The organism is Pseudomonas caricapapayae (assembly GCF_001400735.1).
Taxonomy (GTDB): domain Bacteria; phylum Pseudomonadota; class Gammaproteobacteria; order Pseudomonadales; family Pseudomonadaceae; genus Aquipseudomonas; species Aquipseudomonas caricapapayae.
The window spans coordinates 115,344-168,936 of record NZ_LJPW01000156.1; the positions used below are offsets into that span (position 1 = coordinate 115,344).

39 protein-coding genes and 2 pseudogenes (1 of these 41 running past the window's edge) are annotated in these 53,593 nt (G+C 58.5%); 10 read left to right on the forward strand and 31 right to left on the reverse strand.

The window, feature by feature from the left end; genetic code table 11:
• The 5 genes in view from ALO80_RS23485 to ALO80_RS23505 are tightly spaced (at most 7 nt apart) and all read right to left on the reverse strand, a layout consistent with a single transcriptional unit that may run on beyond the window.
• A protein-coding gene (locus ALO80_RS23485; RefSeq protein WP_055010716.1) for a hybrid sensor histidine kinase/response regulator crosses the window boundary here: on the reverse strand, positions 1–763 show its 5' end (the start). Its footprint begins 1,613 nt before the window's first position; the window shows 763 of its 2,376 coding nt (coding positions 1–763); it begins with the start codon at positions 761–763; its stop codon lies beyond the left edge, outside the window.
• Entirely contained in the window at positions 760–1,449 is a 690-nt protein-coding gene (locus ALO80_RS23490; RefSeq protein WP_055010717.1) for a chemotaxis protein CheW, read from the reverse strand. The genes ALO80_RS23485 and ALO80_RS23490 overlap by 4 nt, the downstream gene beginning before the upstream one ends.
• Entirely contained in the window at positions 1,449–2,720 is a 1,272-nt protein-coding gene (locus ALO80_RS23495; protein ID WP_055010718.1) for a CheR family methyltransferase, read from the reverse strand. Before ALO80_RS23495 ends, ALO80_RS23490 begins: the two co-directional genes overlap by 1 nt.
• Positions 2,717–3,253: a chemotaxis protein CheW gene (locus tag ALO80_RS23500; RefSeq protein ID WP_055010719.1), complete on the reverse strand. Its 537-nt coding sequence runs from the start codon at positions 3,251–3,253 to the stop codon at positions 2,717–2,719. The genes ALO80_RS23495 and ALO80_RS23500 overlap by 4 nt, the downstream gene beginning before the upstream one ends.
• Before the next feature lie 7 nt (positions 3,254–3,260).
• Positions 3,261–4,883 (reverse strand): methyl-accepting chemotaxis protein, encoded by a 1,623-nt coding sequence (locus tag ALO80_RS23505; RefSeq protein ID WP_055010720.1) that lies wholly within the window; start codon positions 4,881–4,883, stop codon positions 3,261–3,263.
• Between the two features lie 290 nt (positions 4,884–5,173).
• Here ALO80_RS23505 and ALO80_RS23510 point away from each other — a divergent pair.
• Positions 5,174–11,147 (forward strand): annotated as a pseudogene (locus tag ALO80_RS23510) (NEL-type E3 ubiquitin ligase domain-containing protein).
• Between the two features lie 60 nt (positions 11,148–11,207).
• On the opposite strand, the gene ALO80_RS23515 reads toward ALO80_RS23510, so the two are convergent.
• The gene (locus ALO80_RS23515; protein ID WP_054986684.1) at positions 11,208–11,954 is read right to left on the reverse strand and encodes a tellurite resistance TerB family protein; all 747 of its coding nucleotides are present in this window, start codon (positions 11,952–11,954) and stop codon (positions 11,208–11,210) included.
• Positions 11,955–12,254: 300 nt separating this feature from the next.
• Between ALO80_RS23515 and ALO80_RS23520 the strand changes: the two genes are divergently transcribed.
• Positions 12,255–14,342 (forward strand): hybrid sensor histidine kinase/response regulator, encoded by a 2,088-nt coding sequence (locus tag ALO80_RS23520; RefSeq protein ID WP_055010721.1) that lies wholly within the window; start codon positions 12,255–12,257, stop codon positions 14,340–14,342.
• Positions 14,343–14,401: 59 nt separating this feature from the next.
• Here the strand turns inward: ALO80_RS23520 and ALO80_RS23525 are convergent, their stop codons facing one another.
• The 3 genes from ALO80_RS23525 to ALO80_RS23535 all read right to left on the reverse strand — a co-directional run bounded on the left by ALO80_RS23525 (position 14,402) and on the right by ALO80_RS23535 (position 17,942).
• Complete coding sequence (locus tag ALO80_RS23525; protein ID WP_055005343.1) at positions 14,402–15,508, reverse strand: NADH:flavin oxidoreductase/NADH oxidase; 1,107 nt, start codon at positions 15,506–15,508, stop codon at positions 14,402–14,404.
• Between the two features lie 112 nt (positions 15,509–15,620).
• Complete coding sequence (gene recJ / locus ALO80_RS23530) at positions 15,621–17,336, reverse strand: single-stranded-DNA-specific exonuclease RecJ (RefSeq protein WP_055010722.1); 1,716 nt, start codon at positions 17,334–17,336, stop codon at positions 15,621–15,623.
• Positions 17,337–17,399: 63 nt separating this feature from the next.
• Positions 17,400–17,942: a YaeQ family protein gene (locus tag ALO80_RS23535; RefSeq protein ID WP_003314240.1), complete on the reverse strand. Its 543-nt coding sequence runs from the start codon at positions 17,940–17,942 to the stop codon at positions 17,400–17,402.
• 324 nt (positions 17,943–18,266) lie between these two features.
• On the opposite strand from ALO80_RS23535, the gene ALO80_RS23540 reads away from it, so the two are divergent.
• On the forward strand, positions 18,267–19,106 hold the full coding sequence (locus tag ALO80_RS23540; RefSeq protein WP_055010723.1) for a TIGR02285 family protein: 840 nt from the start codon (positions 18,267–18,269) through the stop codon (positions 19,104–19,106).
• A 171-nt stretch (positions 19,107–19,277) separates the two neighbouring features.
• Here ALO80_RS23540 and ALO80_RS23545 read toward each other — a convergent pair whose 3' ends face one another.
• Positions 19,278–19,574, reverse strand: a complete 297-nt coding sequence (locus tag ALO80_RS23545; RefSeq protein ID WP_054988423.1) for a DUF3509 domain-containing protein — start codon at positions 19,572–19,574, stop codon at positions 19,278–19,280.
• Positions 19,575–19,862: 288 nt separating this feature from the next.
• Here ALO80_RS23545 and ALO80_RS23550 point away from each other — a divergent pair, with 288 nt between their 5' ends.
• Positions 19,863–20,525, forward strand: coding sequence for a response regulator transcription factor (locus tag ALO80_RS23550; protein ID WP_055010724.1), 663 nt, complete (start codon positions 19,863–19,865; stop codon positions 20,523–20,525).
• Here ALO80_RS23550 and ALO80_RS23555 read toward each other — a convergent pair.
• The 11 genes from ALO80_RS23555 to ffh form a co-directional block, all read right to left on the reverse strand.
• On the reverse strand, positions 20,498–21,784 hold the full coding sequence (locus ALO80_RS23555; RefSeq protein WP_055010725.1) for an EAL domain-containing response regulator: 1,287 nt from the start codon (positions 21,782–21,784) through the stop codon (positions 20,498–20,500). The genes ALO80_RS23550 and ALO80_RS23555 overlap by 28 nt on opposite strands.
• A gap of 117 nt (positions 21,785–21,901) precedes the next feature.
• Positions 21,902–25,468: an ATP-binding protein gene (locus ALO80_RS23560; protein WP_162491695.1), complete on the reverse strand. Its 3,567-nt coding sequence runs from the start codon at positions 25,466–25,468 to the stop codon at positions 21,902–21,904.
• A gap of 183 nt (positions 25,469–25,651) precedes the next feature.
• Positions 25,652–27,061, reverse strand: a complete 1,410-nt coding sequence (thrC, locus tag ALO80_RS23565) for a threonine synthase (RefSeq protein WP_055010727.1) — start codon at positions 27,059–27,061, stop codon at positions 25,652–25,654.
• A 132-nt stretch (positions 27,062–27,193) separates the two neighbouring features.
• The gene (locus ALO80_RS23570; protein WP_055010728.1) at positions 27,194–28,498 is read right to left on the reverse strand and encodes a homoserine dehydrogenase; all 1,305 of its coding nucleotides are present in this window, start codon (positions 28,496–28,498) and stop codon (positions 27,194–27,196) included.
• 135 nt (positions 28,499–28,633) lie between these two features.
• Positions 28,634–29,374: a bifunctional protein-disulfide isomerase/oxidoreductase DsbC gene (gene dsbC, locus ALO80_RS23575; RefSeq protein WP_055010729.1), complete on the reverse strand. Its 741-nt coding sequence runs from the start codon at positions 29,372–29,374 to the stop codon at positions 28,634–28,636.
• Between the two features lie 145 nt (positions 29,375–29,519).
• Positions 29,520–30,416 (reverse strand): site-specific tyrosine recombinase XerD, encoded by an 897-nt coding sequence (gene xerD / locus ALO80_RS23580; RefSeq protein ID WP_055010730.1) that lies wholly within the window; start codon positions 30,414–30,416, stop codon positions 29,520–29,522.
• Between the two features lie 101 nt (positions 30,417–30,517).
• On the reverse strand, positions 30,518–30,868 hold the full coding sequence (gene rplS, locus ALO80_RS23585) for a 50S ribosomal protein L19 (protein WP_002552524.1): 351 nt from the start codon (positions 30,866–30,868) through the stop codon (positions 30,518–30,520).
• A gap of 44 nt (positions 30,869–30,912) precedes the next feature.
• On the reverse strand, positions 30,913–31,665 hold the full coding sequence (gene trmD / locus ALO80_RS23590) for a tRNA (guanosine(37)-N1)-methyltransferase TrmD (protein ID WP_054988415.1): 753 nt from the start codon (positions 31,663–31,665) through the stop codon (positions 30,913–30,915).
• A gap of 5 nt (positions 31,666–31,670) precedes the next feature.
• Positions 31,671–32,210 carry a ribosome maturation factor RimM gene (rimM, locus tag ALO80_RS23595; protein ID WP_004406396.1) on the reverse strand — a complete coding sequence of 180 codons (540 nt, stop codon included), beginning with the start codon at positions 32,208–32,210 and terminating at the stop codon, positions 31,671–31,673.
• A gap of 5 nt (positions 32,211–32,215) precedes the next feature.
• Positions 32,216–32,473, reverse strand: a complete 258-nt coding sequence (rpsP, locus tag ALO80_RS23600) for a 30S ribosomal protein S16 (protein WP_002552521.1) — start codon at positions 32,471–32,473, stop codon at positions 32,216–32,218.
• 247 nt (positions 32,474–32,720) lie between these two features.
• Entirely contained in the window at positions 32,721–34,097 is a 1,377-nt protein-coding gene (gene ffh, locus ALO80_RS23605) for a signal recognition particle protein (protein ID WP_054988414.1), read from the reverse strand.
• Between the two features lie 213 nt (positions 34,098–34,310).
• Between ffh and ALO80_RS23610 the strand changes: the two genes are divergently transcribed.
• The 3 genes from ALO80_RS23610 (at position 34,311) to ALO80_RS23620 (ending at position 37,839) form a co-directional block, all read left to right on the forward strand.
• Positions 34,311–35,123 carry a cytochrome C assembly family protein gene (locus ALO80_RS23610; RefSeq protein WP_054988413.1) on the forward strand — a complete coding sequence of 271 codons (813 nt, stop codon included), beginning with the start codon at positions 34,311–34,313 and terminating at the stop codon, positions 35,121–35,123.
• Positions 35,124–35,135: 12 nt separating this feature from the next.
• Positions 35,136–36,383 carry a CNNM domain-containing protein gene (locus ALO80_RS23615; RefSeq protein ID WP_055010731.1) on the forward strand — a complete coding sequence of 416 codons (1,248 nt, stop codon included), beginning with the start codon at positions 35,136–35,138 and terminating at the stop codon, positions 36,381–36,383.
• A 145-nt stretch (positions 36,384–36,528) separates the two neighbouring features.
• The gene (locus tag ALO80_RS23620; RefSeq protein WP_055010732.1) at positions 36,529–37,839 is read left to right on the forward strand and encodes an MFS transporter; all 1,311 of its coding nucleotides are present in this window, start codon (positions 36,529–36,531) and stop codon (positions 37,837–37,839) included.
• A gap of 49 nt (positions 37,840–37,888) precedes the next feature.
• On the opposite strand, the gene purT is transcribed toward ALO80_RS23620, so the two are convergent.
• From purT to ALO80_RS23645, 5 genes are all read right to left on the reverse strand, one after another.
• Entirely contained in the window at positions 37,889–39,070 is a 1,182-nt protein-coding gene (gene purT / locus ALO80_RS23625; protein ID WP_055010733.1) for a formate-dependent phosphoribosylglycinamide formyltransferase, read from the reverse strand.
• A gap of 103 nt (positions 39,071–39,173) precedes the next feature.
• Positions 39,174–39,641, reverse strand: a complete 468-nt coding sequence (locus ALO80_RS23630; RefSeq protein WP_054988410.1) for a preQ0 transporter — start codon at positions 39,639–39,641, stop codon at positions 39,174–39,176.
• Positions 39,642–39,905: 264 nt separating this feature from the next.
• Positions 39,906–40,124, reverse strand: a complete 219-nt coding sequence (locus tag ALO80_RS23635) for a DUF1289 domain-containing protein (RefSeq protein ID WP_055005308.1) — start codon at positions 40,122–40,124, stop codon at positions 39,906–39,908.
• A complete protein-coding gene (locus ALO80_RS23640) occupies positions 40,124–40,648 on the reverse strand; it encodes a gamma carbonic anhydrase family protein (RefSeq protein ID WP_055010734.1) in 525 nt (174 codons plus the stop codon). The genes ALO80_RS23635 and ALO80_RS23640 overlap by 1 nt, the downstream gene beginning before the upstream one ends.
• 70 nt (positions 40,649–40,718) lie before the next feature.
• Positions 40,719–41,315, reverse strand: coding sequence for a CoA pyrophosphatase (locus tag ALO80_RS23645; protein WP_055010735.1), 597 nt, complete (start codon positions 41,313–41,315; stop codon positions 40,719–40,721).
• A gap of 149 nt (positions 41,316–41,464) precedes the next feature.
• Between ALO80_RS23645 and ALO80_RS23650 the strand changes: the two genes are divergently transcribed.
• Complete coding sequence (locus ALO80_RS23650; RefSeq protein WP_055010736.1) at positions 41,465–42,016, forward strand: NUDIX hydrolase; 552 nt, start codon at positions 41,465–41,467, stop codon at positions 42,014–42,016.
• A 204-nt stretch (positions 42,017–42,220) separates the two neighbouring features.
• Positions 42,221–42,643 (forward strand): annotated as a pseudogene (locus tag ALO80_RS23655) (L,D-transpeptidase family protein); the annotation flags it as partial.
• A gap of 84 nt (positions 42,644–42,727) precedes the next feature.
• Here the strand turns inward: ALO80_RS23655 and ALO80_RS23660 are convergent.
• Both ALO80_RS23660 and purL read right to left on the reverse strand, forming a co-directional pair.
• Positions 42,728–43,039 (reverse strand): Nif3-like dinuclear metal center hexameric protein, encoded by a 312-nt coding sequence (locus ALO80_RS23660; RefSeq protein WP_055010737.1) that lies wholly within the window; start codon positions 43,037–43,039, stop codon positions 42,728–42,730.
• A gap of 5 nt (positions 43,040–43,044) precedes the next feature.
• Complete coding sequence (purL, locus tag ALO80_RS23665) at positions 43,045–46,941, reverse strand: phosphoribosylformylglycinamidine synthase (RefSeq protein WP_055010738.1); 3,897 nt, start codon at positions 46,939–46,941, stop codon at positions 43,045–43,047.
• Positions 46,942–47,154: 213 nt separating this feature from the next.
• On the opposite strand from purL, the gene mltF reads away from it, so the two are divergent.
• Positions 47,155–48,651: a membrane-bound lytic murein transglycosylase MltF gene (gene mltF, locus ALO80_RS23670; RefSeq protein ID WP_055010739.1), complete on the forward strand. Its 1,497-nt coding sequence runs from the start codon at positions 47,155–47,157 to the stop codon at positions 48,649–48,651.
• Here the strand turns inward: mltF and tadA are convergent.
• The 3 genes from tadA to ALO80_RS23685 all read right to left on the reverse strand — a co-directional run bounded on the left by tadA (position 48,648) and on the right by ALO80_RS23685 (position 53,580).
• Positions 48,648–49,157: a tRNA adenosine(34) deaminase TadA gene (gene tadA / locus ALO80_RS23675; protein WP_055010740.1), complete on the reverse strand. Its 510-nt coding sequence runs from the start codon at positions 49,155–49,157 to the stop codon at positions 48,648–48,650. The two genes, mltF and tadA, sit on opposite strands and share 4 nt — an antisense overlap.
• Positions 49,157–50,530, reverse strand: coding sequence for a multicopper oxidase family protein (locus ALO80_RS23680; protein WP_055010742.1), 1,374 nt, complete (start codon positions 50,528–50,530; stop codon positions 49,157–49,159). Before ALO80_RS23680 ends, tadA begins: the two co-directional genes overlap by 1 nt.
• Positions 50,531–50,859: 329 nt before the next feature.
• Positions 50,860–53,580, reverse strand: a complete 2,721-nt coding sequence (locus ALO80_RS23685; protein ID WP_162491696.1) for an AAA domain-containing protein — start codon at positions 53,578–53,580, stop codon at positions 50,860–50,862.
• Between the last annotated feature and the right edge of the window lie 13 nt (positions 53,581–53,593).

Below are 53,593 nucleotides of genomic sequence, written 5' to 3' on the forward strand. Positions count from 1 at the left end.
TGCTGCTTTGCAGACGTTTGAGACGCTGCATACCGGCCAGCAGCGGCTTGAGTCGCTGGGTCTCGACCAGCGATTTGCTGGACATATCCAGCAGGCCGTTCAAACGCTCGGCGGTGACCCGCAGCACACGTTCGCCGCCCTCGGCCACCCGACGCTCACGCAACGGGGTAAACGGCGCTTCAGGTTCCGCAACCGGGATGGCGGCTGGCATGGCCACAGGACGCGACTCTGCTGCGCGCGGCTCAGCGATGGGCTCGATCGCTGTCGCCGGGGCCTCGGCTGAAGACTCAAGCTGCTGCATCGCGCTGGCCAGCAAGGCATCCGACCCCGGGTCCAGCAGCGGCGTACTGAGCGTGCGCGCAGCACCAGCGCCGGATGCCAGAAGTGCATTGAGCCTTTCGACATAACTGTCGATATCGGGCTGACCGACGCTGTTACCGCCGGGTGTGGCAATGCGCATCAACAGATCGGTTCCCGACAGCAGCGCGTCGATATGCTCGGCCTGCAGTAACAGACGCCCTTCCTGAGCGCTGACCAGACAATCTTCCATCACATGCGCGACACTCACCCCGAAATCGACGCCGACAATCCGCGCCGCACCCTTGAGCGAATGCGCTGCACGCATGCAGGCTTCCAATTGATCCGCCTGGGTCGGGTTACGCTCAAGCGCCAACAGACCCGCACTCAGTACCTGGGTCTGCGCGTCGGCTTCCAGTGTGAACAGCTCAAACAGCGAGGCGTCACGCATTTGATCTGGCGTCATGTGAGGCTCCGATGCACCGCCGACAGCAGCTCTTCTTCGTCCAGCCAACGCAGGCTGCGGTCCTTCCATTGCAAAACGCCGCGAGTGAAGCGGGCATTGGCATGGGTGCCGGAGGCAGAAGCGGCTTCAAGTTCACGCTCGTCAATGGCGTGAATGCCGTCAACCTCGTCAACCGGCACTACCACCGGACCACCTTCGGCGGCAATGATCAACATGCGCGGCACCACCCGCGCCGACGGGGTACTCACCGCGTTGCTGTCCAGACCGAGCAGTTCAACCAGCGATATGCACGCTACCAGAGCACCGCGTACATTGGCGACACCCAGCATCGCTCGTGAGCGCTGGTGCGGCAGCGAGTGGATCGTCTGATTGGGGGCGACTTCCGAGAGGCAGCGCGAAGCCAGCCCCAGCCACTCTTCACCGAGACGGAACACCAGAATCGAACGGGTCTTGATGTCGCGCAGCAACACCGAGCCCTGAAACTGTTCATGCGACTCCTGGGCCAGCGCATAGCGGTCCAGCAGTCGGGTAGCCGCAGCGGAATAAACCGCGCAGTTGCGGCAGTGAATATGCTCTTCAAGCAACGGGCAGGAGCGATCGCCGTGAATGCCGATGCGGTTCCAGCAATCATCGATATCCAGAGCCTGGTCATGGGTAAGACTGGAAAAACCGGACAGACCCGTCATCAGTGGTTTCCTTGTTTGTTCGCGCCACGTGCAGCACGGTCCTGCAAGCGTCGGGCCCCGGCACTGTCACCCTGAGCAGCCAGCAGTGCGGCCAGTTGGGCCAGCGATTCGGGATGCTGCGGTTGCAGGTACAACGCCTTGCGATAGAAACCCTGAGCCTGAGCCACGTTGCCTTCCACTTCGCTGAGCAGCCCGAGCCAGTAAAATACCTGTGCGACCGGCTCATGCTGTTGCAGATAGCGTTCACAGGCGGCCCGCGCTTCGGCACTTTTACCCTCATTGGCCAGACCGGCAATCCTGTCCAGAAGTGCTGATACCTCGCCATTGCCAGCCGCAGCGACCGGTTTCACCACAGGCGCAAAGGCTGCAGACGTTCGTATGGCGGGCCGTGGTGGCACAGCTGCCCTGACAGGTGCTTCGACGACTGGACGCGGAGCGGGCGGCGTCGCCGTCGGCATCGGAGCCGCTACGTCGACCGGCGCATGTCGGAAGGCAAATGATTGCGCAATACCGATCGAGCGCATGCCGATACCTGCCAGCAGGTTGCCCTCGGCCGGACCGATGAACAGCAGGCCGTCTTCACGGGTCAATTGCTTGAGGACCTTGAATACATGTTGCTGGGTCTGCCGATCGAAATAGATCACCAGATTGCGGCAAAAGACGATGTCATACGCGACCTGTGCAGCCAGTTTCGGATCGAGCAGGTTGCCCGCCTGAAAACTCACACAGGCGCGAACACTGTCGGCGATTTCAAAGCCGTCGGTAACCGGGTTGAAATAGCGCTCTCGATAGCCGATGTCACTGCCCCGGAAAGAGTTTTTGCCATAGACGCCATGCTCGGCCTTGGCAATCGAGACAGGGCTGATATCGATGGCATCGACTTTGAACTGCCGGGGCTCGACCCCTGCATCGAATAACGCCATGGCTATGGAATAGGGCTCTTCGCCGGTTGAACACGGCAGGCTGAGAATACGCAGCGGGCGGGCGCCGGCAAGGCTGGCGATCCGTTCACGAGCCAGCAGGCCTAATGTGACAAATGATTCCGGGTAACGAAAAAACCAGGTTTCAGGGACGATCACCGCTTCGATCAGCGCCTGCTGCTCTTGAGACGATGACACCAGCAGATGCCAGTAGGCATCGCTGTCGGGGCATTGGGCGGCCGTTGCGCGCTGACGCAAGGCGCGCTCGATGATTGCCTCACCGACGGAGGTCACGTCCAGCCCGATACGCTCCTTGAGGAAGCTGAAGAAACGCGAATCGTCACCCTTCATGGCGCGTCCTCAAGCAGTACGAGGTCGACTGGCGGCACCGGGTACAACAGCTCGCGAACCGGCTCGCTCAACAACTCCTGAACGTGAATCCATTGCAGCAGCCCCTGCTCATCCTCGCGAACCGGCCCCAGGTAAGGCGACAGGCGATTGTCCAGCCCGTATGCCTTGAATTGCGAGACCGGGCAACGCAGCGTTTCGGTGGCCTGCTCCAGAATCAGCCCGAGCAACTGCGCCGGGTGCGCGTCGTCGTGCCGATAATGCACCAGAACCATACGAGTGCTGGTGCGCGAGCGCGCTGACTGACCGGAGTTCAGCGCACTGATATCAATTACCGGCACGATCTCGCCACGGTGGGCAAAGATTCCCGCTACCCAGTGCGGTGCCTGGGCAATGGCCTTGAGCTTCACGCGAGGCAGGATTTCAGCGATCTCGGTCGCATCCAGCGCATAGCGGTCTTCGCCGATGCAAAACAGCAGAAAAAGTTTGCTTGCGGTCAGTGGCGTGCCGTTGCGCCTCGGCGATTGGTCCGTCATTGAATGTTCAGACCTTGAAACGCGAGACGCCGCTGCGAAGCCCGACCGCGACCTGACTCAACTCGTCGATGGCGAAACTGGCCTGGCGCAGGGACTCGACGGTCTGGCTGCTGGCATCCGCCAGTTGCACCAGTGCCTGATTGATCTGTTCGGCGCCCGTAGCCTGGGCCTGCATGCCTTCATTGACCATCAACACGCGGGGTGCCAACGCCTGAACCTGCTGAATGATCTGCGACAATTGCTCTCCGACCTGAGTGACCTCGAACATGCCACGGCGCACTTCTTCGGAAAACTTGTCCATACCCATGACGCCTGCAGAAACTGCCGACTGGATTTCACGCACCATCTGTTCGATGTCATACGTGGCAACGGCAGTCTGGTCGGCGAGGCGGCGTACTTCGGTGGCAACCACGGCGAATCCGCGGCCGTATTCGCCGGCTTTCTCGGCCTCGATGGCCGCATTGAGCGACAGCAGATTGGTCTGGTCGGCCACCTTGACGATGGTGACGACCACCTGGTTGATGTTGCCGGCTTTTTCGTTGAGGATTGCCAGCTTGGCATTGACCAGATTGGCAGCGCCCATTACCTGATGCATGGTGTCTTCCATGCGCGCAAGTCCCTGCTGGCCGGAACCTGCGAGGATCGAGGCCTGATCTGCCGCCGAGGTGACTTCGGTCATGGTTCGAACCAGATCCCGCGAGGTGGCGGCAATTTCCCGCGACGTCGCGCCGATCTCGGTGGTGGTTGCAGCGGTCTCGGTAGCCGTGGCCTGCTGCTGACGAGACGTCGCGGCGATTTCAGTCACCGAAGTGGTCACCTGAACCGAAGAACGCTGGGCCTGCGCAACCAGCGCGGTCAGCTCGGTCATCATGTCGTTGAAGCCGGTTTCGACCGCATTGAACTCGTCCTTGCGGGACAGGTTCAGGCGAGTGCTCAGGTCGCCGGTACGCATGATGTCCAGAATCCGCACGATCAGCTGCATCGGTGCCATGATCGAACGCATCAGCAGCAGACCGCAGGCCGCAGCCGCCAGTACTGCCACCAGCAGCGACAGGATCATGCTGATCTTGGCAGCGAGTACCGCGTTGACGATATTGGCGGTGGCCTGATCAGCCAGTTGCTTGTTGGCAACGATAAGGTCGTTTAGCTGTTTGCGGCCAGTGAGCCATACCGGGTTGACCTCGCCATAGAACTCGGCGCGTGCACCGGCGTAATCGCCACGATCGTACTTGGCGTGAACCTCTGCGAGCATGCGCGAATACACCTCGCGGCGTTTTTCGAACAGCGCAAAGCTGTCGCGGTCCGCGTTATCGAAAATGGACTTCTTGTAGCCGTCCATTTGCGCCTGCAAGTTCTCGTCGAACGCTTGAAACTGATCTTTTTCCTGCTTGGTCATCGCGCGCGCCTCGCCTTCGGCGATCAGCTCCAGCGTGCGGATGTAGCTTTCTCCCCAGGCGCTACGTACCAGCGTGCTGTAGTAGACGCCGGGCAACGCATCGAGACGGACTTCTTCCTCGCTGGACTCGATGGACAAAAGTCGTGAATAAGATACAACGACCATCAGCAGCATGATTGCGATGATGACGGCGAAACTCGCCAGAATCCGTTGGCGCAAGGTCCAGTTCTTCACAGTCAGCCCTCAAGAGTTCAACGACGGCGTCGGGCCGTGTTCAAGAAGCGGACCGACGAGCGGTCCAAGCGGCGTGAGTATAGCCCAGCCGTCACCCGGTACGCGGGGAATGCAAAACCAATCATGGCACTTGTCCATTTACACTCTTTCCCTGCCTGCTTGTCGGCAAGCGCCAGCACTACTTGAGCACACAATATGAAGAACATGCCTTGCGCATAGATAGTTAGCACTTGCAGTGCGGATCACAAACGTAAGCTTTGTTGCCTGTTCACTCATGACAAGGCACTTCAATGCTAGATAAAACGCCGGCGGGCAATACGCCTGCCACTCCACATGTAAACCTTATAGAAGATAAATCGCCTGCATGGCTGCTTGACGCAGAACCGGCAACGCATAAAGCCTTGCGCCGCGCGGCCACACATCCGCTGCAATGGCTGGAGCGCGCGCGCAAGTCCAGCCCGGACGAAGTAGATAAACTGCAGCGGCTTTACACACGTCAGCGCCAGAACGAACAACAGGTTCGCCCGACGCTCGATCGTCTTTCGACGCTGGAAGACTTTGCAAAGCCGCTGTTGACGGCCGCTATCAAGAAACGCTTCGGGCTGGACGTGGACGTCACCGCGACATGGCTGTTTCACGCCCGCCGGGCACGGGTCGACCAGTCGTTCCTTTCTGCGTCCAGAGACCCTGTTATCCAGGCCAACAAAGCGCTGAAGGCCGCCAACCAGAGTCTGCTCAAGGCTGCGCTGCAAAATTTCGAAGCGTGGGAAACAGCGCCTGGTGCGATGGACTCGGAATCGGGTCTCAAGGCTCAGGTGTTTTCTTCGTTTGAAATCATCGGTCAACAGATCAACGGTAAATCCCTGCCGATTTCCCCCAGCGGGTTCGCGGCGATGTGCCGTGACCTGGACCTGGGCGGCCAGTACCAGAGACACCTGGAATCCGTCTTCCGTACACCCTCGTTACCCGAAGAAACTGCGGACGCCGCAGTATCCAGGCTGCGCAGGGACTTTATGCAACTCCAGTCATCGTCCATCCGGCTGCAGTTGCAGATTGCATCGTTGCAGGAACACGTCAGCCCGCCTTTTGCAGGGCGCATTGCTGGATATTCTCGACGGCAAGCAAAACGTCCGACTCGATAACACGCCCGTCAAGTGCAGCCTACTGTGCCTGGGGGATGTCGAACTTGTCGGCCTTCTGGTTATCGGCAAGGACCGGGACAGCGCAACTCAAGCCGAAAAGATTGTCGTCTATATTCCGGATGATCCCGTTGCGCCGCTGAAGGAATACGACTCGGTCGAGGTCTTTATCAACGCGCTGCGTGATCGGATGTTCACTCAGGGGTATCTGGACTTCTTCACGCGTTTCATCCCGGCGCGCCATCGAAGCGCCTTATTCGAAAGGTTGTCTGAACGCCTTTACCCGAACTTCAAGAAAGGGGGGATTTTCGAGCGTCAGTGGCTAGAGCGTGAAGCAGACCGAAACGCACGGCTGGACCTCAGGGAGGTCGCGCTGCAAGGCCCCCTGCTGGACGCTTTGTACGATCGCAAACGTGCAGCCTTGAAGAACGACGCACTGTTTCATGGCGTGCCAACGGCAGCGCAAGATCAGAAAACCTCCGACGAGCGTCTGCAGTACTTCAAGGACAAAGCCTTCGATGTCTTGAATATCGCAGGCTTCGTCGTTCCGGTATTGGGCGAAGTGATGATGGGCGTCACGGCCATTCAGTTGGTCCACGAAGTTTATGAGGGCGTGGAAAGCTGGGCCAAAGATGAGAAACAGCAAGCGTTCGCCTACCTGTTCGACGTGGTGGAGAACATCGCCCTGATGTCGGCGCTTGGTGCGGCGGCGACAGGCGCATCAGGCATCCCTGCGATACAGGTGCCCGAGTTCGTACGCGGCCTCAAACCCGTGGAATTGCCGAGTGGAACCACTCGTCTGTGGAAGCCTGATCTGGCACCGTTCGCCCATGACATCGTGCTGCCGAAGGGACTGCAGCCCGACGCCACAGGCCTGTACACATGGCAGAACAAGCAGTGGCTGCCCCTTGAAGGGCGAACCTATTCGGTCAGGCCCGGCTCAACCGGCGAAGGTTATCGGATCGAACACCCTACTCGTCCGGAAAGCTATCAGCCCGCCTTGCGCCACAACGGAGCGGGAGCATGGCTGCATGAGGCCGAGCAGCCGCTGGAGATGGAAGGGCTGAGACTGTTTCGACGGCTGGGGTACTCCAGTGAAACGTTTTCCGACAAAGCAGCCAGCCGTATCGTGAAAGTCAGCAATACGTCTGAATCCGTGATGCGCGAGGCGCTGGCCGATCAGCATCGTCCACCGGCATTGCTTGAGGACACGGCGCGCAGGTTCAGGCTGGATCAGGAAATCGAGCGGTTCATCGAGCAGATGGAGGCCAACGAAGTAAACGCAGCGGCCTCTCTTCAACTTGAATTGCTGAGCCAGGACCCAGGCTGGCCGAACACTCATACACTGGTGCTGGTGGATGCCGAGGGCAGTGCGCTGCAGACATTCGCTTCGACACGTCAGCCGGTCGCAGGCGCTACCCGTAATATCGAAGTTCGTGCCGACCAGCCAGATGCCCTGCGCCAGGTGCTGGAAAAGCTAAGCAACAACGAAATCCGGACCCTGCTCAACGAAGAGTTCGGCGCGGGGCAGCTCGGTCTATCACCGCGACTGATCAGGCTGCGGGCGCAATTGGTGGCGCGGGCCCGAGCGACCCGAGCCAGGCTGTTCGAGTCACTTTACCGTGCCTTGAAGGTCACCGAAGCAGACGGTGCGCACACCATCCTGCAGGTGTTTCCCGGACTGCCGCCTTTGGTTGCTCAGGAACTGGCCAGTCATGCATCGCCGGCAGAACGGGTCCAGCTCATGACGGCACGCCGTGTACCGTTACTCATGGCCGAAGAGGCCAGCGCCTATTTACAGCAGGTAAGACTCGCGCGGGCCTATGAGGGACTTTATCTGGCCTCGGTATCCAGCGCCGATACCGATTGCCTCGTGTTGCACAGCCTTGAAGCTCTGCCGCAATGGCCTTCACAGGTCAGGCTGGAGGTCCATGATCGATATTTCGGTGGTCGGTTGATCGACAGCATCGGCCCCAAGGAGGCGACTGTCCGCAAAGTGCTGATCAAAGACGGCAATCGGTACGAGACACGAGACGCTGACGACCAGCACCAGCATGGGCTGGACGATTTGTATTCGTCCGTGCTGCATGCCCTGCCCGATGCGGAACGTAACCAACTGGGCTTTGCCCACACCAGCCAGGGCCCCGCGCTGGCAACGCTGATCCAGGAGAAACCCCTGCTCCGCCAAAACCTTGCGCCATTGCTCAAGATGCAGGCAATCAAGCCAGGCTCGAGATCGCCCATGCGTCTGGCCGACGGTCGACTTGGCTATCCTTTGAGCGGTCGCGGCAGAACCGACTGGCACATGACCGACGAAAGCCTGCTGGACAAGATCCGCATGCTTGAGCTGGAGGACGCATTCCCCGAAGACATCCTCAGTCGACTGCGCCACGTCGGCTGGGACAACAGGGCCATCGACGAGCGGCTCAACGCTCTGCTGGGCGAGCAAATGGTACTGCGGGCAAGTCTTGACGCCTGGGCCTATGAAGTCGTGGCCATGCCCGCCATGAGCCAGGCTCACATAGACAGTCGCACGCGCATCAACGAGGCTATCTGGAGCCACTGGCGCCTCTCCAATCTTCCCGAGATCGGGCGAACACTCGAACCGCTGCGCCTGCAATCGGTGTCCCTGACCGATTTCCCGCGATACCTGCCGGAGTTTGTGCATGCCCGTGTTACCGGGCTGTATCTGGAAAATATATCGATCGAACCCAGAACAAGACCTGGCGCAGGGGACATCACGCCTGCGGGCATGAACCTGCCCCGTCAGTTGACCAACAGCTTCGAGCTTGGCAGATTCTTGCAACGCTTCCCGCACGCGCGCTCACTGAGCCTGGTCAGCGAAGCGGGGGCCGTGACGGATCCCGAGACCTCAATCTTTCTCAACCTGCCCCAGCAGGTGTCCAGTGTGCTGCCTCAACTCACCGAGCTGTCGCTGATCAATCAGGGAATTTTTCTCGATCAGGCGCAGATGGATCACCTTCGCGCGATGCCTGAGCTGAGGAGGTTGAACCTGAGCGGCAATCGGCTGGTCAGCGTACTGCCCATGGATCTGGGCTGGCTGCATCTCGATCGACTGATACTGGAGCGAGTCGGTATGCATCGCTGGCCGTCATGGCTGACGGACATGATCCCGAATAATATTCGTGAGCTGTCGGTGGCCCACAACAACCTGACCGAACTGCCGAGCTGGATCCTCGACAACCCGCCGAGCCCCGAGCATCAGACCCTGATCGACTTGCGTGGCAACAGCCTGTCCCGGCACTCAGCGATGCACGCGCGAATCAATGAGGCCGTAGACGGCAGTTCCTTCCGCTTTGTCATGGACACTCCGGCGGCTATGCAGGCGGCTATAGACCTGCAACTGAGCGAAGGCAGGGAATTATCAGCAGCAGTCGATCATTGGGCGCAGGCTTCAAGCTCCATGGCCATCCCGGATGAACACTCCGTCGAAGCCCGCCGCCGGATCGGCAGGGCACTGCTCGATCACTGGCGAGCGTTCAGCCTGGGGCAAATCCATCGGCCTTTGCGCCTTGCAGACATTGCACTGAGCGACTTCCCCCGACAGTTGCCGAGCTTCTTCTATCGCCAGATACGCTATCTGCACCTGAGTAGAATCACCGGCACGGTGTCTGATCTGAACCAGCTGTTGCGCCGCATGACCGATCTGAACTCGCTGGAAATGGGTGGACATGTCGCACCGCTGCTGCAACTGCCATCGGCGCTGCTTGAACTTAAATCGCTTCGCTCGTTATCCCTGATCGATCAAGGGATGCTGATCGACCAACAGCACATCGATTTTTTCAGCCGGATTCCGACGCTCGAGCGGCTGGAACTCGACGGTAACCGTATAGGCACTATCCGAGACCCGTCCGCCCTCAACAACACTGCGCTCAACTGGCTGTCGCTGAACAACGTCGAGCTGGCCGAATGGCCTGCCTGGGTTGATGGCATGATTCCGGCACATTTGAGGACGCTGTTGCTGGAAGGCAATCTCATTACCGACCTGCCAGAGAACATCCTCGCCAATCCCCGCAGCGAATTTTCGCACACGGAAATCAGCCTGCTGAACAACCCGCTTTCCGAAGAAGCCATGCGTCGAGCGCATTTGTCAGAGCGTTACGGACGCTCGTTCAGCTTCGATATGGACCTGCCGCCCGATCTACGTGCTATAGGGTGGACCGAGCAACATGACTCGGATTCATCGATGTCAGATTATCTGTCCTCAGAGAGCGGTGAGGCATCGACACCGGAGCCCGCTACCGCCGAACCCTGGCTCGATGATAGCAACGCCCTGAGCACAGCGCGGCGCGAGATCTGGGAACAACTGGAAGCCAGCCAGCATACGCGCAATCTTCTGGATCTTGTCGGATCGCTGCGCCATAGCGCCGACTACCGCAACTCGGCCAGTCGCCCGGCACTGCAGGAACGCGTCTGGCGTGTACTCGCCACTGTGGGACAGGACCCGCAACTGGGGATGACCCTCAACGCTATCGCTGAAGAACCGCTCAGGCTGTTTCGTGATAACAACACCTGCCCGGACGGTATTCTTCTGGAGTTCAACCAGATGGAGGTACTGGTGTTCATTCGCCAGTCATTGCAGGACGTCGTGCCGGAGCAACGAGGTGCCTTGCTGTACCGGCTGACAACCCGGCTCTATCGGCTTTCCGAGCTGGATGCTGCCGCTCGCGAACAGACCGGAAGCCGTGATGAAGCCGAAGTCCGTCTGGCCTATCGCACACACTGGGCAAGCGCGCTGGACTTGCCTGTCCCGCCGGAGGGCATGCTTTACCAGGCCCACGCTGCCATCAGACCGGGCGAGTTCGATGCGGCCCTGCTCCGCGTGCAGACCGGCGAACAAGGCGAGCCATTCCTGCGCTTCGCCGAGCAGCAGGATTACTGGATCAACTACCTGCGCGAGAACCATGCAGGACGATTCGACGCACTCGAGCGCCTGTACCGGACTGACCTGACCCGTCTCACCGACGAGTTCGAGCAACGCAACATCAGCCTCGACAGCGCTGAATACGAAGTGCGCATTAGGGAATTCGAAGCGAGGTTCAAGCAACAGAAAACTACGTTGATCAGGGAACTGACCAACGCTGAAGGAATGGAAAACCATTGATGGAAAAGGTTGCCTGGCCACACACGGTGCGCCAGGCAACCCGCTGGCGGGAGTTCCGGCCTACTGAGCCTGGCGCACCTGCCCTTCCAGTTCGGTCTTCAGGCCGGGCTCCAGTTTCAACTGGCGCGCCAGCTCATCAAGGTAGGCGCGTTCCATGAAATGCTCTTCATCCACCAGCATGACACTGGCGATGTACATTTCCGCGGCCATTTCAGGCGTGGTGGCAGCACGGGCCACTTCTGCCGGATCCAGCGGCTTGTTCAACTCGGCCTGAAGCCATTGCTGAAGTGCCTGATCGTTGTTCAGCTTGCTGAATTCGCCCTCGATCAGTTCACGCTCACGCTCATCCACATGACCATCGGCTTTTGCTGCGGCAACCAGTGCACGCAGGATTGCCTGGCTATGCTGCTCGGCCTCGGCCTCCGGAAGCCGGTCGATGGTCTGCGGTTCGCGCTGACCGGTGAGCCCCTGACTGGCCTGCCAGTTGTTATAAGCCTTGTAGGCCAGTACGCCCAATGCCGCCAGGCCTCCGTAGGTCAGCACCTTGCCGCCCATACCGCGAGAGCGTTTGCCCCGCAGGAGACTCATGGCACCTGCGGCCAGTGCGCCACCACCGGCACCGGACAACAGACCGCCCAGCCCGCTCTGAGAACCGCCCTGGCCTTTTCCACCACCGAGCAGACTGCCCAGACCGTTGATCAATGAATCGCTGCCCGACGATGGCTTGCCGGATTTGCCATTAGTCTTGTCCTGCAACATGCTTTGTCCGGACTTGAGCAACTGATCGAGTAAACCACGCGTATTCACAGGAAGCCTCCTACAAGGTTTGTCAGATGAGTCATTGACCAACAAGTTGACAGGAAGTCACTGGCTTCTAACTGCCGGTGTGCTTCCGGATGTTACGAGTATCGCCAGGCCCCGTTCGTCAAACTGCACTGCCTGACGCCGAAATGCGTGCAACCGATATCGGGATTCAAGGGTCATAATGTGCCATCCGGGCGTAAAAGCGGGTATACAGCTCCCTTGCCTGAGTTGCTCGACACACTAAGCACATTCATATGAACACTGCTGCCCCCCTCCATGCAGATTGTCAGGAGCTTGCCTGAAGTGATATCGCCCACTGGTTTCCCGACAGCTAACGGCAAGGCTGCCGGGATTATCCGATCAAAGGACTGGAGCCAGACCTCTCTCGGGCCTATCGAGTACTGGCCGGTATCGCTGAAAAACACCCTTAATCTGATCCTGAACTCGCCAGAGTCCATGTACCTGCTCTGGGGGCCGGAGTTGGTGTTTTTCCATAACGACGCTTACACCCCCATCCTCGGCCCGCGCAACGATAACGCGATAGGTGCGCTTATCCCGGACCTGTGGGCCGATGTCTGGGATCAGGTCGCGCCACTGGTCATTGACGCATACGCGGGCAAGCCCTGCCATTACAAGGACATGCCGCTGAGCATGGCCCGCTTCGGTGAGATCGAACAGACATGGTGGTCGTTTTCCTTCTCGCCGGTGATCGACGAGCACGGCATGATCGTCGGCATGTTTTGCATCACCAACGAAACCACCGCGCATGTGCTCAATCAGCAAGCCTTGCAGGACAGCGAACGCAAACGCCTGAAGCTGATCGACGACCTGGTCAATCAGGAACGGCTACAGACTGCCAGGCTGGCACAACGGACTCTCGAGCTGGATACGTTTTGGGAGATTTCCCCGGACCCGCTGGCGATACTCGATTTCAACGGTATCTTCCTGCGGGTGAATCCGGCCTGGACGGTGCTTCTGGGCCATACGGAACAAGAGCTGCTGGGCAGTTCGATCATGACCCTGCTGCACCCCGATGATGTCCGTAATACCGAGGATGCCCTGAAACATACCATCAGCCATGTTCTACCGTTGTTTGAAAATCGTTATCAGCATGTCGACGGGACCTATCACTGGTTTGGCTGGACTGCTGCGCCGGGCAATGGAATCATTTTCGCGCTGGGCAAGCACCTGACCCACGAGAAGAAACGCATCGAAGCATTGCGTGCTGCCGAAGAAGCGCTGATCCAATCCCAGAAAATGGAAGCCGTCGGGCAATTGACCGGCGGTCTGGCACATGACTTCAACAATCTGCTGATGGGTGTGACCGGCAATATGGAGCTGCTCCTGTCGAGGATCCGACAGGAACGCTTCTCAGAGCTGGATCGCTATATCAATGCTGCACTGGAAGGCTCGAGACGCGCCGCCTCCCTGACGCATCGGCTGCTGGCATTCTCGCGTCGCCAGACCCTGGCCCCCAAGGCCACGGATATCGACCTTCTGGTCACGGGCATGGACGAGCTCATCCGGCGTACCGTGGGTCCCGCTATCGATATGCAGGTCGTTGCGTCGCGCGGCCTGTGGTCGACTCTGGTCGATCCGCACCAGTTGGAAAACTCGCTGCTCAATTTGTGTATCAACGCCAAGGACGCCATGCCCGACGGCGGACAACTGCTGATCCAGACCGGCAACCGCCATCTGAATGCAGCCACAGCGACAGAGTATCAACTGCCCCCAGGGCGTTATGTAGAGTTATCCGTCAGCGACACAGGCACTGGCATGGACAAGGACGTCATGGCTCGGGCCTTCGATCCGTTCTTCACCACCAAACCGTTAGGCATGGGCACCGGCCTGGGGTTGTCGATGATCTACGGTTTTGCACGGCAGTCGGGCGGCGGCGTTCATATCACTTCAAATGTTGGCGAGGGTTCCAACGTCTGCATTCTGCTGCCGATGCATGAAGGTGAAGCTGAAACAGTGGCACTCGAAGACAGCCCTCTACAGGTGCCCACGCCAAGCGCTGGCGATGAAACCATCCTGGTTGTCGACGACGAGCCTGCTGTACGCGTGCTGATTGCCGAGCTGCTTGAAGACCTGGGTTATGTCGTTTTGCAGGCCGAGCGAGGTGCCGATGCGCTGACCATTCTGCAGTCCAAGGCGGCCATCGACCTGTTGATAACCGACGTTGGCCTGCCGGGCGGCATGAACGGTCGCCAGGTTGCCGACGCGGCCAGAGAGGTCCGTCCCGACCTGAAAATACTGTTCGTGACCGGTTACGCTGAAAACGCAGCGCTGGCCCATGACACACTCGAACCAGGCATGCACGTGCTGCCCAAGCCTTTTGCCATTGCCGAACTAATCGGACGCGTCACCGAGTTGTTGGAGGGGGAATAAAAAAATGAGCGCCTTGCGGCGCTCATTTTTTGATACGTCATCCGTGAACCAGGTGATGATCAGTCGCGCAGGTCAGACTCATGAATCGGCTGATCCCGGTGTGTGGCCCGTTGATACTGCGCAGGCCAGGTCGCCAGCCGTCCACCCAGATCTTCGTCGGCACGCAATGGCCAGTACGGATCACGCAGCAGCTCACGAGCCAGCAGGATGATATCGGCCTGCCCGGTGCGCAGAATATGTTCTGCCTGAGCCGGATCGGTAATCATGCCCACCGTGCCCGTGGCGATATCGGACTCTTTGCGAACCCGTTCGGCAAATCGCGTCTGATAGCCAGGGCCAACCGGAATTTCCGCATTGGCAGACGTACCGCCTGACGATACGTCGATCAGGTCCGTGCCCAGTGCTTTCAGGCGACGCGCCAGTTCTACCGTTTCATCGGCGTTCCAGCCGTCTTCCACCCAGTCGGTAGCGGACACGCGAACGAATAATGGCAGTTCTTCAGGCCACACCGCACGCACCGCTTCGGTGACTTGCAGCGTCAGGCGAATGCGGTTTTCGAACGAACCCCCATACTGATCAGTGCGCTGATTGCTCAATGGCGACAGGAACTGGTGCAGCAGATAACCATGCGCGGCATGAATTTCCACGACCTTGAAGCCCGCGGTCAGCGCGCGTCGTGCGGAATCGACGAACGCTTTGATCAGCTCCTGAATCTGCGTTTCGTTCAGCTGTACCGGTGCTGTATGTTGCGGATCAAACGCAATCGCCGACGGCCCGACCGGTGTCCAGCCGCCCTCATTGAGTGAGATGCTGCCATGTTTGCCAAGCCAAGGGCGCCAGGTGCTGGCCTTGCGGCCGGCATGCGCCAGCTGGATGCCTGCGACGGCACCCTGAGCATTGATAAAGCGGGTGATGCGTTGCAGTGGCTCGATCTGTTCATCGTTCCACAGCCCAAGGTCTTCGGGCGTGATGCGGCCGTCCGGCGTCACCGCCATCGCTTCGCTCATGACCAGGCCTGCACCGCCAACGGCACGACTTCCCAGATGAACCAGGTGCCAGTCGTTGGCCAGGCCGTCGACACTGGAGTACTGACACATCGGCGACACCGCGATGCGATTGCGAAGGGTCAATTGGCGCAGGGTGTAGGGTTCAAGCAGCAGACTCATGGCAACCTCTCGTAGTGAAAATTCAGGTGTCCAGGCCTCGTTCATTCATTGAACGATCCGGCAGACAGTCTGTTGTCGACAACCCGGTAGCGAGAGGGGTTCCTGCTGATTGTCAGCGTGGCGCGAGATGCACCACCATCAGCTGTACGGTTTCGTTGCCACGAAACTCGTTGAGGTCGAGTTTGTACGCGAGTTCGACCCAGCGAATATTGGGGTTGGGCCAGATGTCACGGTCGACGCTGAACGCAATGCCATCGAGCTTGACGCTGCCGCACTCGGTCTTGAGGACCATTTTCAAATGACGCTCGCCCACCACGCGTTGCTCGACCAGTTGAAACACCCCGTGAAACAACGGCTCAGGGAAGTGCTGCCCCCAGGGACCGGCATTTCGCAACGCGCGGGCCAGCTCCAGATGAAACTCCTCGACCGCCAGCGAACCATCAGACAGCAAGCGCCCGGTCAGGTCCTGCTCATCGAGCTGCCGACGCACTTCCAGATCGAATGCTTCGGCAAACGCAGGAAAGTTTTCCTCGGGCAGGGAAAGACCTGCCGCCATGGCGTGTCCGCCGAATTTGCTGATCAGTTGCGGGTGACCCGCAGCCACGGCGTCCAGCGCATCGCGAATGTGAAAGCCCGGCACCGAGCGGGCCGAGCCCTTGAGCACGCCCTCCCCGGCACTGGCGAAGGCGATGGTGGGCCGGTGGTAACGCTCCTTGAGACGCGAAGCCAGGATGCCGATGACGCCCTGGTGCCATTCGGCGTCGAACAGGCAGAGGCCGAATGGCATGGACTCCACTGGCAGGTCCTTGAGCTGCGCAAGCGCCTCGCGTTGCATGCCCTGCTCGATGGACTTGCGGTCCTGGTTCAACTCGTCCAGTTGCACGGCCATTTCACGCGCCAGTGTCGGGTCATCGCAAAGCAGGCATTCAATGCCCAGACTCATGTCATCCAGACGTCCCGCTGCGTTCAACCGCGGCCCGAGAATGAACCCCAGGTCGGTGGAAGTAATGCGCGAAGGCTCTCGCCGTGCGACCTCGAGAATCGCGCGCAGCCCCGGCCGTGCGCGCCCGGCACGAATACGCATCAGGCCTTGATGGACCAGAATGCGGTTATTGGCGTCGAGCGGTACAACGTCCGCTACGCTGCCCAGCGCGACCAGATCCAGAAGCTCGCCAAGATTGGGCTGTGCACGCTGATTGCTCTCGAACCAGCCGGTTTCACGCAAACGCGCACGCAAGGCCATCAATACATAGAAAATAACCCCGACACCGGCCAGCGATTTACTGGGAAAGGTACAACCTGGCTGGTTGGGATTGACGATGGCGTCTGCCGCTGGAAGCTCGTGACCCGGCAAATGGTGATCGGTTACCAGTACCTGCAAGCCCGCTGCCTTGGCAGCGGCCACGCCCTCGACACTTGAAATGCCATTGTCCACGGTAATCAAGAGCTGAGGTTCGCGCTGCAACGCGACTTCGACGATTTCCGGTGTCAGACCATAACCATACTCAAACCGGTTGGGCACCAGATAATCCACGTGCGCCGCACCCAACAGGCGCAGACCCAGAACACCCACAGTACTGGCGGTCGCGCCGTCGGCATCGAAATCGCCGACGATCAGCATGCGCTGCCCCTCGCGCAACGCTGTCACCAGCAGGTCTACCGCTGCATCGATGCCCTTGAGTTGCTGATAAGGAATCAGCCGCGCAAGGCTTTTGTCCAGCTCGGCCTCGCAGGCCACGCCCCTTGCCGCGTACAGCCGGGTGAGCAAGGGAGGCAGGTCGCCGAGAAATGGCAAGGTATCGGGCAATAGACGAGGTTCAATGCGCATGCGGGTCAGCTGATTCTCTTTGCAGTGTCGATTTATGTGTCTGCCGGTCGGAACGGGGGGTTATCAACCGCGCTCGCCCGCAAGCCATTGCAACTGGACTTCATGCTGGCCACGGTCGTCGGTGACGAACACGGTCCCCTCACTGATCATCACATCCCACTTGATGACCCGAGGCATGTCTTTGGCCAGCACTTCCAGCACCTCTTGCGGAACGGCGGCAATATTGACGTTCTTCAGGTTTTTGATCGCCGGGATGACCTTGCCTTCCCAGACACGCAGACTGCCATAGGCCAGCAGGCTGGTGCGTTCGGTACGGCGCGAGCACCAGGTCAGGCGGTCGGCATCAGGCTGGCCCACTTCGATCCAGTGCAGCACGCGATCATCCAGGCTTTTTTCCCACAGCGCAGGTTCATCTACATCGGACAGGCCGCGGCCGAACGACAATTGCTCGTTGTACCAGAAGGCATAAGCCAGCAGACGTACGGTCATGCGCTCTTCGGTTTCCGAAGGGTGACGGGCGATGGTCTGCTTGACGCTCTCGTACACTCCGCGATCAAGGTCGGTGAGATTGAGTTCGAATTTGTAGGTCGTGGACGGCTGGGCCATGAACGGGCTTCTAGTATCTGGAGGGAAGATGGCAAGTCTAACCGATGCCGGGCCTGTGAACGAACTTGCTCGCACAGGGATGTGTTCGCCCCGATTTGCGGGCTATACAAAAATCGATAGCCTGAAACAAAATTCTGATACAAATCTGTGCTTACAGACGATTTGCAGTGACAGCCTGAATTCCCGGTCGGGGCAGGCGAATGTGACGCCATAGACGCAGGACCACTCAAAGAGCTGCCCCCACACTCCAGATCGTTGAACCATTTTCGAGGATGACACCCGCGAATGCCCCTTCCTGCCTCGTACTGCACAACGGCTCGATTGATGCTCGCCCTCTTGCTGGCGGCCCTGTCATGCGCCAGTCAGGCGAGGGAGACGCTGACCTGGCTGATGCGTGACATACCGCCTTCGACGATTTTTTCCGGGGCCATGCGCGGGCGCGGCGCGATTGATCAGCTCATGCCGTTGCTGACTGCACGGATGCCCGGCTACGATCACGTTCTGATGCGCGTCAACCGCGCCAGAGGCCTGCAGATGCTGAACGACGCCACGTCGCTCAGTTGCGATCCCACCATGCTGTGGACCGCCGAACGAGCCAAAACCCTGCTTTTCTCGATCCCGATCGGCGCCATACTCAGCAGTGGCCTGATTGTACGCAAAGAGGAAATCTCGAGGTTCGAGCCCTATGTCGAAGACGGAAAAATCGACTTCGCCGCATTGATGGCAAGCCGCACAATCAAATTGGGCATGGTTGCCGAACGCAGCTATGGGGAACTGATCGACCATACGCTGCAAACTGTCGACGAAGACGCACTGGTGCTCCATTACGGTAATGATGCGACCGGTAGTCTTCTGCAAATGGAGCGCCTGGGACGTCTGCAAGCTTTTATCAGTTTCTGGCCGGAAGCGCGCTATCAAGCTATGCAACAAGGTATCAGGCCAGATGAACTGACCTTTTTACCGATCAAGGGCAACTCCGCCTATCAATTTGTCTACATCAGTTGCAGCAACTCGCCCGAAGGCAAAAAAGCCCTCGCGCAGATCAACCGCGAGATGCACGAACTACGCGAAAGCAGCCTGATGGGTTTTTACGCAGAGTGGCTGGAGCCCGAGCAACGGGCACGCTACCTGGAGGACGTAAGAGCGCTGCTGGAGAATAACTGACCACACAAAAGAAACCCCGGGCAGAGGGGGGCCTGCTCGGGGTAAACATGACCACTATGGTCAGTACGCCAGCCCTCGATCACCGGAGCACAATGATCAAACCTGACGTAATGAATAAGAGTGCTGCGAACCCGTTAGGTTCCGGCATTGTTGACATGGATCAAGCAACTGTTAAGCAAAAGACGGAGTGCCGACAAACGTACGGCCGATTGCAGCATTGCGCATCGCAGCAATGACGCATGGCTCGATTCTGCCCTCAGCGACCATCAAATCCCGGCGTAGCCCGTCTACCACGTCGGTAAGCTGACGTTTGTCGCTCAGTTGATCGGCGCCGAAGGTACGCTCGATCACACAAACGCCCGCCTTATCTTTCAGAGTCACCAGACGTTCACCCCGAGTACCTGCCGGGCCGATACAGGCCTGATAAGGAGCCAGCGCTTCGCTTAGCAGTAAGCTGATATTTTCCATCCGGATCACCACTCAACAGTTTGAATGCAAAGGTGCTAACCAATGACCGTCGGCGATAGCAGAAAGTTCTTTTTATCACCTGATCGCAGCACCTGTCTGTCATTTCGAGCATGCCTGTTGAATGTGACAAGGAAAAAACCAGAGGTAGAGGAATACGGAAAGCAGGTTCGTAGGAAAACTCAACACAATTCAGCTACGCGTCCTACAGGGTGCCTATGCTATTGATCACTGCTTTAAATCGACCCGTCATCTGTAATACCCGTCAGCCCTTTTTGATGGAGCCACCTCTTGAGCGATTCCAATGCTCGCCCGCTGCGCGTCATCGTGGCTGATGACCACCCTATTTTTTTGATTGGTCTGCGTGTTGTCCTGGAACAGGACGGTCTGGCTACCGTCGTCGCCGAGGCCCGTAATCCGGACGAACTGCTGCAGGTGCTCACGCACCATGTCTGTGATGTGCTGGTGACTGATTTCATGATGCCCGTCGAACGACAGAACGATGGCCTGCGCCTGCTGCAGCGTATCCACCGGGACTTTCCGGCGCTGCCAGTGATCGTTGTGACCACGCTGAGCAATGCCGGGCTTTTTCAGTCCATGCTGGACCTTGATGTTCAAGGTCTGTTGAGCAAGGCCAGCCTTGCCGGAGAGCTGCCTGCTGCAATCAGGGCCGTGAAACACGGTAAGCTGTTTGTCGCCGATTCCGTGCGCAGGGCACTGAGAGAAGCCCTGCACCACGGGCCTGACGCGCCGTTACAGACGGAGCGATTGTCGCCAAGGGAGCTGGAAGTGCTGCGCCTGCTGTCGGCCGGTCATACGGTCGGCCAGATTGCAGCCCTGCTCAATCGCAGCAAACAGACCGTCAGTGCCCAGAAGGTGGCTGCCATGCGCAAACTAGGCCTGGCCAACGACGCTGCGCTGTTCATCTATTTGCAGGAAAGCGGCATGTCATGAGGCCGCCGATCTGCCAATGTGGCGAGCAGATGAGGGATACCGCGCTCGGCAACCCAGCGCATGAACCCCGATGCGGACATCGGAGGTGCAATGAAATACCCCTGAATGGCAGGATTGCCCAGAGCCAACAGGCTGTGAAAATCTTCAATCGTCTCGACGCCCTCAACCACTACCGGCATCGACATCCGCTGCGCCATAAGCATGGCTCCCGCCACCACAGCGGACTTGCGCGCATCGTCGGCCATGCCGCGCACGAACTCGGTCGGGATCTTCAACTCGCTGAAGGGCAACTGCAGAAGTCTCTCGATATTCGAAGCGCCCATGCCAAAGTCATCAATAGACAGTTTGCAGCCCTGCATGCAAAGCCTCAGCAGGCCTTCCAGTTGCCAGGTTTCCGGGCGGGCGGCGTCCTGCTCGAGAATTTCCAGGGTCAGTGCAGTTGGCGGTACGCGATGACGCGCAAGCGCCTGCATGATCTGCTCGGCGAAATCCGGCTGCTGTAGCACCTGAGGGTCGATGTTGACGGCAATCGAGAGCGCCTCACCCTGCTCGCGCATGACCTGTGCCGAAAACTGCAGAGCCTGATCCAGCACACGCCAGGTCAACGCAATGGTCAGCGCCTCAGCTTCAATGGCCTCCATGAACCGTCCGGGAGCCAGCAGGCCATGCACTGGATGTTGCCAACGGACCAGCGCCTCGGCGCCCAGCAACTCGCCTTGCAGACTGACCTTGGGTTGAAAATAGGCAACCCATTGTTCGGCAACGGAAGCATCGTCTACAGGCATGCTGCCTGGCGAATCAAATAACTCCACAGCAGACAGTGCACCGAATGCGCCGTTTACCGGCGACTGAGGCGCATGCACGGCACGGCTCTTTACGTACGCCTCGAGCAGGTCATATAACGCTGCAGCCGAAGCAGGTTTCTGCACATACCCCAACACCTTCAACCCTTGGCTGAGCGCCAGCTGAGCAACCCCCTCCAGCACGCAAGCGGCGGAACTGCTCACAATGATCAGCGCCCTCGCCAGTCCGTTTTCAGCCATGAAACGGATCAACTCGAGGCCGTCGGGACCTTCCATCTGCAGGTCACAGATGGCAATGTCGACTGGCCCCCGGCTTTGCAGGGAAAGCCGGGCAACCGCAACGCTGTCGGCCGCCAGCACATCGAACACCTGATTGGCGTTGAGCATCTGGTGCAGGGCCATCAGCTGGAAAGGATGATCTTCGAGAATCAGAACCTTGAGTGAGTGCACGGTCATGCCTACAGAGTCAGGGCCAGCGGCCCAGGGGAACACTTACTGTAGCTCGTCCCGAGCGCTCGCCCTATAGGACATGTCCTAAACCCGCTGGCGATCCCAGAACTCTGTCAGCAAGACTCACTCGCCTGGCCCCGCAGTCTCGGGCATTGCCGACCACTGCAACTCGATATCAGCACGCAAGCCTGTCATCGCAGCCTCCAGCGCCAACCAGCGCTCTGGCGTACTGGCCACGCACTGCAGACGTACACTTTCATCCAGCGCGGCGCATGCTTTGGCCAAAGGCACCGCGTCAACCAGACTGGCCGCGCCCTTGAGCCGATGCAGACAGGCGCTCAGGGTTTGCCAGTCGCTCACCAGCACCGCCGGCTCCAGCAAGGCGTGTTCATGCCTGAGGTTCTTCCACAACTCGACCAACAAGCGCTGCAATTGTTGCGGATTGGCCTGAGTCATGTTTCGCAGCGTACCGATGTCAAACGTCGGCTCACGCACCAGATCCGCCAGCTCCCGGGCCAGACGCGCCAGTGACAGCGGTTTGATCAACAGGCCATCCATGCCTGCCTGCTCACAACGTGCAGCCTCGTCGCTCATCACGTTAGCGGTGCAGCCAATGACCGGACAACGTCGGCGCTGCTCTTGCGCTTCAATCTGTCGAATGGCTTCGGTCAATGCATAGCCACTGATACCCGGCATATTGCAGTCGGTGATCACCGCGTCGAACGGTTCCTGGCACCAGCTCGACAGCGCTGCCTTGCCGTCTTCTACCGACGCCACCTGATGGCCGAGAAACTCCAGCTGGCGAGTCAATACCAGCCGATTGGCCGACATGTCATCGACCACCAACAAGCGAAGGCTACGCGTATCCGAGGGGGTATCCGGAACGGCGTCAGAAGGCGAAAGTGCCTCGCTCACCCTGACCAGCGGCAAATCGATGGTGACCAGCGTACCCTTGCCCGGTTCACTGTGCAGACTGATGTCACCCTTCATCAATTCCACCAGTTGCCAGGTGATACTCAGGCCCAGCCCGCTTCCGCCGTAATGTGCTGCAGTGTCATCGTTGGCCTGAGTGAACGGTTGAAATATCTGTTGCTGACGCTCTGGCTCAATACCTTCACCACTGTCCTGAATACCGATCCGCACCCGCGATGAGTCAGCCGATTCAGCCGATACATCCACCCTCAGGGTGATCGCCCCTTGCCGAGTGAATTTCAAGGCATTGCCCAGAACGTTATGCAGCACCTGTCGCAACCTCAGCGGGTCAAGCCAGAAATCTCCCCGCGCCTGTTCGGAGAACTCCAGTCGCAGTTCCAGCCCCTTATCCCGAGCCTGCGCCGAAAAAAGCTCGATGACGCCCTCGAAAAGAGCCTGCAAGGAGGTGACGGCCAACGCCAGCTGCATACCACCCGCTTCGATTCTCGCCAGGTCAAGACTTTCGCCAATCAGTGCCACCAGCTCCGTAGCCGACCGGTGGGCCACCTGCAAGCCTTGCGACGGCATCTGCCCCTGGCGCACTGCGTATTCGCATTCCAGCTCCAGTAAACCGATGATGGCGCCCATTGGCGTGCGGATTTCATGGCTCATGCTGGCCAGAAAGATACTTTTGGCCTCGTTGGCCTGAGCAGCAAGATGCATTGCTTCCTGAAGCTGCTGCTCAAGCTGCTTGCGCTCTGTGATATCGATCCAGCCACCCAGCAATCCTTGCAACTGCCCGTCGGCGGCGAAAAAAGGGACGGTCCACTGCCAGACGTCCAGACGTTTTCCGGACAGTTCGATCGTGCGATCAGAAAAAACCGGTTGTTGATTTTCCAGCAGATTGAGGTAATCGGCATGCATCTGCTCGGCCAATGCACGCGGGATAAGATTGACATCCGTAAGGCGTCGGCCATTCATCTGCTCGAAACTGATGCCCAGGCTTTGCTCGTAGCTACGGTTGCAGGAGATCAGTCGTCCCTTGAGGTCCCGTACATAAATCGGATTGGGAATACCGTCGAACAAGGCATGTTTGAAGGCCAACTGGTCATTGAGCTGCCTTTCAGCCTTGAGACGCTGGCGAATCTGCACCTTGAGACGGCTGCTCCAGGCCAGCGAAACGAGTCCGGTCAGCAAGGCCAGGGCCAGCCCCCAGAATACCCATTGCGGTATACGCCCCCAAAGCGAAGGCTGAGGCAGCACCGATCCCAGCCACTTCAGACGGATCGAGCGCAACTCGGCCACCGGAAACTCTTCCAGCGCCTTGTTCAGAATACCCAGCAACTCGGGCTGGGTCTTGATCACCGAAAACCTGTCGGGTGACCATTTGCCATCGACACTGCGGGCCACCTTCAACTGCCCCGAGGGAAACAGGTAAGCGCCCACCTCATTCTGAATGGTTGCGTCGGCAACACCGCTTTCCACCAGAGCACGAGCCTGATCGTAAGTGTCCACCAACCGCAGCTGAATCAAGGGGTGCTCGCGCCTGATCAGGTCCTCGAGCGCATGCCGGGCAGGCAGTGCCAGCACTTTTCCTTGCAGGCTGTCGAGCGATACCCGGGACGAGCGCTCGGAGCGCACCACGAACATCCAGCTGTTGCCGCCGAACGAGTAGGTAAAGTCCAGAAAACGTCGGCGCTCGGCGTTTTCCGCAAGCGAGGTGTTCATCTCGGCAAGACCGGCACGCAGCATCTCGATGCTTTGCTGCGTGGAAGGCACCTCATGATGGACGAACTGCAACCCTGTCATGCGTGAGATACGGGACAGTACATCGGCGTTCAGCCCTACCCAGTGGCCGTTCTTGTCTTTGTAGATGTAGGGCGGATGCTGCGTGGTGGCAATGGTCACACTCGGATGCTTCAGCAACCAGCGCCGCTCGGCACCGGTGAGGCGAATGCGCTGCCCTTCTACATCAGCGCCCAGCCCCATGGTCCAGCGACCGAGCACTTCACGACTGATGGAGGGTTCAATGCTGTCCAGCGCACGATTGATGAAAGCCAGCAAGCGCTGCTCATCGTCACGCACGGCAAAGGAAAACCCTACCGGGGGCAATCGACTTTCGAACTTGATCTGTAATCCGAGATAAGGCCGCAGCGCTGTATAGGCACGGACAATGACTTCGTTGCCGATGAACACGTCGACTTCGCCCTGACTCAAAGCCTCGAGAGCGCTGTAAAGGTTCGGCGCGATAATGAGCTCGCTGTCAGGATAAACCCGATGGGCCACATCCGAATCGGCATAGCCATCAAGCAGTACAACCCTTTTACCGGCCAGGCCCGGCGGCGGGCTCAGATCGTCACCGCGGCCGACGACCACTGATCGGTCGGGCATGTATTCGGTCGAGAATGACAGCCCCTTCACACCCCGTTCAAAACCGTTGGCACTGGTCAGCAGGTCTATCTTGCCGTCGCGCAGCGCCTCGATGGCCTCGTAACGTTTGGCAAACCCAGTCACCTGCACAGGGATGTTCAGCTGATCACTGACCAGCCCGAGGTAGTCGGCGCTGATACCCTGATAGCGGTTACGGTCGCTGGTGATATCAATGGGTTCATAGTCGGCGATCGCGATGCCGACTCGAAGCACCTTGCGCTGGTCGAGCCATGCCCGATCCTGATCTGCGAGAGCGAGATCCGCTGAAACCACGAAGGGCGCTGTCAGTGTAAACGGCAAGCTTTGCGCTGCACCGGCCGCTCCGGCAAAAATCAGCGCCCACAACATGCATGCCATGCGCCATGCGCGACCTCTCCATGTACTGCCCGTCTCCCTGACTACGCTCTGCATGCTTGCCTGCTTCACTGCAAATGACCCAACCCTATGGTTCGAAAAACCAGCGAAGTTTGGCACGTAGAAACAGAAAGGCCCGCCAAGTGGCGGGCCTAAAGTTGTTACACGACGCTTCTGTCAGAGCGGTTTGCCGTGATTGCCGTGCTGGCTGACAAACGCCTGTATGGCTTTCAGGTCATTTGGCAGCACCGTGCAGCGCTCGTCACGCTCGAATAAATCAGACAAATGTGCAGGCAGTTCAAGCGCTTTTCCTACACCGGCCTTCTCCACGGCTTCCGGAAACTTGACTGGATGCGCGGTCCCCAGAATAACCATGGGCGTGTCCAGGCTGCGACGGCATTCACGGGCCGCCTTGACCCCGATAGCGGTGTGTGGGTCCAGCAGCTCGCCGGTGCTGGCAAATACTTCGGCGATGGTCGTGCAGGTGTCCTGATCGCTGACCGCCAGCGAATCGAACAGTTTGCGGGTCTCGGTCCAGCGTTCTTCTTCGACACTGAAACCGCCCCCCTGCCTGAATGTGCTCATCAGTTCGGCAATGGCAGAGCCGTTGCGACCGTGCATATCGAACAGCAGGCGCTCGAAGTTGGACGACACCATGATGTCCATTGAAGGCGACAGCGTGGCGTGCAGGGTTTCCTTGACGTACTGATTACCGCTCATGAAACGGTGCAGAATGTCGTTGCGATTGGTGGCAACAATCAGTTGATTGACCGGTAGCCCCATATTACGTGCCAGATAACCGGCAAAGATATCGCCGAAGTTACCGGTCGGAACCGAAAACGATACCGAGCGCGCAGGCCCGCCCAATTGCAGCGAGGCATGGAAGTAGTAGACGATCTGGGCCATTATCCGCGCCCAGTTGATCGAATTGACCGCTACCAGACGTGTACCCTTGAGGAAACCCTGGTCGGCGAAACTGGCCTTGACCATTTCCTGGCAGTCGTCAAAGTTGCCTTCTACAGCGATGTTGTGGATGTTGTCGCCGAAGATGGTGGTCATCTGCCGGCGCTGAACGTCCGATACCCGATTGTTCGGGTGCAGAATGAAGATATCGACGTTATCGCACCGGCGGCAGCCTTCGATGGCCGCAGAACCGGTGTCGCCGGACGTTGCGCCGATGATCACCACGCGCTCGCCACGCTTGGCCAGCACGTAGTCCAGCAGACGACCGAGCAATTGCAGCGCGAAGTCCTTGAACGCCAGCGTAGGGCCGTGGAACAGCTCAAGTACCCACTCGTTGCCATTCAGCTGGCGCAACGGGGCTACCGCACTGTGGGCAAAGACGCCGTAGGTCTCTTCAAGTATTTTCTTGAAATCGGCGTCCGGAATGCTTCCAGACACAAAAGGGCGCATCACCCGGAAAGCAAGTTCGTGATAAGGCAGACCGGCCCAGGAGGCGATCTCTTCCTGAGTGAAGCGTGGCAGGTTTTCCGGCACATAGAGGCCGCCGTCGCTGGCCAGACCGGTCAGCAGCACGTCTTCGAAATTCAATGCAGGCGCTTGCCCGCGAGTACTGATATAGCGCATGGGACCAAACCTTTGGTTTGAGCTGCAAGCTTGATGCTGCAAGCTTGAAACCACAAGCTGCAAGCTCAAGACGGGTGGCGTCTGACCTGTAGCGTGTGGCGTGAAGCTTGAAACGGACCGCTTGCTGCTGCCTTAATTGAGATGTTCTACGCGAATACGAACGACCGGGCCAACCACGTCCTGAAGAGCTTCCAGGGCTTGAATGGCGTCATTGATACGCTGCTCCACCACTCGGTGCGTCAACAGGATCATCGGCACCAGGCCATCATGTTCTTCGACTTCCTTCTGCATGATCGACTCTATGTTGATACCGCGCTCGGACAGGATACTTGCTACCTGAGCCAGCACGCCTGGGTGATCCTTGGCCTGGATGCGCAGGTAATAGGCGCTTTCGCAGGCTTCGATCGGCAGGATCGGATGGGCCGACAACGAGTCAGGCTGAAACGCCAGATGAGGTACGCGGTTTTCCGGATCGGATGTCATCGCCCGGACCACGTCCACCAGATCAGCCACCACGGAAGAAGCCGTAGGCTCCATACCGGCACCGGCCCCATAGAACAGGGTCGAACCGGACGCATCGCCGTTGACCATGACAGCATTCATCACACCGTTGACGTTGGCGATGAGACGGTCAGCCGGGATCAGCGTCGGGTGTACGCGCAATTCGATACCCTGAGCCGTGCTGCGTGCAACGCCCAGGTGCTTGATGCGATAACCCAGCGCTTCGGCGTAGTTCACGTCCGCTGTGGTCAGCCTGGTAATGCCTTCGGTGTAGGCCTTGTCGAACTGCAATGGAATGCCGAAGGCAATGGAGGCCAGAATCGTCAGTTTGTGCGCTGCGTCGATACCTTCCACGTCGAAGGTCGGGTCGGCTTCGGCGTAACCCAACGCCTGGGCTTCGGCCAGCACGTCCGGGAACGTACGGCCCTTCTCGCGCATTTCGGTAAGGATGAAGTTGCCGGTGCCGTTGATGATGCCTGCAACCCAATTGATGCGGTTTGCCGACAGGCCTTCACGGATGGCCTTGATGACCGGAATACCACCAGCAACAGCGGCTTCAAAGGCTACGATCACGCCCTTTTCACGCGCTTTGGCGAAAATCTCGTTGCCATGAACCGCGATCAGCGCCTTGTTGGCAGTCACTACATGCTTGCCGTGCTCGATGGCCTTGAGAACCAGATCACGGGCTATGGTGTAGCCGCCGATCAGTTCGACGACGATATCGATTTCAGGGTTGGTCGCAACGGCAAATACATCACTGGTAGTAGGCGTACCGCCGATCTGGCAGTTGGGGTTTGATGTACGAACCGCAATCTGCGCAACTTCGATTCCACGCCCGGCCCGGCGGGCAATCTCCTCGGCGTTACGCTGAAGTACGTTGAAAGTACCGCCACCGACAGTACCCAGCCCACATATGCCTACTTTGACCGGTTTCACTGATGAACTCCCCGAAAAACAGCCGAACCTGAATCGACTGTGGAAAACCGCCGCATGTCGCCATGCGACTACACATTTGACGAAATGCCGAAAGCTGGTGCCCTGCACACGCAAGGCAAGCCTGAACGCGCCGGCTTATTTGGCGCTCAGCGCCAGTTTGGCAACCTGAGCTGCAGGTTGATAACCCGGAATAACCTGACCGTCGGCGAGGACAATTGCTGGTGTGCCATTGACGCCGATCGACTGACCTATTTCATATTGCCTGCTCACCGGATTGTCGCATTTGGCGGCCTTGATATCCTTGCCGTCGACCATGCGGTCCATGGCGCTCTTGCGGTCCTTGGAGCACCAGACGGCCTGCAACTGCTCGTCACCCGGAGACCCCAGGCCCTGACGCGGGAATGCCATGTAACGGACTTCTACACCCATTTTGTTCAACTGCCCGACTTCCTCGTGCAGCTTGTGGCAATACGGGCAGGTGGTGTCGGTGAATACCGTGATGTGCGACTTGGTCTCGCCCACAGCCGGGTAAATCACCATCTCGGAAGTCGGAATGGCATTGATGGTCTTGGAAATGGCCAGACGCTCGGTCTTCTCGGTCAGGTTGACCGGCTTGCCGTTCTGCACTTGAAACAGATAGCCCTGAACCACGAACTGACCGTCGGCACTGGCGTACAGAACACGGCCGCCCTTGAGTTTCACTTCGTAAAGACCGTTGAGCGGGCTCGGCGAGATGCTCTCGACCGGCAATTGCAGCTCCAGCGAGTCGAGCGTCTTGCGAATAGCCTGATCGGGGGCAGTATCAGCGAAGGCAGAGAGACTGAATGTGCCAGCCAGCATCAAAGCGGCGGCAGCGAAAAACTGGGGCAAACGCATGAAAACTCCTATGACGACGGACAGACCGGCAGCGGTCAGAAAAAGACGCGCCAGCCTTGATATGCGAAACCGGCAAAGCCTACCACAGAAGGCTCACGGGGCCGACTCAGACCGACGTAAGACTCTTCGTAAATTACATCCGATATCAACCACGCGGATGATGCTTCGCATGAATCTCCTGCAATCTCGCACGCGCCACATGGGTGTAGATCTGGGTAGTCGACAGATCGCTATGCCCCAGCAACATCTGCACGACCCTCAGGTCTGCGCCATGATTGAGCAAATGTGTGGCGAAGGCATGACGCAGTGTGTGCGGTGACAAGGACTTGCCGATACCGGCAACCGTCGCCTGATGCTTGATACGGTGCCAGAAAGTCTGACGAGTCATCTGATCGCCGCGAGTACTGGGAAACAGCACGTCGCTGGGTTTTCCACCAAGCAGCTCGTCTCGGGCACCGCGAAGGTAGCGCTCCACCCAGACGATGGACTCTTCGCCCATGGGCACCAACCGCTCCTTGCTGCCCTTGCCCATGACACGCAGAACACCCTGACGCAGGTTGACCTGCTCCAGTGTCAGGCTTATCAGCTCGGTCACACGCAAACCGCAGGCATACAGCACTTCCAGCATCGCCCGGTCACGCTGACCAATCGGCTCGCTGAGGTCCGGGGCAGCCAGCAGCGCTTCTACATCGGCCTCGGATAACGATTTGGGCAGCGGCTTGCCCAACCGAGGCATATCGATCTGCAGAGTAGGATCGGTTGCAATCAGCTTTTCGCGCAGCAGATAGCGATAGAAACCCCGCGCGCCGGAAAGAAAACGTGCGGTAGAACGCGGCTTGTAGGCGTTGTCTACACGCCATGCAAGATGATCGAGAATCACCTCTCGTCCGGCGTTCGGCAGCTCCACACCCTGCTCCTGCAGCCAGCCGTTGAATAACGCAAGGTCACTGCGGTACGAGTCACGGGTGTTATCGGACAAGCCCTTTTCCAGCCAGAGCGCGTCCAGAAACCGGTCAATCAGCGGATGGTCGATGGCAGCCATGTTTACTCAGTATGTACGTCGGTAGACAAGGGTGAATCATCAGACGGCAGACAGCAAAAAGGCAGCCCTGAGGCTGCCTTTTTATGCATCGAAAAACTGTATCAGGACAGTTTTTCCTTGATGCGCGCTGCTTTACCGGACAGGTCACGCAGGTAGTACAGTTTGGCCTTGCGAACGTCACCGCGACGTTTCACAGCCATGCTGTCGATTTGCGGGCTGTAAGTCTGGAAGGTACGCTCAACGCCAACACCGTTGGAAATTTTACGAACAGTGAAAGCACTGTTCACACCACGGTTACGCTTGGCAATGACGACGCCTTCGAATGCTTGCAGACGAGCGCGGTCGCCTTCCTTCACTTTTACCTGAACGACGATGGTGTCGCCCGGTGCAAAGGTAGGGATCTCTTTGGTCATCTGCTCTGCTTCGAGGGCAAGAATGATTTTGTTAGTCATGCTGGTGCTCCTAAGGTAATCCGTCTGGATCGACCATCGATACGTTAACTATCGTCCCGCTCGCGGATGTATTCCGCCAGCAGCTTCTTCTCTTCTCCAGAAAGCGAGCGGCTTTCCAGAAGATCGGCGCGTCGTTCATAGGTCCGCCCAAGGGACTGCTGTAAACGCCAACGCCGGATGTGCGCGTGATTGCCACTAAGCAACACGTCGGGAACACGCTGATCCGCATACACCTCAGGTCGGGTGTAGTGCGGGCAATCCAGCAGACCATCCGTGAAGGAATCTTCCTCCGCGGAGTCCACATGCCCTAAAGCTCCAGGCAGCAGCCGCGTAACCGCGTCAATCAGGACCATCGCCGGCAGCTCGCCACCGGAAAGAACATAGTCACCAATCGACCACTCTTCATCGACATGAGCATCAATAAAACGCTCGTCGATGCCTTCATAACGACCGGCGATGAGGATAATCGCTTCCTCCTGCGCCAGTTCGCGTACCGCAGACTGATTCAGCTGGCGGCCTTGTGGCGACAGGTAAATCACCTTCGCCGCATCCCCTGCTGCTTGCCTGGCCTGAACCAGAGCATCTTCAAGGGGCTTGATCTTCATCACCATGCCCGGACCACCGCCAAATGGGCGATCATCCACAGTGTGATGGCGATCAGTGGTGTAATCCCGCGGATTCCAACAAGCAAGCTGCAACAGCCCTTGTTTCACCGCACGGCTGGTAATGCCGTATTCACTGATGGCGGAGAACATCTCGGGAAACAAGCTGATGACTTCTATGCGCAGGCTGGCCATGGCATTCAGAAGTCCGCGTCCCAATCCACCTTCATCTCGCCAGCAGCCATATCGATTGCCAACACGCATTGCTCTGTATAGGGCAACAGGCGTTCACGATCGTCCAGGCTACCCGCGCAGGGCTTTACAACCATTACATCGTTCGAACCGGTTTCGAGCAGATGATCGATTTTCCCGAGCAATTGCCCGAGTTGGTCGATGACCTTGAGGCCTTCAAGCTGGTACCAGTAGTACTCGCCATCGTCCAGATCAGGGAACAGATTACGCGGCACGCAGATTTCGTAACCGGAGAGAAGACGTGCTTCCTCTCGATCATCGAGACCTTTGAGCTTCGTGACCAGGAACTTGCTCTGCAAGCGTCCACTGACCAGCTCCACCTGCTTGTCAACGCTGCCTTCGCGCCGAAGCGTCCAGGTTTTGTAGTCCAACAGGTTTCCAATCGGATCGGTAAAGGAATAAACCTTCACTTCGCCGCGAACGCCATGAACCGAGTAAATCTTGCCAATGACGATCAGATCGTCGGCAGATGCAGGCGTCGCGTTCATAAGACTCAGGCCGCGGCCTTGGTCTTGTTGTGCTCTTTGAGCAGCTGGGCAACGCGCTCGGAAGTTTGTGCACCCACGCTCAACCAGTAGTTGACGCGTTCTTCGTTAACGGACAAACGGATTTCCTGACCACGGGCAACCGGGTTGAAGAAACCAACCTGTTCCTTGTGGGAACCGTCACGAGCGTTGCGGCTGTCGGTTACGGTCAGGTGGTAAAACGGGCGCTTTTTGGAGCCGCCAAGGGCAAGACGGATGGTTAGCATTGAACATCATTCCTGTAGTCGGTGCTGCAAATCTAAGATGCACAGCGGGCATAGGTGCCCGAAAGGCCGCATATTCTAAGGAATATCCCGACTTTTGCAAATGTCTTTTTCCGGCGCCTATCGGCATGCCTTCCAGATTTGCGAGGGAGCTGTCGGTCTGACAGCAGGTAAAAGCCCGTAAAACGCGGGCTGGCCGGGGGGCAACCCCCCGCATGAAAGCGTGAAAGGTACCTTGCACGCGACTCAATTACATTTTCGGCATGCCGCCGCCGGGGAACATCCCCCCCATGCCGCGCATCATTTTTGCCATTCCGCCCTTGGCGGAGAATTTCTTCATCATCTTCTGCATCTGTTTATGCTGCTTGATCAGACGCCCGATGTCCTGCACCTGAGTCCCCGAACCCATTGCAATACGGCGCTTGCGCGAGCCGCTGATCAGGTCCGGGTCACGACGTTCGCCAGGTGTCATCGAGTTGATGATGGCTTCCATCTGCTTGAACTGCTTTTCGGCCGCGCCCTGGGCATTACCCATCTGCGACAGATTGACACCACCAATGCTTGGCAGCTTGTCCATGAGCCCGCCAAGGCCGCCCATGTTTTTCATCTGTTGCAACTGATCGCGGAAGTCTTCGAGGTCGAAGCCTTTGCCTTTCTTGAGCTTTTTGGCCAGCTTGTCGGCCTTGTCCTTGTCGAGCGTCTGTTCAGCCTGTTCGATCAGGCTGAGCACATCGCCCATACCGAGGATGCGCGATGCAATGCGATCAGGGTGAAACGGCTCAAGCGCTTCGCTCTTCTCGCCCATGCCGATGAACTTGATCGGCTTGCCGGTAACCGCACGGACAGACAGGGCGGCACCACCGCGAGCGTCACCGTCGACCTTGGTGAGGATCACCCCGGTCAGCGGCAGTGCATCGCCGAAAGCCTTGGCAGTGTTGGCCGCATCCTGGCCGGTCATGGCATCGACCACGAACAGCGTCTCGGCCGGCTTGACTGCAGCGTGCAGCGACTGGATCTCGCCCATCATCTCGACATCGACGTGCAGACGACCAGCGGTATCGACGATAACGACGTCAATGAACTTGAGCTTCGCTTCCTTGATGGCTGCCAGGGCAATGTCCACCGGCTTCTGGCTGATGTCGGAGGCGAAGAACGTCACGCCGATGTCGTTGGCCAGGGTTTCGAGCTGCTTGATGGCAGCAGGACGGTATACGTCGACCGACACCACCATTACGGTTTTTTTCTTGCGCTCTTTAAGGAAGCGCGCCAGCTTGCCCGCTGTGGTGGTTTTGCCCGCACCCTGCAGACCCGCCATCAGGATTACGGCAGGCGGCGTGACATTGAGCACCAGATCTTCGTTGGCTGCGCCCATCAGACTTTCGAGTTCGGCCTGGACGATCTTCACGAACGCCTGACCCGGGGTCAGGCTGCGCGACACCTCGGTGCCGACGGCGCGCTCCTTGACGTTGTTGACGAAGTCTTTGACCACCGGCAAGGCGACGTCGGCTTCAAGCAACGCCATACGCACTTCGCGCAAGGTATCTTTGATGTTGTCCTCGTTCAGCTTGGCCTTGCCAGTAACATGGCGCAGCGTCTGCGAGAGGCGGTCAGTCAGGTTTTCAAACATGCGCGATCCTTTCAGGCTCTCGTCGAACCCCGGTTGATGCGGCCCGGCCCGTCATGCAGAAATGGCGCTCGGCGAGCCTGCGGCTTGAGCAGGTCGCGGATTATAGCGAAGACTCCGCCACACGGACACCACGCAGTCTGCTTCTGTGGTCTTTCGTGATTTGCCGGTTCTATGCCAAACTCAGCGTCTTTTCAGGCCCGTCCATCAGGATCTATGTCCCCTTTGCCACCCAGCCTGCTTCCCAGCCTCGCCGCCGCCATCCTTTACGCCGCTGCGACCGTCTATCAGAGCCTGCGCCTGAGCCAGGCCGTCAAGCCCGACAAGCGGCTGCTTTGCCTGCTCGGAACGCTGGCGGTGGTCGCACACGCCATCGGTCTGTTCTCCCAACTGACGCACTCCGCCGGCCTGGGCCTGGACTTTTTCAATTCGGCCAGCCTTATCGCAGCATCCGTGATCGTCGTGACCCTGATCGCCACGTCACGCATCCCGGTGGAAAACTTGCTGGTGCTGTTGTTCCCGCTGGGAATGGTCACCGTCCTGCTCGCCCAGTTTGCCCCGAGCGGCACCGTACAGCCGATCATGGAAGAACCCGGCATCCTGAGTCATATTCTGCTCTCGCTGCTGGCTTATGGCATGTTCACCATTGCAGTATTCCAGGCGCTACTGTTGTTGTTGCAGGACTACCGGCTCAAGCACAAGCACCCCTCCGGTCTGATCAAGAACTTTCCACCGCTGCAAACCATGGAAAGCCTGCTGTTCGGCTTCCTCTGGGCCGGCTGGACACTGCTCTCGCTGTCGCTGCTTTCCGGCTGGCTGTTCGTGGAGAACCTGTTTGCACAGCATCTTGTGCACAAAACCCTGCTGGCGTGCCTCGCCTGGATCGTGTTCAGCGTCCTGCTTTGGGGGCGCAACCGCCTCGGGTGGCGTGGGCACAAGGCAATTCGCTGGACTCTGGGCGGTTTCTGCCTGCTGATGCTCGCCTACTTCGGCAGCAAGCTGGTACGCGAATTCATCCTGCACATCTGACGGGCCCTGATCATGGATAATCTGCCCCTAGGCCCGCTGCTCGGCGTCCTCGCCCTACTGATGCTGTGGGCTGGCCTGCTGACATCGGTCGAAGCCGCGCATCATCAGCTCAAGGCAATGCGTGCCTCGGGTCGTCCGGAAAAGGCGATGCCCCTTCCAGAACTGGCGTTCAACCTGAACAGCCTCATCCTGGGCAATACCCTCATCAGGGTACTGATCACTGTCATCGCGACACTGATTGCTGCCAATTACTGGTTCTACAACGGCCCGACCGTGGCATGGCTTGGCACCGTGAGCGTCATGCTGGTCTTTGCCGAATACGTGCCTCGACGCCTGGCGAACCGCCACCCTGTCTCGACGCTGATGCTGGGCAATGGCGTACTGCGCATCCCGATGAAGATCCTCTGGCCGCTGGCCTATGTTTTCAACGTTCTGGCCAAGACACTGCTGCGCCCCTTCCTGTCACCTGCTGTGCAACAACAGGATCAGCATTTCGAAGACGACACGCAGAGCTCAGCCCGACACGACACCGTTCACGAGCATTATCCGCGTGCCAGTGTGCTGTCGGGCATTCGCGCCCTGGACAGCATCACGGTCAACGACATCCTGATCCCGCGCAACGAGGTGGATGGCGTCAACCTGGATGAACCTATGGATCTGATCATCGAGCGCCTGATCATTTCACGCCACACACGCCTGCCGGTCTATCACAACGACATCAATCAGGTACAAGGCGTCATCAACACGCGCGACATCAGCCACCTGCTGCCCAAGGGAACCCTGACCAAGGAGCAACTACTGGCAGTTTGCTACGAACCGTATTTCGTTCCGGAAAGCACTCCGCTGCAACTGCAATTGCTGAATTTCCACAAACAACAGCGGCGTCTCGGCGTAGTGGTCGATGAATACGGGGAAGTATTGGGCATTGTCACCCTTGAGGACATCCTCGAAGAGATCGTCGGCGAATTCGAGAGCGAGCAGCGGCTCGATAACCCTCACGTCAAGCAGCAGGAAGACGGACGCCTCGAAGTGGAAGGAGCCGCGTCCATTCGCGAGCTGAACAAGAGCCTTGGCTGGCATTTGCCGTCAGATGGTCCGAAAACCGTCAACGGCCTGGTTACCGAGGCACTTGAAACCATTCCAGAGGCACCGGTCTGCCTGAGAATCGGGCCTTATCGCCTGGAAATCCTCGAGACCGAGGACAATCGCGTCAAGCGCGTGGCCATGTGGCAGAACACCCTCGTTCGCACCTTCAAATAGTTTCCTGCTCCCTGCCATTGCCTCCCGGCCCTTTCGGGTTACTCTGCTCGACGCCGCACCTAAAGCCGTACCTACAATCACAATAATGAATGCTTGCCGGAGCACGGTCCTTGCCGCCCGGCGAGTCGACAGTCAGGGAATCCGCATGACCAGCACCCCGCTCTCTCGCGAAGATAATGCCGCGCACGTAAAACCGGTAAATTCGGCGACCCGCGTTGCCACCGCCAGCTTTATCGGCACGGCCATCGAGTTCTACGACTTTTATGTTTACGCCACTGCCGCCGCGCTGGTGATAGGCCCGGTGTTTTTCCCGCAGACCTCGGGCACGGCACAGATGCTGTCGTCGTTTCTGACCTTCGGTATCGCTTTTCTCGCACGCCCCCTCGGGTCGGCGCTGTTCGGTCATTTCGGCGACCGGATCGGACGTAAATCGACCTTGGTAGCATCGCTGCTGCTGATGGGGATCTGCACCACGCTGATCGGCGTATTACCCGGCTATGCCTCTATCGGTGCATGGGCGCCGATTCTGCTCTGCGTGCTGCGCTTCGGTCAGGGACTTGGCCTGGGCGGGGAATGGGGTGGCGCTGCACTGCTGGCGACCGAGAATGCTCCGAAGGACAAGCGGGCCTGGTTCGGCATGTTTCCACAGTTGGGCCCTTCGATCGGTTTTCTGGCCGCCAACGGTTTGTTTCTGGCATTGGCCATGACCCTGACGGACGAACAGTTTCGCTCATGGGGCTGGCGAATTCCGTTTTTGCTCAGCGCCGCGCTGGTCATGGTAGGGCTGTATGTGCGCCTGAAACTGGAAGAGACCCCGGTCTTCGCAAACGCCATGGCCCGTCACGAACGCGTCAGCCTGCCAATCGTGGAAACCTTCAGCCAGCACTGGAAGCCCATGCTGCTCGGTGCGGCGTCGATGGTCGTCTGCTACGCGCTGTTTTATATCTCGACGGTGTTTTCACTGAGTTATGGCGTGGCCACACTGGGCTACACCCGTGAAACGTTCCTGGGACTTTTGTGCTTTGCCGTGCTGTTCATGGCGGCTGCAACGCCTCTGGCCGCGATGGCAAGCGACCGCTTCGGGCGCAAGCCGGTACTGATTGCGGGAGGGGTGCTGGCGATACTGTCAGGTTTCACCATGGAACCGCTGCTGACCCACGGCAGCACCTGGGCTGTGGCCTTGTTTCTGTGTATAGAGCTGTTTCTGATGGGCATCACCTTTGCCCCGATGGGCGCATTGCTACCAGAGCTGTTTCCGACGCAGGTTCGCTACACAGGTGCATCGGCAGCCTACAATCTGGGCGGAATCGTGGGCGCATCGGTAGCGCCCTTCTTCGCCCAGAAACTGGTGGCGATGGGCGGTCTGAGCTGGGTGGGCGGGTATGTGTCTGCAGCGGCGCTGATCAGCGTACTGGCGGTGTTGAGCCTGAAGGAAACGAAGGATACAGCGCTTTAAGCTGCAAGAAAGAGCAACACCCTCCTTCTTGCAGCCTGCAGCGACGGCCTTACAACTTTACGTCTACCGCTTGCGAGGCTCGGGTCGCTTTGGCCCGAGCGGCTTCGATAGACTCGTCGCGCGCCAGGGCAACGCCCATGCGGCGCTGGCCATTGACTTGCGGCTTGCCGAACAGACGCAACGCCGTGTCGGGCTCAGCCAGCGCAGCGCCGAGGTTGGCAAAGGCGGTCTGAGTCGAGTGGCCCTCAACCAGAATCACCGCCGAAGCCGATGGGCCGAACTGGCGAATCAGCGGGATCGGCAGGCCGAGAATCGCGCGAGCGTGCAGGGCAAACTGGGACAGGTCCTGAGAAATCAGCGTTACCAGGCCGGTGTCATGCGGGCGCGGCGAGACTTCGCTGAACCACACCTGATCGCCCTTGATGAACAGCTCGACGCCGAACATTCCGCGACCACCCAACGCCTCGGTCACCGCCCTGGCAACACGCTCGGACTCTGCCAGCGCTACCGGACTCATGGCCTGTGGCTGCCAGGATTCCTGATAGTCGCCCTTCTCCTGGCGATGACCAACCGGCGCACAGAAGGTAGTACCGCCAACGTGGCGAACGGTCAGCAGGGTGATTTCGTAATCAAAGTCGATGAAGCCTTCGACAATGACGCGCCCTTTGCCAGCACGACCACCTTCCTGCGCATAGTCCCAGGCCTTTTGCACATCATCGGCGCTCTTGAGCAGGCTCTGCCCTTTGCCGGACGAGCTCATGACCGGCTTGACCACACATGGGAAACCGAGGTCTTCGACGGCCTTGCTGTAAGCTTCGAAGGTGTCGGCAAAGTGGTAAGGCGATGTCGGCAGCTTCAGCTCTTCAGCGGCCAGACGACGAATGCCTTCCCGATTCATGGTCAGTTGCGCGGCGCGTGCCGTCGGGATCACGGTGAAGCCTTCAGCCTCGAGTTCAACCAGCGTAGCGGTGGCAATGGCTTCGATTTCCGGAACGATGAAATCCGGTTTCTCGGCTTCGATGACCGCACGCAATGCTGCACCGTCGAGCATGTTGATGACATGGCTGCGATGAGCAACCTGCATCGCCGGGGCATTTTCATAACGGTCAACAGCGATCACTTCAACGCCAAGGCGCTGCAGCTCGATCACGACTTCCTTGCCCAGTTCGCCGCTGCCGCAGAACAGTACGCGAGTCGCGGTGGGCGACAGTGGAGTTCCGATTTGAGTCATCTCAGGTCCTCGTGAAGCAGATATCGAGGGCTGCCCGCCATACGCAAGCAACCGCTGTGGAGAAAGGCGCGCAATTTACCACGAAGCCCCGGTAAATGGGCGCTCAGCCCGGACAAGCATTGTTACGTGCCCGCCACGCCATGATCATCCAGACAACCGTCACGCCAGCGAACTTCGACACCAGCGCAGTGAGCACGACCGGCACGGTCATGGCGTCGATCATGCCGAAGAAGATAAAGGTATCGAGCGGGATGCTGAGCGCCGAGCTGATCCACAATCGATCACGCAACGGGCGCCTGGTGACGCTGAACACCAGCCAGTCGATGCATTCGGATACCGCAAACGCCGTGGCGCTGGCCAGGGCAATGGTCGGATCGCTGGTAACGTACGAAAGCACCAGCGCCACCAGCATGGCGATGATCGCGCCATGGCCGAAGCGAATCTGCACCATATCCCGCAATACGAACACCAGCCCACCCCAGGCAGACCAGATCATGTCCAGGTGAGGCGCACTGGAAAAAGCGAAGTTGATCAGCACGACACTGCTGATGTAGGCGATCAGGAACAACATGGAGGATTCGGGCCTGTGCGAGCGGTTGGCAATGATAGCAAACGCGGACAGGAGACGCGCCCAGGCGTGGGCGAAAGCGCTATTTCTGACGAAGATAATGCATCGACTGCACCGGCCTCTTCGCGAACAAGTTCGCTCCCACAAAGCCCACGGATAACCTGTGGGAGCGAACTTGTTCGCGAAGGCTATATTCCAAACGCAGCAAATTCTTCTACTGCACCGGCCTCTTTAAAAGCAAGTTCGCTCCTTTAGGCCATGGGAACATCAGCGCGCCTCGCCCACTGTCCACATCAGGCCGCTGGCTCTGGCGCGCTCGTCGCAAAGACCGAGTACCACCCGGCGCTCGTCGTTGCTCATCCGGCTCCACTGGGTGATCTCACTCACGGTTCGCTGGCAACCGGTGCATATATCCTGCTCATCCAGCGCGCAAATGCTTACGCAGGGAGAGCGGACCGGTTTTTCAATCGGGGCATCGATACTCATCAGTCTTCCTGCACAGCCAGGTCACGGGCGTAACGTCGGGCGTTGTGTACGTAATGGGCGGCGCTGGCTTCCAACATCTTCTTTTGCACGTCGGTGAGTTCGCGTATCACTTTGCCCGGCGACCCCATGACCAGCGATCCGTCGGGGATTACTTTGCCCTCACCGATCAGCGAATTAGCGCCGATGATGCAGTATTTTCCGATTTTCGCCCCGTTGAGAATAACGGCATTGATACCGATCAGGCTGTAGTCATCAACGCTGCAGCCATGCAACATGGCGTTGTGCCCAATGGTCACGCCTTTGCCGATACTCAATGGCGAGCCCATGTCGGTGTGCATTACTGTGCCATCCTGCACGTTGCTGTTTTCACCGACGTGGATGAGCTCGTTGTCACCACGCAACACCGCGTTGAACCACACGCTCGCGCCGGCCTCCAGCCTGACATTGCCGATCAACACCGCGTTGGGAGCGACCCAGCTGTGCAAGTCGGTCTGGACACGGGATTCCCCCAGGCGATATTTCATGCAGACTCCTCAGGCGGGCCGTACTCATGGGTACGAGCTTTTTATCGGTGACGCTTCAGATACAGGCTGCTCAGGTGGTCGAGCGTTCGGGCGGATGATGCAGGCTGATTTTGGTGTCGTACAGCACATTCACCAGTTCGACGATCATGATCGCGGTCAGCCCCCAGATCTTGTACTCGCCGTAGCGGTAGCTGGGTACGTACCAACTGCGGCCTTCATAATCGATACGGTGAGTATGCTCACGGGTGTCCTGGCGGAAGAACTCCAGCGGCACACTGAACACCGCAGCGATCTCGCCGTCATTGGGACGGTATTCGACAAAATCGGGTATCACCCCCACGTAGGGCGTGACTTTGATGCCATGTTTGGAAATCAGTGGACTGAGCGGGCCAATCACTTCGACCAGTCCGGGTGGCAGGCCGATTTCTTCCTCGGCTTCACGCAGGGCGGTAAAAATCAGATCAGGATCGCCCGGATCGCGGCGACCACCCGGAAAAGCCACTTCGCCGCCATGCGTCGACAGGCCACTGGCGCGCAGGGTCAGGATCAGCTCGGGTTGCTCACTGCGGGTGACAGGCACCAGAACGGCCGCCTCGGGGAATCCACGATCCATGTCGAGGGTTTCTGGCGTATGACTGACTACACGGCGAAGTAGCTCATCCAGCATGGGAAATCTCGATCTGTTGCCTGTCTGGCATCATGCACCAAAGCGACGTTGCGCCCAACCCCTTGCACTACAACTCCTGCACACGGAGGGTTGCCGAGCCGCAGCACGACAGGCCAAGATAGCGGCTGCGTTCACTATCGACTGACCCCATGAAATTTTGCAGCCAGTGCGGCAACCCGGTTATCCAGCGTATTCCCGAAGGCGACAGCCGTTTGCGGTATGTCTGCGAGCATTGCCACACCATTCATTATCAGAATCCGAACATCGTTGCAGGCTGCCTGGTGACCCACGCAGGCAAGGTTCTGCTGTGCCGCCGTGCCATAGAACCACGCCTGGGCTTCTGGACATTGCCGGCCGGGTTCATGGAAAACGGTGAAACCATCGAACAGGCCGCGCGGCGCGAAACCCTCGAAGAAGCCTGCGCCACCTTGACCGAGCTGCATTTGTATACCTTGATCGACGTGCCGCATATCAATCAGGTGCACGTGTTCTATCGGGCAGAAATGGCCACTGAAGCGTTCGCCGCAGGTATCGAGAGCCTGGAAGTGCAGTTATTCGACGAAGCCGACATTCCGTGGGCGGACCTGGCTTTCATGACAGTCGGACGTACCCTAGAATACTTCTTCAAGGATCGGCGTCGGCAGGCCTACCCGGTTCATACCAGCGCCCTTCCCCCGTCACGTCCGCTGCTGGACACCTGAAAGCCAGGGTCGCACACAACATCGGCGCCTTCTCCAGAAAGAAGCGCCTTCAGGGAAATCGTAATGCGCTGGTTGCTCGCACTCTTTTGCATGTCATTCGTACCGCTTTCGCAGGCTGCGTTTACTCAGACCATCGTGCCTAAAGGCAGCGAACAGAAAATCATCAACAACAAGGTCATCAATACCGAGAGTATCGCCAGCAAGCCGATCGACAAGGTGCTGGTACTCAAGTCGGTGCGCCAGTTGCAATTGATCAGCGGCGGCGAGGCCCTGAAAACCTATCGAATTTCGTTGGGCAAGAACCCCAAGGGCACCAAGCTGCAGGAAGGCGACCAACGTACGCCAGAGGGTTTCTACTGGCTCGACTGGCGCAAGCCCAGCAACAATTACAATCTGTCGATGCACATTTCCTACCCGAACATCTCGGATTCGGCACGCGCACGTCGCGAAGGTGTGAAACCGGGCAGCATGATCATGATTCATGGCACGCCGGTGGATGAGGAGTACCCGGAGTGGTATTTCCACACGCTGGACTGGACCAACGGCTGCATCGCACTGAAGAACAACGATATGAGGGAAATCTGGGATCTGGTGAAAGACGGAACGATGATCGAGATTCGGCCTTGAGCATCGGAGTGAATTAACGCACTGCCGAGCGTAGTCAAGAGCGTCCGGAACTGCATGCCGACGCGAAGAGGCCGGTACAGCCCCTCAGAAATCTTCCAGCCGCCACACTTCGTAAGCAGGCGTTTCGTAGGGATGGCTCCGCTTGAGGGCCAACACCACTTGCTGAATCAGCTCGTCAGCGACGACCAGCTCGACCTTCCATTCTTCCACCGACTCGACCACACCGCCCTGCCCGATGAATGGCTGACTGCCATCCAGCGGACGGAACTGCCCTTGGCCGAGCACCTGCCATGAGCAGTGATCGTAAGCGCCGATTCGCCCTGCACCAGCAGCGAATATGGCGTCTTTGACCTCGTCAACATGACTCGATGGAACAAAGAAGGCGAGCTTGTACATGCGCCTTAGTTAACCCAGGCCCGCGCATTGCGGAACATGCGCATCCAGGCACCGTCCTCGTTCCAGTCTTCGGGACGCCACGAGTTCTGCACTGCGCGGAACACGCGTTCCGGGTGCGGCATCATGATGGTCACGCGACCGTCGAGGGTCGTCATGCCGCCAATACCACGCGGCGAGCCGTTCGGATTGGCCGGATAGGCTTCAGTAATCTTGCCGTGGTTGTCGACGAAGCGCAGCGCTACAGTACCGGACACGTCCGCTTCAAGCAGCGCGTCGTCATTGCGGAACTCCGCATGCCCTTCGCCGTGAGCGATGGCGATCGGCATGCGCGAACCGGCCATGCCCTGCAGGAAGATCGACGCCGACTCCTGAACCTGGACCATGGCCACGCGCGCCTCGAACTGCTCGGAGCGGTTACGCACGAAGTGAGGCCAGAACTCGCTACCCGGAATCAGCTCGTGCAGGTTGGACAGCATCTGGCAACCGTTGCACACCCCCAGCGTGAAGCTGTCGGAACGCTCGAAGAAGCCCTGAAACGCATCGCGGGCGCGGCTGTTGAACAGTGCCGACTTGGCCCAGCCTTCACCGGCCCCCAGGACGTCGCCGTAAGAGAAGCCACCGCAGGCAACCATGCCCTTGAAGTCATTCAGATCGACACGACCGGCGAGGATGTCGCTCATGTGCACGTCGATTGCGTTGAAACCGGCCCGATCGAAGGCTGCCGCCATCTCGACCTGACCGTTGACGCCCTGCTCGCGCAGCACGGCAACCTGTGGACGGACACCGGTCTTGATGTAAGGCGCAGCGATATCTTCGTTGACGTCGAAGCCCAGCTTGACGGTCAGACCCGGGTTATCTTCTTCCAGCAGCGCATCGAATTCCTGATCCGCGCATTCGGCATTGTCGCGCAGGCGCTGGACCTGGTAGCTGGTCTCGGCCCACTGTCGTTGCAGCAGACGGCGCTGGCCGCTGAATACCGGCTCGCCGTGGAAGCTGATCGACACTTCGTCGTTGTTGATCGGCTGACCGATCACCGCCACGCAATCTTCCAGACCGGCTGCGCTGAATTGTGCCAGCACCAGCGGAGTCGCGTCCTGACGTACCTGGATGACCGCACCCAGTTCTTCGTTGAACAGGATCGCGCTCAGTTCGGAAACGTTGTCGGCCACGCCATCAAGGTGCAGGTTCAGACCGCAATGGCCGGCAAAGGCCATTTCCAGCGTGCTGACCAGCAGACCGCCGTCGGAACGGTCGTGATAGGACAGGATATGACCGTCCGAGTTGAGGCCCTGAATCACGGCGAAGAAGGCCTTGAGGTCTTCAGCGTCATCGACATCCGGAGCAACACGGCCCAGCTTGCCGTGCGTCTGCGCAAGAATGGACGCGCCCATGCGGTTCTGACCACGACCCAGATCGATCAGGATCAGGTCAGTGATGCCTTTGTCCATGCGCAACTCGGGCGTAAGCGTCTGCCGAATGTCGAGCACTGGCGCAAAGCCAGTCACGATCAATGACAGCGGCGAAGTCACGGTCTTTTCAGTGCCGTCGTCGCTCCAGCGGGTCTTCATGGACATCGAGTCCTTGCCCACTGGAATGGTGATGCCCAATTCCGGACACAGTTCCATACCGACCGCTTTCACGGTGTCGTACAGACGCGCGTCTTCTCCGGGGTGGCCGGCAGCCGACATCCAGTTGGCCGACAACTTGATGTCCGACAGCTTTTCAATACGCGAAGCGGCAATGTTGGTCAGTGTCTCGCCAATCGCCATGCGGCCCGAAGCCGGAGCATCCAGCAGCGCCAGCGGTGTGCGCTCGCCCATCGCCATGGCTTCGCCGGTGTTGACGTCGAAGCTGGTTGCGGTCACCGCGCAGTCTGCCACAGGCACCTGCCAGGGGCCGACCATCTGATCGCGAGCGACCAGGCCGGTAATGCTACGGTCGCCAATGGTGATCAGGAAGCTTTTGCTGGCGACTGCCGGGTGGCGCAATACGCGCTGCACGCTTTCTTCGATATCCAGCGTGCTCGGGTCGAAATCATCGCCCAGCTCTGCTTCGCGCTCGACCGAACGGTGCATGCGTGGAGCCTTGCCCAGCAATACTTCCAGCGGCATGTCGACCGGACTGTTGCCGAAATGGCTGTCGGTCACGGTCAGTTGCGGCTCGGCAGTGGCTTCGCCGACAACCGCAAACGGGCAACGCTCGCGCTCGCAGATAGCCTTGAAGCGCTCGAAATCCTCGACGCCCACGGCCAGCACGTAACGCTCCTGGGATTCGTTGCTCCAGATTTCCAGCGGGGCCATGCCCGGCTCGTCGTTGGGCACGTTACGCAGTTCGAAACGGCCACCCCGGTCGCCATCGTTGACCAGTTCAGGGAAGGCGTTGGACAGGCCGCCAGCACCGACGTCATGGATGAAACTGATCGGGTTACGGTCGCCCAGTTGCCAGCAGCGGTCGATGACTTCCTGACAACGACGCTCCATCTCAGGGTTTTCACGCTGAACCGAGGCAAAATCCAGATCCGCCGAACTGGTGCCCGTCGCCATCGAGGAAGCCGCACCGCCGCCCAGACCGATCAGCATTGCCGGACCACCCAGCACGATCAGTTTGGAGCCCACGGTGATCTCGCCCTTCTGGACGTGGTCTTCGCGGATGTTGCCCATACCGCCCGCCAGCATGATCGGCTTGTGGTAACCACGAACCTCGTCACCGTGCGGTGTTGTAATGGACTGCTCGAAGGTACGGAAGTACCCGGTCAATGCCGGACGGCCGAACTCGTTGTTGAACGCCGCGCCACCCAGCGGGCCTTCAATCATGATGTCCAGCGCGGTAACGATGCGCTCGGGTTTGCCGTATGGCACCTCCCAGGGCTGTACGAAACCGGGAATCTGCAGGTTGGACACGGTGAAACCGGTCAGACCCGCCTTGGGCTTGGCACCACGACCGGTTGCGCCCTCATCGCGAATCTCGCCACCGGAGCCGGTCGCGGCACCAGGAAACGGCGCAATGGCGGTCGGGTGGTTGTGGGTTTCGACCTTCATCAGAATGTGCACAGGCTCCTGAACCGCGCCGTACTGACGGGTTTCAGGGTCCGGGAAGAAGCGACCGGCGACGTTGCCGACGATCACCGAAGCGTTGTCCTTGTAAGCGGACAGCACGCCTTCGCTGTGCATTTGGTAGGTGTTCTTGATCATGCCAAACAGGCTTTTTTCCTGGCTCTGGCCGTCGATGTCCCAACTGGCGTTGAAAATCTTGTGGCGGCAATGCTCGGAGTTCGCCTGGGCAAACATCATCAGCTCGATGTCGTGCGGGTTGCGCCCGAGACCGTTGAAGCTGGTGATCAGGTAATCGATTTCATCTTCAGCAAGGGCCAGGCCCAGATCGACGTTGGCTTTTTCCAGCGCCGCGCGGCCACCACCCAGAATGTCCACGGCCGTCAGCGGTTTAGGCTGAGCGTGGCTGAACAGGCCGGCAGCCTGCTCGTGGTCGCCCAGCACCAGCTGCGTCATGCGGTCATGCAGGCTGTCGGCGATTGCCTGTGCCTCGACTTCACTGAACTGCCCCTCTACATAGAAGGCAATCCCGCGCTCGATGCGCTGGATTTTCGTCAGGCCGCAATTACGGGCGATGTCGCTGGCCTTGCTCGACCAGGGTGAAATAGTGCCAAAACGTGGCAACACCAGAAACAGACGGCCGCTCGGCTCTTGAACCGGCACGCTGGGGCCGTATTTCAGGAGACGGTCGAGAACCTGCTGTTCTTCGCTGGTCAGAACGTCGTTGACGTCAGCGAAGTGAGCGAATTCGGCGTACAAGCCACTGACAGCTGAAACTTTTTGTTTCAGTTGTTCTAGTAATTTGCTGTGGCGGAAGGCAGAAAGGGCAGGAGCACCGCGCAGGATCAACATCTTCGGGACAGCCTCGAGAAGGGGGTGTGCTTTGAGGCCGGGTATTCTAGCCTAAAGCGGGCCTTTGATCACCCAAAACGGCGGCATCCGGTGCGCCCGAATGTCGCCCCACACCAAAAAAGGCCGGAAATACCCGTAAAACCCCTTCGCCTATCAGACGCAGGCGTCACTGTCGAGATATGGCGCCCGGTGCGCTTTGCGTATACTGCACCGATGTTCTTCAGACCAGATTTCCGCCCACGTTGCGCCAAGTGGCTCATCGCAACCGGACTCTTCCTGATGCTCGGCGCCTGTGTGGAGAAACCCACCACACTGGAACGAGTCAAGGAGGACGGTGTACTGCGGGTGATCACCCGTAACAGTCCGGCGACTTATTTTCAGGACCGCAACGGTGAAACCGGTTTTGAATACGAGCTGGTCAAGCGCTTTGCCGAAGACCTGGGCGTCGAACTGAAGATCGAAACGGCTGACAACCTTGACGACCTTTTCGATCAGATGAACAAGCCAGGCGGTCCGGTGCTCGGTGCCGCCGGCCTGATCGAAACGCCGAAACGCAAGCAACAGGCGCGTTTCTCGCACTCTTACCTGGAAGTAACTCCCCAGGTTGTGTATCGCAACGGCCAATCACGCCCGACCGACCCTGGCGATCTGGTAGGCAAGCGCATCGTGGTTCTGAAAGGCAGCGCGCATGCCGAACAGCTGGCGGCGCTCAAGGCGCAGAACCCAGCCCTTGAATATGAAGAATCGGACGCGGTCGAGGTCGTCGATCTCCTGCGCATGGTCGATGAAGGCCAGATCGACCTGACCCTGGTCGACTCCAATGAACTGGCAATGAACCAGGTCTACTTCCCCAACGTGCGTGTAGCCTTCGACCTGGGCGAAGCCCGTGAACAGCGCTGGGCAGTTGCACCGGGCGAAGACAATAGCCTGCTCAACGAAATCAATGCGTACCTGGACAAGGTCGAGAAGAACGGCACACTGCAACGCCTGAAAGATCGTTACTACGGTCACGTCGATGTGCTTGGCTACGTTGGCGCTTATACCTTCGCCCAGCACCTGCAGGAGCGCCTGCCCAAATACGAGAAACACTTCCAGACATCGGCCAAGAAAGAACAGGTCGACTGGAGATTGCTGGCCGCCATCGGCTATCAGGAATCCATGTGGCAACCCGCCGTGACGTCAAAAACCGGGGTGCGCGGCCTGATGATGCTGACCCAGAACACTGCTCAGGCCATGGGTGTGACCAACAGGCTCGATGCCCGCCAGAGCATTCAGGGCGGAGCCAAGTATTTTGCCTACGTGAAAGATCAGCTGGATGACAAAATTCAAGAGCCTGATCGCACATGGCTGGCTCTGGCGTCCTACAACATTGGCAGCGGTCACCTGGAAGATGCGCGCAAATTGGCTGAAAACGAAGGGCTGAATCCAAATAAGTGGCTGGACGTTAAAAAGATGCTGCCGCGTCTGTCACAGAAAAAGTGGTACAGCAAAACGCGTTACGGTTACGCCCGAGGCGGTGAGCCGGTGCATTTCGTTGCCAACATCCGTCGTTATTACGACATTTTGACCTGGGTCACGCAGCCTCAGCTGGAGGGCAGTCAGGTTGCCGATGGCAACCTGCATGTTCCCGGTGTCGACAAGACTCAGCCGCCGGTACCGCCAACCCCCTCTGCACCCGCTTCCAGCAGCCCGGACAAGCCGGCGCTCTAAACGTCGCCCTGATTTTTGCCTGCGTCCCTCGCCGCCCGGCGCATCCTGAAAAACTCACTCAGCATTGCACCGCACTCCTCACCCAGCACACCGCCTTCACACAATACGCGGTGATTGAGAAAGCCCTGACTGAAAAACTGCCCCTGGCTTTGAACGATACCTGCCTTGGGTTCAAGCGCGCCATAAACCACGCGCCCCACCCGGGCGTGCACGATCAAACCTGCACACATACTGCACGGCTCCAGCGTCACGTAAAGGGTGCTGCCCGGCAGACGATAATTGTCCAGCGCCTTGGCGGCATCACGAATAGCGACCATTTCGGCATGCGCACTGGGGTCGCTGCCACTGATCGGGCGATTGTAACCACGGCCGATGATCTCGCCGTTCTGCACCAACACGGCACCGACCGGCACCTCACCCAGCAGCGCGCCTTGCGCGGCAAGCGCCAGCGCCTCACGCATGAAGTCCTGATCCTTGCTGCGATCAATAATTTGCGGCTGGCGCATCACGCCACCTCGATGGCGGCCATCAGGCCGGTTTCCATGTGATCGATCACATGGCAGTGGAACATCCATACGCCGGGGTTATCCGCCACCAGCGCCACCCGCGCTCGCTCGTTGCGGCCGAGCAGGAATGTGTCGGTAAAGTACGGAATGATCTTGCGGCGATTGGACGCAATCACCTTGAAACTCATGCCGTGCAGGTGAATGGGGTGCTGATACTGGGTCATGTTTTTCAATTCGAAGATGTAGCTCTTGCCCAGTTTCAATCTGGCGATAGGCCGATCGGCACAGGTCTTGTCGGTAATATCCCAGGCTTCGCCGTTGATTTGCCACAGGCTGGGAGGCTTGCCATTGTCGGTGTTGACCGACATCGAGCCCACCCATTCGAAGTTGAAATTGATCTTCTCGGCGTTATCCATATCCGGCTCGGCCACGGGGTTGGCCGGCAACTCCGGCGGCCACTGGCCAGGCGCATCGTTGTTGGCGACCGAACGAAACGTCCCCAGGCGCACCGGACCGTTACGCAGCGAGATTTCCTCGCCCGCTGGCGGGGCCTTGATCGCCAGACAGATGCGCATGCCCGGCCCCAGCCAGTATTCGTCGCCAAACGGACGCGGCTTTACAGGATTGCCATCCAGCGCATAAATCTGCGCTTCGGCGTCCGGCAGGTTGAGTCGATAAGTCACGGTATTGTCGAGGTTGAGCAAGCGCACGCGCGTGATCTGCCCGGCCGGCAATTCGATCACCGCCTGCGGAATGCCGTTCAGCGTTGAAAGCCGCCCCGCCGTACCCTCACGCGCCGCTTCACGCAGCACGCTGAACTCAGTAAATGCGCCCTCTTCGTCCACATGCCAGCTTTTCAGACTGACTGTACGCTCGTAAGCAAAACCGGTCGGCTCCCTCTCTTCGACGATCAGCGGCCCGACCAGCCCGCGGCCCAGCTCTTCACTGCTGCTGACATGCGGGTGATACCAGTAGCTACCCGCGTCCGGCACACGGAATTTGTAATCGAAATATTCACCCGGCTTCACTGGCAACTGCGAAACGTAAGGCACGCCGTCCATTTCCAGCGGCAAGCGGATGCCATGCCAGTGAATGGTCGTCTCGACCGGCAACTGATTGATGAAGCGCAACCGTAACCACTCACCCTGCCGTACGCGCAACTCGGTGCCCGGCGCAGAACCGCCAAACGCCCAGGCAGGTGTCTTGTGGCCAGAAACCAGCTCTATATCCAGTGGCGCGGCGATCAGCACAAAGTCAGATCCAGCTTCAGACTCGCGCCGCCCCATCCAGTAACGCGAAGCACCACCTGCGCCAAGGCCGACTACAGCAAGACCGGCAATGCCTGTGAGGATCTGACGACGGGTGAAGGACATGAACGGCGGGACCTCGAAAACGACGACTGAGCGCATCTGCGAGCAAATGCGAGGGGCGAATACGATACACCTGCATTTGGGGAAAGATAAGGGCGGATACCACGAACCGAAGTTGAGGCGTAAAAAAGGCCGGGCAAGGCAGTGACGCTTGCGCCGTTTTTTTTGCATCCGTTTGCGCGAACAGCCCGGCATTTCGCAAGCCGCAGCGCCAGACCGGTTTGCCCAGCGGTAACTTAGTGATCGTCAAGTTTTCAGGATCGAGCCAGCTCAACTCGATGACCTGACTCTTGCTCTGCACGTCGCTTACCTATGTGATGCCAAGGCAATTTTCAACCTGGAACAGCATTGCGATCCTCGTCCAGTGCTGGCGGCGTCCACTGATCCACAAAAGCCGCGACCTTTTCTTCAATACGGCTCTCGATAGTCCGCAGACGAAGCAAAGGAATGCCGCACTTTTCCAGAATGCTGTTTTTCACAGCGTCTCGTTCGATCTGTACCGGATCGTTATGGTGACCACCGTCGACTTCAATCACGCCCAGTGGGCTCTTCCCTAATTTGAAATAAAGCACGAAATCACATCGGGCGCCGTTTCTCATGAACTCCAGCTCCCTTCCCGTGAAACCCGTACGGGTAACCGATGCCAGTTGTATCAGCAGGACCTCATGATGAAACATGATCCCGCGGCGGTTATCCTGCGCCAGTGCTTCACGGAGTATCTGGGCCACAATCTGCTCGGACTTGAATAAGGAGTCCTTAGGGTTGAGCCTTTTGTTGAGACGCCCCAGCGAGCGGTCGTACTCGTTATAAAGCAGATCGAATGCCGAAATGACAGGCGCGCGATGGACCTGTCCGTCCTCTGCGTAGTATTCCATGTAGCGGATCAGCGCGGCGATATGTCCATTGCCAGTCTTGAAAACGTTATCGCCCGTAACCAGCGTGAACCTGCTTTTGGCTCTGGACACGGCCACATTAACCATCCTCGCATCGTCTACAAAACTCAGTCGCTCCGCGCTCTTGTGTTTGTCCAATACCGTAGAAAAAACAATTTCGTCGCACTCACGTCCCTGAAACTTGTGCACGGTATCGTTGATGAAGTCAGCGGGCAGGCATGAGCCTGAAAGTGCCGCCTGATTCTTGAACGGGGCAATGAACCCTCTGCCATCTTCGCCCTCCCAAAGGCTTTCACCGTTGCCTTCCAGCACTGCCATCAGAGAGTCCAACTCCCTGAGATTGGAGTTATTGCGCGTGTGGTTTCCTTTCGCAGTCACGAGTAGCGTCAATGCCTGCTCGCCCTCATCCTGAGTCATGGGGACGAGCTGGTTATCGTAAAACTGCTGATTGCAGAACTGAATGATGCGGGGATGGCAGCGGTAGTGCTCCTTGAGCAATGTCATAGGGATCGTATCCCCGAAAACACCGACGCATGAATCCAGCAAGCTGTACTTCTCGCAGTCATACCAGGGAGCGGGCGCTTTCAGACCCAGTTTTTCCGGGATATGTGCGAGCTGTTTTCTGTCACCCACAATGATCAGATTTTTTGCACAACTCAGCGCCAGCACACCCGGAACGATATCCTGCTGCGATGCCTCGTCGATAATCACGTAATCGAGAACAGCCTTGCCGCCTAGGGAATTGACGATTGAATGCGTACTGCTGCCAATGACCGGGTAGCGCTTCAGGAACTCATCAAGCCGCTTTTTTTTGTAATCGATATCGAAGCTATCGTCATCAGAGATATGACGATGCAGATGGTGTTTCAGGTGAAGCATGGAAGAAGTGGTCAGCTCCTCCAGCAGCGCCTTGAAGTTACCGACGCGCAACGCCTCTTCATGGGCTGCCAACTCCGCCTTCTTACCTTGCAAGACCTTGTCGTAATAATGGAGCTGCAGGCTGTAGAAGGCAGACATGCGCTTATCCCAGTTATCGAAGGGCCGGGTGCGCAAAATTCTGAAATTGAACAACAGCTCGATACGGTCCTTGATTCTGATGCGCTCACTGGCCAGGTGCTCGAGGTAAGCCATCAAGTCCGTTGTTTTTTGTGGCGACAATTTATATCTGTCCAGAGAAGGCGCCGCCACGCCATTGTCCTGCTGCCACTGAACGAGATAACGCCGCTCTATCTCCAGCTCGTTAATTTCGATTTGCAACTGCGCCGCTGCGTTGCGAGCCCCAAGGTAGCCTTTGAGCTGTTGCAGAACACCCTGAACATCCTCCATGGCAGGCGCTGGTGGAAGTTCCAGGGAAGGTCGCGAGGGACGGTTGGCAAAAAATGCCTTTTGGTTGTCTACACTGCCCAACCTGGCAACAAGATAGTCCAGCCCGCACTTACCCAGCTTTTCATATACATTCTCGACCGCAGCGTTGTTGTTGGACACCACCGCCACTGTTTTCCCCTGCAAAAGGATGTTGGCAATGATATTCAGAATAGTCTGCGTCTTGCCCGTGCCGGGAGGACCTTCAATCAGACTGATCTGCGAGTGAAAGGCCTCTTCCACAGCCTTGAGCTGACTTTCGTTGAGGCCGAAGGGAAAGATGAAATTGCCTGACGACTCCAGCTTTCCATGCTGCCCTTTGCAGTAGGCATGCAGCGCCGTGGCCGGAAACAATGAAAGTGTTCCCATTTGGCGATCAATATTTTCGGCTATGCCCTTTTTATCACCGGCAGCGGCAACACTCAGCCGAGCTGCGGCCACTGAGCGGAAATAAGTGAAAGCAGGCTCATCGGTGATCGATGTCGGGGACACGAGCTCAATGTTGTCCATGTTGAAAACGTATTTTTTGGCTTTTCCTGGATATTGAACGAGAGCGTACTTTTCGCCGTAGATCACCGCGCTCTCGATAGGGTGGACCAGAGAACTCCCTTTTCTCAGAAGAAGCATGTCATTCAGTTCGAGCGTAGGAACGATCGTGCAATCGCCAAGCGGGCTCTCTTCGGATCTTTTTGAGGGGTAGTGGCATGTCAAAGTAAGCTCACCCTTGACATTGTTTTTTATAACCCAGTTGCTGATCTGCCGGGTCTTGTCCTCGCCGCTTACGTAGATGGAAACCATAAATCCCTTACAC

Excerpts from the sequence above, each read along its gene's own strand:
- ALO80_RS23490 (WP_055010717.1), bottom strand. The coding sequence starts at position 1,449 with ATGACGGGTCTGTCCGGTTTTTCCAGTCTTACCCATGACCAGGCTCTG.
- ALO80_RS23495 (WP_055010718.1), bottom strand. The coding sequence starts at position 2,720 with ATGAAGGGTGACGATTCGCGTTTCTTCAGCTTCCTCAAGGAGCGTATC.
- ALO80_RS23500 (WP_055010719.1), bottom strand. The coding sequence starts at position 3,253 with ATGACGGACCAATCGCCGAGGCGCAACGGCACGCCACTGACCGCAAGC.
- ALO80_RS23525 (WP_055005343.1), bottom strand. The coding sequence starts at position 15,508 with ATGAGTCTGCTGCTTGAACCCTACACCCTGCGCCAATTGACCCTTCGC.
- recJ (WP_055010722.1), bottom strand. The coding sequence starts at position 17,336 with ATGCGCATTGAACCTCGTCTATTGCCCGATACCTTGCCATTTCTCGGC.
- ALO80_RS23535 (WP_003314240.1), bottom strand. The coding sequence starts at position 17,942 with ATGGCCCAGCCGTCCACGACCTACAAATTCGAACTCAATCTCACCGAC.
- ALO80_RS23540 (WP_055010723.1), top strand. The coding sequence starts at position 18,267 with ATGCTCGCCCTCTTGCTGGCGGCCCTGTCATGCGCCAGTCAGGCGAGG.
- ALO80_RS23545 (WP_054988423.1), bottom strand. The coding sequence starts at position 19,574 with ATGGAAAATATCAGCTTACTGCTAAGCGAAGCGCTGGCTCCTTATCAG.
- ALO80_RS23555 (WP_055010725.1), bottom strand. The coding sequence starts at position 21,784 with ATGACCGTGCACTCACTCAAGGTTCTGATTCTCGAAGATCATCCTTTC.
- ALO80_RS23560 (WP_162491695.1), bottom strand. The coding sequence starts at position 25,468 with ATGTTGTGGGCGCTGATTTTTGCCGGAGCGGCCGGTGCAGCGCAAAGC.
- thrC (WP_055010727.1), bottom strand. The coding sequence starts at position 27,061 with ATGCGCTATATCAGTACTCGCGGGCAAGCGCCTGCATTGAATTTCGAA.
- dsbC (WP_055010729.1), bottom strand. The coding sequence starts at position 29,374 with ATGCGTTTGCCCCAGTTTTTCGCTGCCGCCGCTTTGATGCTGGCTGGC.
- xerD (WP_055010730.1), bottom strand. The coding sequence starts at position 30,416 with ATGGCTGCCATCGACCATCCGCTGATTGACCGGTTTCTGGACGCGCTC.
- rplS (WP_002552524.1), bottom strand. The coding sequence starts at position 30,868 with ATGACTAACAAAATCATTCTTGCCCTCGAAGCAGAGCAGATGACCAAA.
- trmD (WP_054988415.1), bottom strand. The coding sequence starts at position 31,665 with ATGGCCAGCCTGCGCATAGAAGTCATCAGCTTGTTTCCCGAGATGTTC.
- rimM (WP_004406396.1), bottom strand. The coding sequence starts at position 32,210 with ATGAACGCGACGCCTGCATCTGCCGACGATCTGATCGTCATTGGCAAG.
- rpsP (WP_002552521.1), bottom strand. The coding sequence starts at position 32,473 with ATGCTAACCATCCGTCTTGCCCTTGGCGGCTCCAAAAAGCGCCCGTTT.
- ffh (WP_054988414.1), bottom strand. The coding sequence starts at position 34,097 with ATGTTTGAAAACCTGACTGACCGCCTCTCGCAGACGCTGCGCCATGTT.
- ALO80_RS23610 (WP_054988413.1), top strand. The coding sequence starts at position 34,311 with ATGTCCCCTTTGCCACCCAGCCTGCTTCCCAGCCTCGCCGCCGCCATC.
- ALO80_RS23615 (WP_055010731.1), top strand. The coding sequence starts at position 35,136 with ATGGATAATCTGCCCCTAGGCCCGCTGCTCGGCGTCCTCGCCCTACTG.
- ALO80_RS23620 (WP_055010732.1), top strand. The coding sequence starts at position 36,529 with ATGACCAGCACCCCGCTCTCTCGCGAAGATAATGCCGCGCACGTAAAA.
- purT (WP_055010733.1), bottom strand. The coding sequence starts at position 39,070 with ATGACTCAAATCGGAACTCCACTGTCGCCCACCGCGACTCGCGTACTG.
- ALO80_RS23630 (WP_054988410.1), bottom strand. The coding sequence starts at position 39,641 with ATGTTGTTCCTGATCGCCTACATCAGCAGTGTCGTGCTGATCAACTTC.
- ALO80_RS23635 (WP_055005308.1), bottom strand. The coding sequence starts at position 40,124 with ATGAGTATCGATGCCCCGATTGAAAAACCGGTCCGCTCTCCCTGCGTA.
- ALO80_RS23640 (WP_055010734.1), bottom strand. The coding sequence starts at position 40,648 with ATGAAATATCGCCTGGGGGAATCCCGTGTCCAGACCGACTTGCACAGC.
- ALO80_RS23645 (WP_055010735.1), bottom strand. The coding sequence starts at position 41,315 with ATGCTGGATGAGCTACTTCGCCGTGTAGTCAGTCATACGCCAGAAACC.
- ALO80_RS23650 (WP_055010736.1), top strand. The coding sequence starts at position 41,465 with ATGAAATTTTGCAGCCAGTGCGGCAACCCGGTTATCCAGCGTATTCCC.
- ALO80_RS23660 (WP_055010737.1), bottom strand. The coding sequence starts at position 43,039 with ATGTACAAGCTCGCCTTCTTTGTTCCATCGAGTCATGTTGACGAGGTC.
- purL (WP_055010738.1), bottom strand. The coding sequence starts at position 46,941 with ATGTTGATCCTGCGCGGTGCTCCTGCCCTTTCTGCCTTCCGCCACAGC.
- mltF (WP_055010739.1), top strand. The coding sequence starts at position 47,155 with ATGTTCTTCAGACCAGATTTCCGCCCACGTTGCGCCAAGTGGCTCATC.
- tadA (WP_055010740.1), bottom strand. The coding sequence starts at position 49,157 with ATGCGCCAGCCGCAAATTATTGATCGCAGCAAGGATCAGGACTTCATG.
- ALO80_RS23680 (WP_055010742.1), bottom strand. The coding sequence starts at position 50,530 with ATGTCCTTCACCCGTCGTCAGATCCTCACAGGCATTGCCGGTCTTGCT.
- ALO80_RS23685 (WP_162491696.1), bottom strand. The coding sequence starts at position 53,580 with ATGGTTTCCATCTACGTAAGCGGCGAGGACAAGACCCGGCAGATCAGC.